The following is a 57671-nucleotide window of genomic DNA, read 5'->3' on the forward strand; positions in this document are numbered from 1 at the left end:
TTTTGAATAAAATCCCTAAAAGAGACATTCCAAAATAACAGAAGAAAAACAAGGTTAGGTAGAGTGAAAAGTACCAAATAAAAAATTCCGTATTTCTACGGAATCAGATTACATTTTTTCAAGGGAATAAATATTGTTAATAATAGCATAAATCACTATCCCTACAGTATTTTTGGCTCCTATCTTCTCCAGAATACGCTGCCTGTGGCTTTCTACGGTTCTGGGGCTGATAAAGAGCTTTTCTCCTATTTCATTATTGGTAAACTCCTGACAGATCAGTTTTACTACATCCTTTTCTCTTTCAGACAGCTCATCTTCTGTTTCAAAAAGAGAATTTTTCTTTGCAGAACCATTCATATAAGTAAAAAGCATCTGATGGTCTTCTGCCGTAAAGAAAACTCCATTTTTATCAACCATCGTGATGGCATCAATAAATGTTTTTTTATTTGAATTTTTGGGAAGAAATGCCGATACTCCCAGCTTGACCATATATCCTAAGATAGAGGTTTTATAATGAGATGAAAGGATAATGATTTTGAGGTCAGGATATTTTTCCTTCAGGATTTCTACCAGTTCAAAACCGTTCATAGGTTTCATCTGAACATCTACAAGAGCAATATCAGGAAATTCATCTTTTGAAAGTTTTCCGAGGTCATCTATAAAATCGGGCCCGTTATCTGCGGTAAGGCATACCGATATATTTTTTTCATTAGACAGCAACATTTTTACCCCTTCGAGGATCAGCTGTTCATCATCAATCAGTGCTAGTTTGATTTGGGAACTCATGATATTTTGGAATTTTTATGATTAAACGACTTCCTTTATTTAAAAAAGTTTTTTTCCATTTGTGTGTTGCGTTCATTGATTTGATACGGGATTCTATATTTTTTATTCCCATTCCTTTTTTCACTTCTTCATATTCAAAACCCTGTCCGTTATCAGAAATAATGACAGCCATATTTTCAGGATAATCTTTAATATAGATCCAAAGATCTGCTGCATCTGAATGCTTGATCACATTGGTGGTAAATTCCTGAATAATCCGGTACAGCTGAACTTCTACGAAAAGATCTTTCTTTTCATATCCCGGCATTACCTGCAGGGATATATTAATTTTATGGGAAAGGTTGGCTATTAATTCTTCAACGTATAAAACCAATCCTACCGATTCCAGATTTACAGGGTACAATGAATGGGAAATACTTCTGGCGGCATCAATCAGGGAAGACATCTGGCCATAGATATTTTTTTTAATCAGATCATCACCCTGGGTATCGAGGTTATTCAGCCATAAAGAAAGAATATTGAGGCGGTTTCCGATATCATCATGAATCATTACTGCAATTCTTTTCCTTTCTTCTTCCTGGGCTTTGATGTTTTCCAGTACTAGTTTTTTCTGGTGAAGAACTTCAGCCTCATGTTGTACACTCTTCTCTTTAATAATTCTGGTTATAAAAGCTCTGTAGGCAAGCAGAATAAAGGATACTATAACTGTTATGGTAACAATTATAAGGATCAGCAGATTGATATTTAAAGTTACTTCTTTAATTTGATAAAAGTATATAAAAATGAACAGTACAAAATACTCGAAAGAATATTATTGGCACTGAGAATAATATAATAATCGTTTTCCGACAGTTCTGCAATCTGATGTTGGATGATAAAAATAAATACCGAAACAGAATAGTAGAAAAAAATACTGGCATCTACCAGAATAAAACGATTCTGATTCTGTACAGAGGTGTTTTTAATCTCACGGATCAGGGTAAACCCGGAAAGGCAGATGATAACAATATTGGAAACCACTTTTGCAATATCGGCATTGGACGGATAATCAAACCCATATTTTGAAATCATAAAACCTCCCGCCAGCAGGCCTGTAAGTCCCAGAACATATTTCGGCCAATCCAGTTTTCTGATAAATAAACCTGTCAGCAAGAAAAACTCTCCTGCAATATAAAAGGGATAAAGAAATGATGTATCATTGAGTCTGAAGATATAGGGCAGCGCCAGATTCAGCAGTTCAATAAAAAAAAGAAAAGCAATACAATAAAAATACGGCTTTTCTTTTTGGTTTAATATGCGGTATTTTGCTGCTCCCAGCAGTATAACAGATAGAAGCAGTGCATAATTCAGGAATAAAATTGCCTTATAAAGTTCAGCCATTCCTCAGTTTATCGTTTTTAAAATCCACTTCCGACATCTACGTCCGGAATACGGCAGATAGGAGGGCATGGTTTTGCCCAGTCATATGTATTGGAAATGGTCTCTGCTCCCAGCTCCGAATTTCTAAGATTTGATCGGGTAGAAATAAAAATAAGAGTTACCAGCATTTTCCCATAGATATCATTGTATCTAAGGCCAAAAGAACAGGTAATACCCAGCAAACCATCATCCTCAAGGCAAAGGTCTGCGGTAGGAACATAGAATTTTCTGAAAATTCCAATACCTTCATTTTCTCTACATTCTTTATAAAACCACTCCATACCTTCGTTTCTCCAACGTTCAATAGCTGATACTGCTATATCCTGCTCAAGAATAGGTGTATTGGAAACCGGGAATCCCATATTAGCATTCTTCTCTGTGCTTTGAAGATTTTTAGAAAGAACAGCATTTCTAACAATAGTGTATTCCTGAATCTCCTGCAGTCTCAAGTCTCTGTCAAGCTCGGTAAGGAAACTGTACGGATATTCTTTAACGTCTATTTTTACCCCTTCGTTATTCATAGGGTAAAAAATAAGAATCAGACGATCTCTATAAACTCCTACTGCTGCACAAAAGTCTTTATAGTCCTTGAACTCCTTCATCCACTCAAGGTGTTCACTGGAAATATTAAAAACATAGTTGGTAGGAATCAGCTTTTGAATTTTGGAAAAGTCAGAGAAGTACGCTTTCCATTCGTTTGATGCTGCTTTGCATTCTTCTACAGGCAGCATATAGTCTACAATGTTTAATGTTGACATAAGCATAGTTTTTAGTTCTATAAAAATATATAAACTAAACATGCTACGCAAGTAAGATTTTAATTAATAATTTTTCACTGTAATATGATAACAGCTCTGTTGTCTTTCTTTAATGTAATATATTCTACCGATATTTTGATAATACTTTAAAACTTTCTCCAGAGCGATTTCCATTTTCGGATTGTACTTCAGAACATTGTTGAATCTTACATAAGAAATGTCAAAAGAGTTACCATAATTGTGAGAACTAATCCCTAGTGAGGCATTAGAATTTACTCTTCTCAACCGGCATTGGTCTTCAAGAGTCCGGGTAATGGATGAAACGGTAAAAGTACCTCCTTTTGTATCTTTACTGAACTTTGAACCCATCTTCTCAAGGGTAGTTTTGGCCTTGGATACCATATAAGCCCTGCTGTAATCAAGTCTCTGAACCTGATATCCTTTACCAGATTTCTTTATTTTATGGAATTTACCTTTGTTGATATACTTTTGTACTGTTTTGGAGTCTTTCAACAGCTGTATTCCAAAACTCTTTGAGGCATCAAGATGGGGTTTGTAAAGCGGTGTAGGTTCAACCTTCAGTACAGTAGTAAGATCATAGCAGGGAAAAGCCTTTTTTGCTGCCTGCGAATAATGTAAACTATAAATAAAGGGTACAAAGACCACACAAAGAAACTTTCTCATTCACCATCCTTTTAAATTACAAATGAAAGATAAAACATTTATGTTATATCTTTCAAAACCGACTATAATACTGTATAAATAAATTCCAAACAAACTTTACACCAAATTATCGATTTTATAATTTTTGTTCATTCTTTTTTGAGTTTTTTTTTCAGTTTTAACTTTTTACTTTAAGATTTAAATTTTACATTTGAGATACATAAATAATAAACAACATGATAAAAAAACTTTTCGCTGAATTTTTCGGCACATTTTGGCTTGTTTTCGGAGGGTGTGGAAGCGCTGTTTTCGCAGCCGGTGTTCCCGACATTGGCATCGGACTTTTAGGAGTTGCTTTGGCATTTGGTCTTACTGTTCTTACGATGGCTTACGCTGTAGGTCATATTTCAGGAGGACACTTTAATCCGGCAGTTTCTTTTGGACTTTTAGCCGGGGGAAGATTTCCTGCCAAAGATCTTATTCCTTACATCGTAGCCCAGTGTCTGGGAGCCATTGTAGCAGCAGGATGTCTGTATACAATCCTAAATGGTGCAGGAGCGGTAGAATTCTCAAAACCCGGAGATTTTGCCACGAACTTTTACGGAGAGGCCGTTTACAACGGAAAAGCTTTCAGTATGGGAGCTGCGTTCCTGGCTGAGTTTTTATTAACTGCCTTTTTCCTTATTGTGATCATGGGAGCTACAGATAAATGGGCCAACGGTAAATTTGCCGGTCTTGCTATCGGTCTTGCTCTTACTTTGATTCACCTGATTTCTATTCCTATTACAAATACTTCAGTAAACCCTGCAAGATCACTTTCACAGGCTGTCTTCATGGGAGGAATTGCCATGTCACAGCTTTGGCTGTTCTGGGTAGCTCCTATTTTAGGAGGAGTTGTAGGAGGATTGATTTACAAGTTCTTGCTTCAGAGAGACACCGCAGAAATTGCAGATTAATTTTAAAATCATATTCAATGATAAAATCCTGTCAGGCGGCAGGATTTTTTTATTTTATGATCACAAATACACTATTCTAAATTTTTAATATAGAAAATTGAACTTTGCGTTAAAATTATATCATTTTATTTACCATAATCTCCTGGCTTTATTTCAGTTTTTTGATATCAAAAGGGTTTTTGAAGATCAGTTCTTCATGCTTTCCTTTGATCTCCATTTTACGCTGAAGAAGATTGAGCGCCATTTTCCTTATAAAAAAATCTTTATCATTCAGTTTCCAGTAAGAATCTTCATGAAGTTTTTTGGGTGGGCGGATCAGATAAAATTCGGTTTCCCAGGTGTCTGCGTTATGGTAAAATTCAATAATTCCACAGTGTTCGGGGATAAGGGCAGCATCTATCATTCCCATCGGAAGTAAAAAGCTAAAAGAATTACACATATAATCTCCACAGGAAATTTTATCGTGCTTCAAAAATTTTTCTCCGGTATCTTTATTGAGATATGATTTTTTGAAATCATTTTTAAAATCACTTTTCGAAAACTTAATCTCGATTTCATGACTTCCCCCTTCTGAATCTATGATCAGAATATCTGCTTCCCAATCGGCCTGAAAATAATTGGTCAGTACGATTTCTTTTTCAAAATCGCAATGGGAATGGATATAGGCGTGTATGAGTTCTTCTATTTTGATCATTGTTAAAATATAAACACAATGTTTACAAAGTTCTTTATTTACTTGCTGTTTAATGTTCGCAAAGACGTTTCACTCAGCAAAAGTCGCAAGCTATTTATTATGATACAAAATTGACAAGCAAAGCGAATTGACTATTCACAATTGTCTTGTTATATTCAAAGCATTAGCTAACCAGCAGACTGCATCCTCTGATATCAGAATGATCTATTCTTCCCAGTACCTGAAATTTATTACCTGTAATTTTACCTAAATCCTGCGTCGCAATAAAAGAGCAGGAATGGGTATTGGCAAGATCAATGATATTAATAGCTCCGGTTTTTCCTTCTTTTTCATAGGCCAGAGGATCTTCTGCATTCCGAACCATGATTCTCATCCAGTTAGGACATACATATTCATTATTCCCAAGGGAATACGCTTGTGAAAGCAACTCTGTCATGGAGTATTCTGAGTAGATTTTATCTGTTTTAAGACCGTCCTTTAAGATTTTCAACAATTCATCTTTCGTCATTTCTTCTTTTCTGCCTTTCATTCCTCCGGTTTCAATCACTATTAAATTTTCAAGAAAATTCAGAGATTCTTCGCTTCTTTCGGAATGACAGTAATCCAGGAAGTCAAGAAGAGCAAAGGAAACTCCGAAAAGAATGACTTTTTTATCCTGAAGTTTATTCAATAACTCAAAAAGATCAGAATGGTTATAAAGGAAATATCCGTTTTCAGGTTTGGCAGATTTTTTCATCAGATAATCTACCATATAGATCAATGACGAATGCTGTTTTTCCAGATAACTTGGAAGTAAACCCAGAAAAATAAAGTCTTCCGGCTTCCCAATAAACTGTTCAAAACTTTTATAAATACTTTCTTCATAAAGTTCCGGATCTGCAATGAAATGTTTTGACAGATTCATCTGCGTTGTTCCTGAACTCTGAAAAAACAGATCGGTTGTTACATTCTTATCCAGAATCTGATGATTTTTGAACATTTCGATAGGCAAAAACGGAATCTTCACCAAACTATCCACCTCATCAGGATTAACATTCAGAAAGTCGATGAATTTCCTGTATATTTCAACATTTTCATATTGATAGCGAAATGTTTTCAATGATGCATTCAGGAAATCCTGTTCAGTCTGTATATTGAATATATTTTTTAATTCCATAATCTTTTGAGCGCCTTATCACTTCAGTATAAAGCAATTATAAAGATAAAATATTGATATTTAATATTTTTTTAATCTACAAATTACATTTTGGTAAGCTTCTTGCACATACCACAATGGAATATGGATTAAAAACAAGAATGGATTTCGGCCCGTTCGAAAGTTACCTCTTTTTGGGGGTAATTTTTTTTGCTTTATTTTTCAAAAGTCTTCAGTTCAAAATCCTTTTCAAAAACCCCATAGGTAAAATAGGAAATCCAGTCTCCAAGGTTGATATATTTTGAACTCTGCTCCAGATCAAGCACCATTGGGAGGTGTCTGTGTCCATAGATGAAATAGTCTATCTTCTCTGACTTCAGTTTTTCTTTGGAATAAATGATCAGAAATTCTTTATCTTCTCCCAGAAATGCTTTGTCTTCTTCTCCGGAGATCATTTTATTTTTTTGAGAAAGGTATAATGCAACTTTCATCGCAATATCGGGATGAAGCCATTTGAAGAACCATTGTGCCACCGGATTTGTGAATAATTTTTTCATTCTCTTATATCCTTTGTCACCAGGTCCCAGCCCGTCTCCATGGGCCAGCAAAAACTGCTTTCCTCCCATTTCAAAATATTGTTTCTGATAAAAAACAGTACAGCCAATCTCCTCTTCCAGATAATCTTTCATCCACAGATCATGGTTTCCGACAAAGAAATAAATATGAATTCCTCTGTCTTTAAGTTCTGCAATTTTTCCGAGTACCCGGATATACCCTTTGGGAACCACATGTTTCCACTCATGCCAGAAGTCAAAAAGATCGCCCATTAAAAACAAAACCTGAGCATCTTCTTTGATCTCATTCATCCAGCGTATAAATTTTTCTTCACGCACTTTGCTCTCACTTGGAGTGGGAGCTCCAAAATGCTGATCTGAAGCGAAATATACTTTTTTTCCAGGTTCTAAATTAATTGTTGTCTTTAACACTTTCTGAGTTTTGGGGTAAATTATTAATTATCTTCTGCAAACCATTCTCCATAAGAGTTTTCTGTCTCATGAAGTTTAAGATAGGCTAAAGAAATTCCATCAGGAAGTTTTGATTTTACTTTAGCAGCAATAGCATACAACATGTTTTCACAGGTTGGCTGGAAACTGCAATAGATTACTTTATGCCCTTTCTGTTCCAGGTCATCTCCCAATTCTTTGTGTGGAGACAGAGCATTTACAAGAACCGCATGGTCCCATACATCTACAATTTCGGAATTTACGATACTTTTGATATCTCCGAAATCTACCACCATTCCATTTTTAGGATTTTCAATATCATTGATCGGTTTTCCTTTCACTGTTACAAACAGCTTATAGGAATGTCCATGCATATTTTTACACTTCCCATCGTAGTTGTAAAGCACGTGAGCTGTTTCAAATGTAAAAATTTTTGTAATACGTATCATACTGCAAAGATATAATAAAACGGCCTAACTTGGAAAGCCAGACCGTCTATAAATTGATTCACAAAATCTATTGAAATTCTCAGGATTTAATCTGTAGATAAGTGTTCTGCGGCATTTGTATGTTTTATAAAAATTATTCCATCAAAACATTCGTTTAACTTAAGGGGTTCTGTGATGGTAAATTTTTCTGTTGCTGGTGTTATAGGGTTGTATCCCAGAAGTCTCATTTTAAAAGCCTTTCCATATATTTCTTCATTGCTGCTGCGGAAGTCTACAAAATAGTTTTCACTTTTTTTGCTCCCCAATTTCTCTTCCCAGCTATTTTCCAATTGTTTTGGCAGTGGATAAGAGCTGTATTTGTTGTTCTTTACTGCACGGGGATCTGCAGTAGCACTATAGGTTCCTAAAACAGTAGCTGTTGCCAGTGCGTAATATTTGTTTCCGTATTTTTCTTTTAAATACCCTCCCATACCATCTACCAGTATAGGTTTCAATGCAACATGTCCGTCATGTGCAAAAAGAATCATTTTTTTATCATACCCTGACTGAATGTTTTTAATCATCTCGGCCATGATAAAATCTCTGGAAACATCATAATTCTTTTTACTCGCTTCATAAGGTATTTTAAATCCAAGTTCGAGATGCTCTAATGCCAGTTTTGAACTCAAATCCATTTTCTTACCATATAAGCTGTCTACCTTTTTAGTGAGTATATATCCTTCTGTCCCATTTTTTATTACTTCCTTCATATTCAATCTGAAAGATGGATCATTTTGTTTTTCCCACATTCCATCCTGTAACATGGCTTTTTTTTGAATTTCTCCTGTCATCTCAGAATAGTCCTTTCCAAAATCATCGGTTTTTTTCAAAATTTCAGCACTCTTCGTGAGAGAATCAGTATCGAATCCGGAAATGATTACTTTGTCTTTATGATTCTTATTGTATGCTCTGATCCACTCCAAAAGGGTATTAATTTCTTTTGTCTGCCAGATAGAAGTCATATATTTTTTCAATGCCTCTTTTAAATCAACATCAGAGTTCACTGCTTCATTAAGGAATACGGCATCACCATAAGAACTTTCAAAGGCTACAATTCTAAAATCATTTTTGCTAATCAGCTGTTTTGAGATTTCACTTCTTATTTCATTAAACTCTTTGGTTCCATGTGTACCTTCCCCCAGTCCAACGATTACATAATCTTTTATGTGTTCACTAATTTTTTTTACAGCCTTAGTTTGGCTTGTAGAGTGAGTTTGAAATTGTATTTCTCCTTTTGTATTCTGTGAAAATCCTATGGAGGAAATTAATATGAGATTGAGTAAAAAATATTTCTTTAGCATTATATAATTTTCAATGGCTTGTTCTTACCTAAAGACAGCATAAAAGCCTTATTTGTTACGGTAAATTTAAAAATAAGTTATACAAATTTCTCTTCAGAACATGACATTAACTCTTCATTAACTCACTCAATCTTTACTTTACTGGTTATCATAACAACCTATTCTGATTGCTCTCCTAAAACTTTTATTTTTGTGTTTCCACGTTCAATATCTCCCTTTTTTAATCTATTTTTAAGGTTAAATTATTATCCGGAGTTCCATCAACGTTGATTGCATTGTAAGGTACAGTAAGCCAGCCGTTCTTATTCATTATAAATTTGAACTGATACGTTTTTCCTTTTTCAAACTGAGACTTTGGTAAGACCAGCTCAAAAGTATTGTTCTTTTTCAGATTCATATAATAGGTCTTATCATCCGGATTCCAGTCATTAAACGAGCCGGAAACCGAAATATTCCTGATAAATTCTATACTTTGATTTTCAGGAAATTGATAAGAAAAAACAACATTCTCTTTTTCTGTACGATACCCATAGATTTCTTTTTTAAGATTGGGATGAACAAGAGGTTCAGACTTTGTATATTCTTCTGCCAATGTGTAAGGATTCAGCAAATGCTTATCCATAATACCCGCAATCTGATTGATCACCTGATACATCACTGCAAATTCTTTATATCCGTTGTACATCAATACAACAGCCATATTTTTGTCCGGGAAAATTCTGTATGCACTCACATTTCCACCAGAAAAATGATAGGATTTTATATTATTAAAAGTTCCCATATCCCAGCCATGAGTGAAGGTGATGTCTTTATTTTTATATTCAAACGGTTTCCACATCAATTCTTGTGTGGCAGGTTTTAGAAAATCATTTTTGCTGAGATGGATACTCCATTGTAAAAAAGCAGGTAATGTAATGGCCAAACCATTCGCGGGATGTGCTCTTCTCCCTTCTACAAATGTAGATTTATCATATTGATGTTTCTCCTTGTTGTAACTATATTTTACAATTCTGTTGGGAATTTTTTCAATAGAATTGGATGAAAAGACCACCTGATTTTTAGAGTCCGAAAACTGATTCTTCACGATATACTCTTCAAATTTTTCTCCGGTTACTTTTTCAATGATCATAGATATCAGCATATAATTGGTCTGGTTATATCTGTAATCAGTTCCGGTTTCAAATTCCATTTTTTCTTTTGACAGCCTGGCAATCACTTCATCATTGGCTGTATCTGCTGCAATATCACTGAAGTTAATCCAGTCCGGTAATCCTGAAGAATGTGATAAAAGATTCTTCACCTGAATATTTTGCCATTCTGTGGGCACATGGTCTATATATTTTGAGATTTTATCTTCCAAAGATACTTTTCCCTGCTCAACGAGCTGAAAGAGCCCAACATTTGATATCAATTTTGTAGTAGAATATACCCTGAACATGGAATTGGCATCTACTTTTTTATCAGTCTCTAAGGTTTCCGTTCCATAGTATTTCTGGAAGGTTACTTTATTATTTGTAACGATTCCCACGGCTAATCCTGGTATTTCATTGATTTGGATAACCTTTTTTATATAGCTATCGATTGTTTTTGACTGGTCTGCGGTCTGGCTATGACCCGTAAAGAAAAAATTCAAAAAAAGTATCGTTAAAATGGATGGTTTCATGGTAATGTTTGTTTCTTACTACTCTATTAAAAACAATTATTAGTCTTATTATATTACATTGAAGAAAAAAACTTTATTCTCCGGGAATTAATTTGTCTGTTTCAAAACCTAATTCATTCAAATAATGAAGTCCGTTTTGTATTTCTATTGAATGAGTTCCCAACCATCCTTTTTTTAATCCCAATAAAATAAACTGTTTGATGTATTTGGGCTCATTAAGATTAACCTCATCTTCCGAGCCTGTAATTTTATTTATCAGCTTAACACCCGATTTTAAAGGCTGTCCCATCATATAATAATCGGCCGTCAGGAATTTAATGATTAAAGGAGTTTTTTTCTGACCATTTAAAAAAATTTTTACAGTCAGAGTATTGGTTGCTGTTTCAGAATGGAACTGGTCTGTCACAGAATACAGATACTCAATAGTATTAATGGTAATTTTCCTCAACTTATTTTTCATTGTCTCATTTTACCCAACTGATTTCTGCCTGAATTTTATTTTATTCTTTTTTCAAATCTATGAATGATGTTGTACTCTTTATCTTTAATGACAATATCATAATTTCCTTTATCAAGGATTAAAAAACGATGGTCTTGAGGCGTGTTGAGTTCAATGATATCGGCAGGAATTCCTTTTTGTTCAAATTCACCTTTTCGGTATGCAAAAACCATAACCGGATATGTTGAAAGTTGAGCAGCTGGAATTTTATAAAACTTTCTGTTTTCATGCAGCATCCAACCTGGCCTGCCTTTGATGTATTTTGTAACGGGATGAATGATTTTAATATCTGTATACAACTCTTTGTCCTCACCATTATAGATCATTTGGTTTTCATCTTTCAAAACAACTGGAACAGTATTATTTACCAATTTCAAAAGCGGTTCATTATACTTCAATAAGCTTTTTTCTGAAAACTGAGTTTGGTCTATGGTCAATGGATTGATCCCTGTCAAGTCTGAAAGCCGCCCAGCCATTGTCTTTTCCCAGGATTTATGAATACCTTCATAAGCATGCTGATACCCACAGTAAATCAGATATTTGCCTTCTTTATTTTGCTGCATAAAATTGAAAATATTTTTGGCTTCTCCAATTTCCCTTTCTTTATTATTGCCTTCAGCTTCGTAAGGAAAAAGCTTGAATCCAATTTTCAAAGCATTATAAATAAAGTTTCCGAATTCCGGTTCCTTAGAATAATATCCGCTGTTGAGGGTAGCAAATTTTACAGTATTTAGAGAATCTCCTTCCAGTGTTTCGATTCCTATGTATCTGTAGCCTCTATCATATAACCCCTGAAGTAAAGAAGATGCAAAAGTTCTGTGACTTGCATTGTGATGAGCCTCATTGATGATGATTATTTTCTCATCGTCTGCTTTTTTCAGGATATATTCTTTTGCATTGACCGGGATTAATTTTGTGAATTTCAGACTATCGGCAGTGTTTAGCTTTTTCACCCTTCCGAAAGTCTGGTCCCAACTTTCCAGTGCAGGTTTATAGTGTCCGCTTATGGAGTAATATGTTGCACCCATCTGGCTTCTCCAGGATTGACTTTGAGCAGGATCTTCCACCTTCTTTTTAATATCATCGGAAAACAGGTAAGGATTGTCCTGGCTATGGGCTGCAATGCTCAACAATAGTAAAGCCAGCGAATAAAAGAATTTCATGTTATGTAGTTTTTTATTGAATATTGTAGGTTAAAAATAAAAATTCTATTTCCTACTTTGATTTTAATCATTTTACGATCTAGAAAAATTTCTCGAGCCAGTCACTTCCCAGACGTTTGATCTTCTTGGTTTCCGGATCGAAGAGAATCCAAAGTGTACTTGAATCTACCACCAGCTCATCATTGCAGTAAAATTCCACTTTTCTTGGCTGTTTAGCTCCTTCAGGGACCATAGGATAGGTTCTTACTGTGATAATATCATTCAGATAAACCTGTTTTTTATATTGGATATGGTGATCCAGGAGCATCCAGGCATCGTTTACATATTCGGTTTGATATTTTAGAAGATCCCAGTGCTCTGCGGCCACTTCTTCCACCCAATGTACATATTGTACATTATTTACATGGTTGTTCTGATCAATATGTTCTTCTGTTACCTTTATCTGTTTTTCGTACATTAAATTCATGCTCATGAAAAGTTTACTCAAATTTATCATTTTAAAACAGAACGGTCTTCGTTCTATAAGAGCAAAAATTTATTTTCTAAAATAAAAACGGAATCAGATGCTCTCTGATTCCGTTCAATATTCAGTATATTGAAATTATTATTTAGATTTTCCAGCAGGCTTAGCAGCAGTTGCCGTAGCACCTAATTTGGTTTTTACAATAGCCGTAATATCCTCACTTCCGTCCGTATAAAGCAGGTTATTAGCTTCCTGTGCTGCTGTATCAAATACATAGCTTAGATTTTTTTCTTTAGCAACAGCAAAAATAGCATCTCTTACTTTCTTTTGCAGTGGAGTAAGCATTTCATTTTGCTTGGCAGAAATATCTTTAGCTGCCTGCGCTCTAGTTTCTTCTATTTTTTTACCTAAACCTTGTAATTCTGTTTGTGCTGCAATCAGTTCTTTAGTTACCGCTTCTTTGTTAGACTCATTTAAGGTTTTTTCTTTATCCTGTGCCGTTTTCAGCTTAGTCTGATAATCATTGATCAGCTTTTCAATTTCAGTCTGTTTTGTTTTAGTCAGATTATCAATGGTAGTTCCTATAGTTTTTACTTCAGATAAACTTGCAAAAACATCTTCTGTGTTTACACTTCCAATTTTCTGTTGAGCATTTGCAGCATTTGCAGTAAGCGTTAATCCTAATGTAATAAAAAGTACTTTAATTAAATTCATTGTTTTAATAATATTTTTTCGTCCCCAAATATAATTCAAATTTTAATTACTTATCATATAACATTTATTCCTGAAAATCTGAATGAATTAAAAGCAGGCAAACAAAGAAAAACCTCCCCAATAAGGAAGGTTTAACATCAAAAAAATATGGAAAAAATGACTAATGGAATTGTGCGGTTTCTGTAGAATCTTTCATTGCTACAGTAGCTGAAGAACCGTTTGTAACAACATTCTGTATTTCATCAAAATATCCCGTCCCTACAAAAGACTGATGCTTCACCGCTCTGAATCCTTTCTGCTGCAGGGCAAACTCACGTTCCTGCAGTTCTGAGTATCCAGCCATTCCTCTTTCTTTATAAGCTAATGCCAATTCAAACATTGCTGTATTCAAAGCATGGAATCCTGCCAATGTAATAAACTGGAACTTGTACCCCATTTTTGCCAGTTCTTCACGGAAAGTAGACATCTCTTCCACGCTCAGCCTTGCCGCCCAGTTGAATGAAGGAGAACAGTTATAAGCAAGCATTTTCCCAGGGAATTTCGCATGAATTCCTTCTGCAAATCTTCTTGCCTGCTCCAGATCAGGATTTGAGGTTTCCATCCAGATCAGATCTGCATATGGAGCATAGGACAACCCTCTGTCGATTCCCTGCTCTACTCCGTTTCTTACTACATAAAATCCTTCAGCAGTTCTTTCTCCTGTTACGAATTTCTTATCTCTGTCATCAATATCAGAGGTCAGTAAATCCGCTGCATCCGCATCTGTTCTTGCAATAATAAGACTCGGAACTCCCAGTACATCGGCTGCCAGACGTGCTGCAATCAGTTTGTTGACTGCCTCCTGTGTTGGCACCAATACTTTTCCGCCCAGGTGTCCGCATTTTTTTGCAGAAGAAAGCTGATCTTCAAAGTGTATGGCAGCAGCTCCCGCTTCTATCATCTGCTTCATCAGTTCAAAAGCATTCAGGTTACCTCCAAAACCTGCTTCTGCATCTGCAATGATGGGTACCAGATATTCTTTATCTCCAGCTCCGCTCACAGATTGTACCTGATCTGCCCTCAGCAATGCATTATTAATTTTCTTTACCACAGAAGGCACTGAATTGGCGGGATACAGTGATTGATCCGGATACATTTCTCCCGATAAATTGGCATCTGCAGCCACCTGCCATCCTGAAAGGTAAATAGCTTCCAGTCCGGCATCTACTTCCTGCACGGCCTGATTGCCTGTAAGAGCTCCAAGTCCTGCCACATAATCCTGGTTATTTAATTTATTCCAGAATTTTTTGGACATTTCCGTAGCAATGGTATATTCTATGGTATAAGAACCGCGAAGTTTCAAAACTTCTGCTGCTGTATAGGGCCTTTTTACACCGTTCCAACGTGGATTTGTCAGCCAGTCTTGTTCTATAGCCTGGATTTGTTCTTGTCTTGTTTTCATAATATTTGGATTTTGTTTGATTAGATTTGAAAGTAATTTTGTTGCTAGATGCTGGTTCTATTGTTGTTTGTTAATTGATGATCTGATTTTCAACCAGCAACTATAAACCAGCAACCAATATTTTCACTAAATAAAAGGATAAGCTTTAAGGGTTAGAAATTCTTCAAAATTCTCAGAGAAGATCAGCTCATTGAAAAGTTCTTTGGCAAGGTTGAATTTTCCGTTTTTGAAACGGGTTTCGCCTACATATTTTTCAATATTGTCCATTTCTTCGCTTTCCCACTGTAAAATCATACTTCGGGTCAATGTTCTGTCATCACTTAACACCGCTTCATTTTTCAGCCATTGCCAGATCTGTGTTCTTGAAATCTCTGCTGTAGCAGCATCTTCCATCAGATTATAAATAGCAGCAGCACCGGTTCCCATCAGCCAGCTTTCGAGGTAGAGAATTCCTACGTTGATATTTTTTCTGACTCCTTTTTCGGTAATCTCACCTTTGGGAATTTCCAGCAGATTACTTTCTGTTATGTGATATTCAAATTTCTTGTCAATCTGATTTTTGGAAGGCATATGCTTGTCAAAAATTTCTTTTGCTACTGAAACTAAGGCTGGATGTGCTACCCAGGTTCCGTCATGACCATTTTTCACTTCCCGTTCTTTATCACTTCTTACCTTTTCAAAAGCAATATTATTGGCTTCATCATTGTCTTTTACAGGAATTTGAGCGGCCATTCCGCCGATAGCATGTACATTTCTCTTATGGCATATTTCGATGACTCTTTTTGAATAGGCACTCATAAAAGGAGAAGTCATGGTCACCTGATCTCTGTCCGGTACAATAAACTCCGGAAGGTTTCTGAATTTTTTGATATAGGAAAAAATATAATCCCATCTGCCGCAGTTCAGTCCTGCACTATGTTCTTTTAATTCAAATAAAATTTCATCAATCTGAAATGAAGCCGTAATGGTTTCGATCAAAACTGTGGCTTTAATTGTTCCCTGCTGAATTCCCAGATAGTTTTGGGCAAAGACAAAAACCTCATTCCACCAACGGGCTTCTTTATAATGTTCCAGTTTCGGAAGGTAGAAGTAAGGACCACTTCCCTTTTCTAAAAGCGACTTTGCATTTCTGAAAAAATACAGTCCAAAATCAATCAGCGAACCGGAAGCTTTTTCACCATTGATTTCAATATGCTTCTCCGGAAGGTGAAGACCACGTGGACGAACCTGTAAAACTGCAGGTTTTTCGTTAAGCTTATAAGTTTTTCCTGCTTCGTTTACAAAATCAATAGTACGGTTAATAGCATCAGAAAGATTAATCTGTCCCTGAATACAGTTTTCCCATACCGGCGAGCTGCTGTCTTCAAGATCTGCCATAAACGTAGAAGCCCCTGAATTTAATGCATTGATAATCATCTTGCGGTCTACAGGTCCTGTAATCTCTACTCTTCTGTCTGACAAATCTTCCGGCAAAGAGGCACATACCCAATTCCCATTACGGATTTCTTCTGTTTCTTTTAAAAATTCAGGAAGCTTTCCTTGATCAAAATTCTGCTGGGTATTTTTTCTTACTTTTAAAAGTTCCAGTCTTTTATGATTGAAGTTCTGATGAAGTGCAATCAGAAAATCCATCAAATCTGGAGTAAAAACTGCTTCAAACTGCTTCTGAGCTTTTATTTCTAATTGAGTCTTGGTTTCCATAACATATTGATTTTGTGATTTGATATTACAAACATAAATAAAAATTTTCACAAACAGCGAACGTTCGCTAAATTTATTCAAAAATTATTATGCGAATAATCGCATCTAATTATTTATATTTGAGTAATGAATTCAGAAAGTGACTTTATCAAAACAGTTTTCGGGTTAAAACTGAAACAGCAGAGACAAAAGAAAAACTGGTCTCTGCAGGATCTTGCTGTAAAGACAGGATTATCAAAATCTTATCTTAACGAAATTGAAAACGGAAAAAAATATCCCAAACACGATAAGATCATCCAGCTTTCTGAAGCACTGAGCTGTACGTTTGATGATCTGGTGTCCACCAAACTCGATAAAAGTCTGGCTCCTTTCAATGAAATTCTGCAGTCTGATTTTTTCAAAGAAGTACCATTGGAGCTGTTCGGAATCAACAAAAACAATCTTATCAGCATTATCAGTGATGCTCCCAAAAAGGTGACGGCTTTCATCAATGCCCTGATTGAGATTTCCCAGAATTATAATCTTGGCAAAGAAAGATTTTATTTTGCCGTATTAAGATCATTCCAGGAATTATATGACAATTATTTTCCGGAAATTGAAGAAAAAGTAAATCTGTTTACTCAGGAAAATCAGATAAAACCCGGCAAAAATTTAAAGTCTGAAATTCTGGAAAAAATTCTTACAGAAAAATTCAGCTATACGATTCAATCTGAAGATTTTGAAAAATATGGAACGCTGGATAACCTTCGTTCGCTTTTTATTCCGGAGAAAAAACTATTACTACTGAATCAAAAACTGGAAAAGGATCAGAAAACATTTATCCTCGCTAAAGAAATCGGCTTCAATGTTCTGGAACTAAAAATACGTCCAAACACCTATTCATGGCTTGACTTTGGAAGTTTTGAGGAAATTCTCAATAACTTTTATGCTTCTTATTTTGCAGGGGCTTTATTAATTTCAAAAGAGCCTGTCATTGAGAAGACATCAGAATTTTTTCAGCACAATACATGGGAATCTGAAAATTTTGAAAATCTTATTAACAGTTTTACCCGTTCCCCTGAAACGTTCTACTACCGACTGACTAATATTCTTTCGGCTGAAATGGGAATTAAAGATTTGTTTTATCTGTGTCTGGTAAAAAAGAAAAATTCGGATAAGATTCAGATTTTAAAAGAACTTCATCTGAACCATCAGCAGGCTCCTCATGCCAATGCAACCAACGAGCATTACTGCAGACGGTGGATTGCCGTGAAAAACCTTGATCATTTAAAAGAAAATGAAACATTGACGGATGCTCAGATCTCCCATTATAAAGACCAGGGAATAAGTTATCTTGTCATTTCCACTTCGCAAAAGAACCCTTTTTCAGACGGAAGCAACAGAAGCTATTGTTTGGGAATTTTATTGAATACTCAAACGATCAAAAAAATAAGCTTTATAAAATCTCCTTCTTTAAAAACGATCAATGTTGGAGTTACCTGTGAATCGTGCAGTATTGCAGATTGTGAAGTGAGGCAGGCTCCTCCGGTAAGGCTGGAAAAGGAACATTTTAACCTGAGTATGAAAAGTTCTGTGGAGAAGATAAGGAAGAGGTTTGAGAATTAAGGGATGAATGGTGAATCGTCAATCCGCTTCGCTTGCGAATTTTAAATATGTTTTGAGATACGTAATACATGTTTTAAATCTAAGAATAATACGTAAATCTTAAACGCAGAGTTCGCAAAGTTTTTATAATATTTTATAGTTTTTTCGGGCGCTATGGCGTTTCACTCAGCAAAGAAAAGTCTGTCCATCTGCTTAATGAAATGCCTTTACGAATAAATAATGTAGATTAATAAACATTCCGAACATTAGCGTTAATAATTATTCACTATTACCTTCGGAAAGCAAAAGTTGATTAGTACCAATACAAAACTAAATGATGAATGGTGAATCGTCAATTCGCTTCACTTGTGAATTTTTAATACTGCTATGAAATATTCGTTTATGAACTTTTTCACCTTCAATTCACTTACGAAGTAAAATTCACCATTGACTTAATTGACCTTTATTTCCTATCTTAGTACAAAACACAGTCATGATAGTAGATTTATTGTTTCCGAACCGTTGTATCCACTGCAACAAAATCATTGATTCTGAACTTTTGGTATGTGATCTTTGTTTTAGCCAGCTCCATTTTACCCACTATTCCTATTTTGAAAATAATCCGATTAAGGAGAAATGCAGTTTGTTTTTTCCTATTGAAAACACCTTTGCTTTACTGCAATTTGAAGAGGAGAGCTTAAGCCGGCAGATTATCCATGAGCTGAAATACAAAGGCCGGGAAAAAGCTGGAAAGATCCTTGCAGACTGGACCACAGAACGCCTGGACTTTAAGAACGAGAAACCTGATCTTTTGGTAAGTGTACCGCTTCATCCAAAAAAAATGAAGGAACGTGGATACAACCAGCTTCATTTATTCACAGAAACCTTAGCGGCATTTTATGACATCCCCTTTGATCATCAATTAATCAAAAGAAATCATTATTCAAAGGCACAGGCTTTAAAGGATAAGAAACACAGATTGGAAGCTGTCAACACATTCTCTATCACACAATCGGTTTCAGGAAAACATATTCTTCTGATTGATGATGTTTTTACCACAGGGAATACCGTTTCATCGGTTGCATGGGAAATTTTAAATGCCGGAAATAACAAAGTGAGTGTATTAGTAATAGCAATAGATGTTTAAGATAAGAAATGAGTCAGGAAATCTATTATGAATACGAGATTCAAATATGTAAAACCTTTCAATCACCCGACATTTTCATCGTTCAAATCTTTTTCTTAATTTTCCGGAAACTAAACCACTATGCCACATCTGCTTTTATTACACGGAGCTTTAGGTCACAGCGACATTTTCACGCCTTATCTGAAAACTATATCTCACTATTTTACAGTACACACTCCTTTGTTTTCAGGACATGGAGATCTGGAACTTCCGGCAGAGGGTATTAGTATTGAAAAGTATACTCAGGAGCTATCAGAATATTGTGAAGCAAATAATTTGACAGATGTATCTATTTTCGGGCACAGTATGGGTGGTTATGCGGCACTCTGTTACGCGATGAAGAATCCTGAAAATGTAAATTCTATTATAACGCTGGGAACAAAGTTTGACTGGACTGAGGAGCAGGCTTTAAAAGAAAGTAAAATGCTTAGTCCTGATGTCATTCTTGAGAAAATTCCACAATATGCTCAGGTTTTAGAATCACAACACGGATCAAAATGGAAGCAGCTTCTTCCTGCTATTGCTGATTTGATGATTGATTTAGGTAAAAATCCTCCGTTGGAAAATAATCTTGCGACGATTAATATTCCCATTCAAATCATGGTAGGAGATAAAGATAATATGGTAACTCTCGAAGAAAGCTCCAGGGTTTACAGAAGTCTTCCGAATGCAAAATTGGCCGTACTTCCAGACACAAAACATCCACTGGATAAAGTACGACCAAGTCTATTGTTGAACTTAATAAAAGATTTCTGGAATCTTTCTTAAATTATCTTTGAAGTTTTTCTCCGTAACTAAGATCTCCGGCATCTCCTAAACCAGGAGTAATATAACCTTTTGATGTTAACTCTTCATCAATAGCTCCTACCCAGATGTGAGCTTCAGGATAGGCATTCTGAATGGTTTCAACGCCTTGTTTTGATGCAATGGCTGCAACAATATGAAGCTGGGTTGGATTTCCATTGGTTAACAGGTCTTTGATTGCTTCAATTAAAGAAGCTCCTGTTGCCAGCATTGGGTCTGCTACAATCAAAGGTCTGCCTTCGATGCTTGGGCAAGTCAGATAATCCTGCTTGATTGAGAAATAATCGTTGGCATCATGTTTTCTGTAGGCAGCTACAAAACCGCAGTCGGCTCTGTCGAGATAGTTCAGAATTCCTTCAAACAATGGAACTCCCGCTCTTAAAATGGTTGTAATAACAGGCTGTACAGCAATTTCCCTGCTTTTAATTGTATCTAAAGGAGTTTGAATTTCAACTTCTCTGTACTCCAGACCTTTACTGATTTCAAAAGCGGCAATCTCCCCGATTCTTTCCATATTTCTTCTGAATCTCATTCGGTCATGCTGAACATTAACGTTTCTAAGTTCGTTAATCCATTCATTGACAAGAGAAAAGTTTTGCGATAAAATAGTAAGCATGAAAATTTTATTTTTAATTTCAGTTAATTGACATTAATTCCTACAAAATTACAACTAAAAAACGAATTGAAAGATTGGGCTAAATGAGAAACTCTGATCTGATTTTATAAAAAACTCCGGCAAGCTTCGCTTGCCGGAGTTTCCAATGAACACTTGTTCTTATTATTTTTGTCTGAAATATACTTCAATCGGAACTCCGGTAAATCCGAATTGTTTTCTCAACTGATTTTCAGTAAATCTTTTATAAGGTTCTTTCACATACTGTGGAAGGTTACAGAAAAACACAAACTGTGGTGACGGCGTAGGAAGCTGAACACAATATTTGATTTTAATATACTTCCCTTTCAATGCAGGTGGTGGCGTATTTTCGAAGATTGGAAGCATTACTTCATTCAGTTTTGAAGTTTTAATTTTCTTCTTACGGTCTTCATAAACCTCCATGGCTACTTCTACAGCCTTTAAGATTCTCTGCTTCGTTAAAGCTGAAACAAATAGGATTGGAATATCCTGGAACTGACCGATTTTATCTTTGATTGATTGTTCAAAATCACGCATTGTATTGGTCTGCTTGTCTTCAATCAAATCCCATTTATTCACAAGGATTACAATTCCTTTTCTGTTTTTCTGAGCCAGTCCGAAGATGTTCATATCCTGAGATTCCCATCCTTGTGTAGCATCCACCATAATGATTACTACGTCAGAATACTCGATAGAACGGATAGATCTCATTACAGAATAGAATTCAAGATCTTCGTTTACCTTAGATTTCCTTCTCATCCCTGCAGTATCTACCAATACAAATTCATGTCCGAATTTGTTATATAAAGTCTGGATACTGTCTCTTGTAGTTCCTGCAATATCCGTTACGATATTTCTTTCAACATCCAATAAAGCATTTGTCATTGTAGATTTTCCTACGTTCGGACGGCCTGCAATAGTGATTTTAGGTAATCCTTCGAAAGGATCTTTATATTCTGTTGTTGGAAAGTCTCTAACGATATCGTCTAAGATTTCTCCTGTTCCTGAACCGGTAGCAGAAGAAAGAGTGTAATATTTATCAATTCCTAACTGATAGAATTCTGTTGCCGGAAGTTCTTCTTTTGCAGAATCTACTTTATTGATAACGATATAAATCGGTTTATTGGATCTTCTTAATAAACTGTAAATTTCGTAATCTGTATCAGTAAGTCCCTCTTCCACGTTCATCATAAAGATAATGGAAGTAGCCTCTTCTACAGCCAATTGTACCTGCTTACGGATTTCTTCTTCAAAGATATCATCTGTACCTACATCATAACCTCCGGTATCAATTACAGTAAAATCTACCCCGTTCCAGTCTGATTTTCCGTAGTGACGGTCTCTGGTAACACCGGCTGTAGAATCTACAATAGCTTCTCTTCTTTCTAATAAACGATTAAAAAGCGTGGATTTTCCTACGTTTGGACGTCCAACGATTGCGACAATATTTGACATAAAAAATGTTTAATAATCCTTCTGCTTATGCTCAGGATATGTTATTAATGGGTTACTCCAACTTTTGGAGCCCAATTTTTTGCAAAGATAAGATTTTATTATTTAACGAGGCTTTTAAGGATGGGAGCTGGAAGAAGAAGGCTGGAAGTTGCTATTCACCGGATAAAATATCATGTTCGTTAAGATTAAAATTGAACTGACAACATCTGTGAGTCTCCTATTTCAGGCTAAAGCATATTTTTTTGAAGATTTTTATCAGAAAATAATTATTTGGCAATCAATACATAAAGCAATTGCCCATGTATTATGTTAATTAATCTTTAATTTTGATTTTCATATTTAAAATAAATTCTATAATTTCGCAACATAGAAACAGACCTATAGTGTAACGGTAGCACTCCGGTTTTTGGTACCGTCAGTCGGGGTTCGAATCCCTGTGGGTCTACAAACCATCCTTTTTTAAGGATGGTTTTTGTTTTTTATATCTTTATGACAAATTCTTAAATTGTAATCCCGATCACGAATAACGACAGAACAGACCTATTTTTTTAATCCAGCACTCAAAAAATCCGAATAAAACTGAGTAAAATGACAGAATCAGAATTAAAAAACATCATGGAAGTATGTAATAACGCTACCCCATCTCCATGGACATCATATATTGAAGGCAGAGATTTCGATTCCGGATCCAGTTTTATAATGACTGGAGAAGAAAAGAGAGACTATGATATAGAATTCATTTCAATAAAACCTGAAGATCAGGATTTCATTGCTATGGCAAGAAACGTAATTCCACTGTTAGTAGAAGAAATTATTAAATTAAAAAGAAACCAATAAATAAAGTTTCTCCTGACCTTCATAGTCAACAATATAAAATAACAGGCTGCCTTTTCAAGACAGCCTGTTATTTTATATGATTAAAAAAGATTAAACCAGATCAAACCTATCCAGATTCATCACTTTCGTCCATGCTGCCACAAAGTCTTTTACAAATTTACCTTGTGCATCGGCACTTCCGTATACCTCAGCAATCGCTCTCAATTCGGAATTGGATCCGAAAACAAGATCAGCTCGGGTAGCCGTCCATTTTGGCTGGCCGGTTGAACGATCACTTCCCATGTAAAGCTGCTGATCGTCTGACATAGCTTTCCATTGAGTTCCCATATCTAAAAGATTCACGAAGAAATCATTGGTAAGAACTCCCGGACGGCTGGTAAATACACCATGTTTTGAACCATCAAAGTTGGTATCCAAAGCACGCATACCTCCTACTAATACAGTAAGTTCCGGAGCTGTAAGACTTAACAGTTGGGCTTTATCTATTAGTAAAGATTCTGTAGATACGGTAAATCTTCTTTTCAGGTAATTACGGAATCCATCGGCAATAGGCTCTAGATATCCCATAGATTCTACATCGGTTTGTTCCTGAGAAGCATCCATTCTTCCCGGAGCAAATGGAACTTTCACATCCTGTCCTGCATTTCTTGCAGCAACTTCAACCGCAGCATTACCTGCCAGAACAATAAGATCAGCTAAAGAGATTTTCTTACCTCCGTTTTGAGAATCGTTGAATTCTTTCTGGATTCCTTCCAATACTCCTAATACTTTATTCAGCTGTGAAGGATTATTCACTTCCCAGTTTCTTTGAGGTTCCAATCTTATTCTGGCTCCATTGGCACCCCCACGCTTATCACTTCCTCTGAAAGTAGAAGCAGAAGCCCAGGCTGTAGATATCAGTTCAGCATTGCTTAATCCTGAATTTAAAACTTTTGATTTTAATGCTTCCACATCATTTCCGTCAACCAGTTCATGATTCACTTCCGGAATAGGATCCTGCCAGATCAGTTCTTCCTGTGGTACATCTGGTCCCAAATAACGGGCACGCGGTCCCATATCTCTGTGTGTAAGCTTAAACCATGCTCTTGAAAAGGCATCGGCAAATGCATCAGGATTTTCGTAAAAATGTCTAGAAATTTTTTCATAAGCAGGGTCCAGTCTCAATGAAAGGTCCGTTGTAAGCATTGTTGGTTTATGCTTTTTAGAAGAATCGAATGCATCAGGAATAATATCAGCACCATCCTTTGCTACCCATTGGTGAGCTCCGGCAGGACTTTTTGTCAATTCCCATTCATTTTCAAAAAGGTTTTTAAAGAAATAATTACTCCATTGAGTCGGCGTTTCTGTCCAGGTCACTTCCAGGCCACTGGAAATAGCGTCTTTACCACTTCCGGATTTATAGCTGCTTGACCATCCTAATCCCTGCTGTTCAATTCCTGCTCCTTCAGGTTCTTTGCCAACATGATCTGCAGGACCAGCCCCGTGGGTTTTACCAAAAGTATGTCCTCCGGCGATCAAAGCAACCGTTTCTTCATCGTTCATTGCCATACGGCCGAAAGTATCACGGATATCTTTAGCGGCAGCAATAGGATCTGGATTTCCGTCCGGACCTTCAGGGTTTACATAAATAAGTCCCATTTGTACGGCTGCCAATGGATTTTCAAGGTTTCTTGAATGAATATCTCCGTCTGCATTATCATCAGTAGGAAGAACTGCTGAATGTCCTTCTACAACTCCTTCTGAACCGTGGGCATAACGTAAGTCACCTCCCAGCCACGTCTTTTCTGATCCCCAATATACATCGGAATCCGGTTCCCAAACATCGGCACGTCCTCCTGCAAACCCAAATGTTTTGAAGCCCATTGATTCAAGGGCAATATTTCCGGTAAGAATCAAAAGGTCTGCCCAGGAGATATTTCTGCCATATTTCTGCTTAATCGGCCATAATAATCTTCTCGCTTTATCAAGGCTTACATTATCCGGCCAGCTGTTTAAGGGTGCGAAACGCTGTTGACCAGCCCCTGCTCCGCCTCTACCATCTCCTACCCGATAGGTACCTGCGCTGTGCCAGGCCATACGGATAAATAAAGGACCATAATGACCAAAATCTGCCGGCCACCAGTCTTGAGAATCTGTCATTAATGCATGAAGATCTTTTTTTACGGCCTCCAGATCCAGGCTTTCGAATGCTTTGGCATAGTCAAAATCTTTGTCCATAGGATCTGAAAGGGAAGAATGCTGGCGCAGAAGATCTACTCTAAGCTGATCCGGCCACCAATCAGAATTTTGGGTTCCACCGCCTGCTACACTCTTCTTCATTGTTCCGTTATGAAACGGGCATTTACTGATGTCATTCAAATCGTTTTCCATTGTCGTTTATTTTATTTTTATATTGATTAATACAGTTTAAATTCTCTGTTGTAAGAATATGACAAACCTACAACGTTTGGGTAATAAATACAATCTATTAATTTTTATTTCAACGATAGTTAAAAACTATAAACATATATTTCCGACTGCATGAGAATTAAGACTAAATTGTGGTATTAAGTTAATCATTTTTCAGATTAACTTAAATAAAAACAGCAGTATAGGGCTCAATTTAGAATTACTCAACGTAAGAATTTTATGGAAAAAGGAAGAAAGGAAGCTTGAAGAGGAAAGTTTGATGATTGCCGGAAAATATTTGATTAATATTTATAAAAATTGAAAAAAACGAACTATTTCAAGAACTTCTAAAAGCACCTCCAACCTCACTCTTAAAGCTTCCGATTTTATCTCACTAAAAATAAATTAACTACCTTTATCATTACCAAACATGAAACACCTGCTATGAAAAAAATAATTGTTATCATTCTTGTTGCTTTTATCATCATTCAGTTTTTTCCTATTGACAAAACAAATCCGCCTCCTACACCCGGCATGGATTTTCTTAAGATCAAAAACACTCCGGAAAAAATTGCCCGTACCATCAGAACTTCTTGTTACGACTGTCATTCCAATGAAACAGCATATCCATGGTATACCAATATTTCCCCGGCTTCATGGTGGGTAAAAAATCATATTAATGAAGGCAGGAAACATCTTAATTTTTCTACCTTTGCAGTATATGAACCTAAAAGACAGCTTCATAAACTGGAGGAATCTATAGAAATGGTTGAAAAAAAAGAAATGCCGCTTGAGTCTTATTATTTAGGACATCAGAATGCCAAACTCTCGGATGAACAGCGTGCAGAACTTATCCAATACTTTAAAAAAGTAAAAGAAGATACCGAAAGAAGAATCATGTTTAATAAATAAAGTCGTGGAAAACTGGGAAAATAAACATATTGTGTTTTTTGACGGAGATTGCGGAGTCTGTAATTTCTGGGTACAGTGGATTTTGGAGCGTGACAAGAAAGACCAATTCATGTTTGCTTCTCTACAATCTGATTTCGGGCAACAATTTTTATCCGAAAGAGGCCTGGAAACTAATATATTCAATACCATGTATCTATGGAAGCCCGGACGGTATTATCAAATCAAATCAAGGGCAGTACTGGAAATCGCTAACTTATTGGGAGGAGTTTATAAACTTTCCTTTATTGGAAAAATTATACCTGCTTTTTTAAGCGACAAAGTATATGATACTATTTCCAGAAACAGGATGAAACTTGCCAATCAGAAGTGTTATTTACCGGATCAGCATCAGAAGAAAAAGTTTATTCAGGTGTAGTTTCTCTTATATACAATTTCCTTCAGATTATATAAAATACCATTCCGTAAGAAAAACCGGACAACCTAACATTAAAATGATGTGTTGCGGAGATTCCTACGGAATGACAAACTTGATGGATAAGTAAACAAACTGGGATTGATTATAAAAATAATTCTATCACCCGCTTATTACTTATTACTTATTACTTATTACTTATTACTTATAAATTCAGTGACCACACAGAATAAGAGTTTGGCGGGCATTGAATTTTCACCCATTTATCTCCCTGAGTTGTAGGATACCAGCCTGAGTGTCCGGTGAAATCTTTGATCTGCTGGCTGCTCCAATTGGTTTCTACCCATCTTTCCTGCCAGCTTGATGATGTATTGATATAAACAACCAGCCCGGGATTTCCATTATATCCGTTTCGTCTTGCGATATATTCATCATTATCGGTATACAGAATAGAAGTTGTTCCGGTAGCTTTATTGTTATGAATCCAGATCAGGTTATTTAGTCTTTCTTTGTTCAGCCATTCTTCATAATCTCTGTAAAAAATGGTTGGATATCCTTCATGAGTCAAAATATAGGCATAGGCCGGCATTTTATTGTTAATAATATCTGTGTCGTGATTGGCTACAAAAGTGACTGCTTTGTATGGATTTCTTTTCCACATCATATCATCATTCAGAACATTCAAATTTCCGTTGTCAAATGCCTCGTCCATTTTATAATAAGCTGCAAAATCAAATACAGAGCTGTTCGCATTATTGGCCCACCATTCCAATGTATTTACGTTGGAATCCCATAGTTCACCAACAGAAAATCCACCTACATTAGAATTCCAGGTATTGACAACCCAAGGACCGAAACCTTTAACGTAATCGAACCTCCAGCCATCAAATTTCATCACATTCTTATAATATTTGGCAACAGAATCGTCTCTACCCCAAAGCCAGTCCTGCACATGAGGGTTGGCATGAGACAGATCGGGAAATCCACCAAAAGCTCCTTCATCATTGTTTCCGTAAGCATTTTTATAAAAATCATTGTAGTTTCTCTGAAATTTTCCGGAAGCAACGCCTGAAAAATCAGTCCAGGTATTCGTTCCTGTAAAAGGATTGGCTTCGGATTGTCCGCCACTATTATGATTGATCACAATATCTGCGTACACCTGCATACTTTCTGCGTGCGCTTTTGTAATCAGTGCTTCAAGTTCTGTTCTTGATCCGAAACGGGTTTCCACGCTTCCATTTTGATTAAAATTTCCAAAATCATAATAATCTGTAGGATCATATCCCATAGAGTAAGCTCCGTTCTGCGCTTTTGAAGCTGGAGGCAGCCATACAGCACCAATTCCGGCATCGGACCATGCAGTTAATTTATCTTTAACAGTGTTCCACCAGTTTCCCCCTTCAGGAACATCCCAGTAAAAGCCCTGCATCAAAACTCCTCCACCTGGTCCTGCTATAAACTTCCCCTGCATAGATCCGGAATCATTTCCGGTACTGAAAGGTCGGCCGTCATGATGAGTGACATTCACAGTTTTGTTATGAACTTCTTCCTGCCCGGAAGTCTCCGTAATCAATTCATCCCTGTTCTGACAAGAGTTAACCAGTGCTAAAGCCAATAGGGAAAGGAAAAAATATGTTTTTTTCATCGTAATAATTAATTATCAATCTATTAAACAAGATACAATTTTATTGAAAACAAATTCAAACGAATGGGAAATATTTTAATTTTTAATAATAAATCAAGAAGAAAGCCATTTAAAATTTTCATTAAAAAATCATAAATTTTTCAGATTCTCGAAACAATTTTTCTTTTAATCCATATATTTGCATACTATGGAATACAATACCCAAAAAACTCAGCTTAATATGCCGGAATATGGCAGAATAATACAACAGTTGGTTGAGCGCTGCAAAGAACTTCCTACCAAAGAGGAAAGGAATGAAATGGCTATGGCAATCATCGATTTTATGGGTCAGAGAAACCCACAACTTCGCGACGAGGAAAATTATAAACATAAACTTTGGGACCATCTTTTTATTCTTGCTAATCATGATCTGGACGTAGATTCTCCTTATCCGTTCCCAACTCCGGAACAATTGGCAGAAAAACCTAAAAGAATGGAATATCCAAAACTTCAAGGTGACTTTAAGTTTTACGGAAAGAGTATTCTTCAATTGATAGAAAAAGCAATCGAACTGGAATCTGGTGATGAAAAAGAGGCCCTTATCGAAGTGATTGCCAACAATATGAAGAAGTCTTATAATGTCTATAATAAAGAACATGTGACGGACGATGTTATCTTCCGCCACCTGAAAGAACTGTCTGAAAACAGGTTGGACCTTACGGGAATAGATTCACTTGAAAAAAGTAAAATCTATTACACCAGCAATAACAACAACCGAAATAATAACAATAACAACAATAGGAACAGCAACAACAGCAATAATAAGAACAATAACCAGCCTAACAAGAGAAGGCATAACAACAACAATCATAAAAACAGGAAGTAATGAGTGGAACATTTCAGATAAGAGGAGGAAAAAGACTGCAGGGCGAAATAACTCCACAAGGAGCCAAGAATGAGGCTCTACAAATTTTATGTGCGGTTCTCCTTACGGACGAAGAAGTAAGAATCAAAAATATTCCGGATATTCATGATGTAAACAGACTGATTGAAATTCTTGGAGATTTTGGAGTAAAAATTACTAAAAACGGACAGGGAGATTATACTTTCAAGGCTGATCAGGTAAATTTTGATTATATAAAATCTAACGAGTTCAAAAAAGACGGCGCAAAACTGCGTGGATCTATTATGCTGATGGGCCCGATGCTTGCCCGCTATGGAGAAGCTTATATGCCGACTCCGGGAGGTGACAAAATCGGAAGAAGAAGACTGGATACTCACTTCCAGGGGCTGGTTGAACTGGGTGCTGAATTCAATTATGATGAAGAGGAATATTTCTATTCTTTAAAAGCTAAAGAATTAAGAGGAAAATTCATCTTATTGGAAGAAGCTTCTGTTACCGGAACTGCTAATATTGTAATGGCAGCAGCTCTGGCAAAAGGAAAAACAAGAATCTACAACGCGGCATGCGAACCTTATCTTCAGCAATTGTGTAAAATGCTGAACAGAATGGGAGCCAATATCTCAGGAATCGGATCTAACCTTCTTACTATTGAAGGAGTAGATTATCTGAGAGGAACGGAGCATACAATGCTTCCGGATATGGTAGAAATCGGATCCTGGATTGGTCTTGCGGCCATGACGAAATCTGAAATTACCATCAAAAATGTAAACTGGAACCAGCTTGGTGTCATCCCGAATACATTCAGAAAATTAGGAATCGAACTTGAGCAAAGTGGTGATGACATCTATATTCCTGCTCAGGAACATTATAAAATTCAGAAATTTATTGACGGGTCTATCCTTACTATTTCAGATGCTCCCTGGCCAGGATTTACGCCGGATTTATTATCTATTATTTTAGTGGTAGCTACTCAGGCAAAAGGAAGTATTCTGGTTCATCAGAAAATGTTTGAATCCAGATTATTCTTTGTTGATAAATTAATTGACATGGGAGCTCAGATCATTTTATGTGATCCACACAGAGCAACGGTAATCGGATTGAACCAGGAAGCTCCTCTAAGAGGCACAACGATGGTTTCCCCGGATATCAGAGCCGGAAATGCACTTCTTATTGCAGCACTTTCTGCAGAAGGAAAATCTATTATCCATAATATCGAACAAATCGACAGAGGATATGAAAATATCGATGGAAGGCTGAAAGCAATTGGTGCTGATATCGAAAGAATTTAAAATTATTTTATTTAATATGGAAGCGTTCAGAGTAATCTGAGCGCTTTTTTGTTTGACTTTTGTCATTCTGACGAAGGAAGAATCTTATTATCAGTCAAATACATGAGATTCTTCACTACATTTCATCTCGTTCAGAATGACACTTTTGAGGCAACCTCAATTCTGTACCGATTAATTATTGTTTTTTTATATCTGCTTTTAATAAAAAATAAAAAGTGTCCGGTAAAAGTACCGGACACTTTGAGTAATTAAAACTATATGAATCTCACTTAAAAATACTTTCTGCAGATATACTCCACCGTCGTATTCATAAGTTTATTTTTATTCAGATAGATTTCAAGCTGCTGAAAATCTTCTGAACTGACATTAATATATAACTGCACTGAACCAAAACTATATCCGTTCACATACTCTACATTAGCGGATAGCACTCTATGACAGATCCCAAATTGATTGTAGATGGTATTCATTAAATGTTCAAATTTCATTTTGCCATTCAACTCTATTTCCAATAACAATTCTTTTTTAGGCAGGTTAATTTTATTTTGTAAAACCTGCAGGCCCGGATTAGGTGTAATCATCGCTAAACATTTTTTGGTTAAACTTCTAAGATCATATTGCGTTCTGCATTTAAATCTGTGACAAAAATATAAAAAAATATTAGTCCACCAAATTAGTAGACTAATATTTTTTAAATTTTAACATAAAAAAAAAGAAGCCTCTTCAGCTTCTCTCAATATTTTAATAACTCCCTACTCGTTCTAATCTATCAGAACCAGCAAGTCCATTGGGGTTACAACCAGGCTCTCCTTCAGGGATCTTCAGATTTTTCCTGGTATAAAATTCTTCCCAGAATGCATTCGTTTTTCCTGTTTTAGGATCAATGAATGTCATGGGCTCCAGTTTGAAAATATTTTCTGCCCTAAAAGCTCTTTCAACGAAATCTGAACAGTAATATGAATTTTCATCCAGGATGTAATTGAAGTTATAAGGTTTTCCAAGCATAGAATTCGCTTTTTCAACAGCTTCAGGAATTATTTTCTGGTATTCGGTCTTCAAACGATAAACAATTACCTCCTGCCCATCTTCTTTCTGGTCTTTGATAAAATCTTTCAGATCCTGTTTCTGAGAACCTCCTTTTGGCGCAGCATGCAAAACAAACATTTTGTTACCATCTTTTTCCAGAATTCCTATGTGATCAAATGAAGCTATTTTTTGTTTTTGAGTCACATTATTAATAGCACCGGAAAGCCCCGATTCTTTAGCCGTTACGAAAAGCAGATCTCCATTTTTGAGCAGTACATTACCGGAATAAGTATTTTTGCACTGTATCAATAATAACATCAGACAGAACAAAAACCCAACAACAGTATTTTTTCTTTTTTTAATTCTAAATTCAGACATTTGATTATACTTTCGGTGCCAAAATTACAAAATAGAAATCATTACATTTGTGGGAATATTGATCTATTCTTCACATCAACCCAAACATTTCACAGATTCTTATGCCACATATTTTATTAGTTGAAGATGATGACAGACTTTCAAAACTGATTGCAAAAGGATTTCAGGAAGCTGAATTTGAGGTAACCGTAGCATATGACGGAATCATAGGTTTGAAACTGGCTTTGCAGACCAATTTTGATCTGGTAGTCACAGATATTGTCCTGCCTAAAAAAAACGGACTTGAATTCTGTAATGAAATCAAAGCATTACAACCGAATCTTCCTGTAATTATGCTGACTGCACTGGGAACTACTGATGACAAGCTGGAGGGATTTGATGCCGGAGCCGATGATTATCTTACCAAACCTTTTGAAATGCGCGAACTGACAGCAAGGATCAAAGTACTTCTGAAACGCTTTTCACAACAGAGACAGCAAAAAGTGTCTGTTCTTACCTATGAAGGAATTGAAATGAATCTGGAGCAGAAAACGGTGCGCAGAGATCATACTCCAATAAAACTGACTCCGAAAGAATTTAACCTCTTAAAATTCATGCTGGAAAATTCGGAAAGGGTTCTTTCCCGAAGTGAAATTGCAGAAAAAGTGTGGGAAACCCACTTTGACACAGGAACGAATTTTATTGATGTATACATTAATTATCTCCGAAAAAAAATTGATAAAGATTTTGAAGTTAAGCTGATCCACACCAAAGCCGGCATGGGATTTATCCTGAAAAAAGACTATGAATCAGGCTTTGTGCAGTAATCACTGAGATAAACTAAAAATATCAGGATGAAAATAAGAACCCGACTTACGCTGCTTTTTACTTTAATCACTGCAATGCTTTTAAGTGTTTACAGCGTTTCGATTTATTATTCATCCAAAGAAGCCAGAGAAAAATCTTTTTACAGTGAGCTTCAAAATGAAGCGATTGCCAAAGCAGATCTGTTTTTCCGAAGTTCACTGCCGGAGCAGGAAATGCACAAACTTTATAAAAACAATACCAGAACCCTAAATGAAGTTCAGGTAGCGATTTATGATATTAATAAGCAGCTCGTTTATCATGATGATGCCAAAGTGGATTATGTAAAGGAAACCCCGGAAATGCTTTCCCAGATATTCCAGAAAAAGAGAATCAATTTCTTTTTAAACGATTTGCAGGTGATCGGAATGGTATATCATTATGAGGGAAAAACTTATGCGGTAACCGCTGCAGCTTATGATCAATATGGATATGAATATCTCACTCATCTTCTTACCATCAGCATTATCTCTTTCTTCAGTATTTTAATATTAATTTATCTGGCCGGAATATTTCTTTCCAAAAAAGCATTGAATCCGCTCAGTGAAATGGTCACTCAGATTAAAAAAATCACGGCCGGAAAACTACAATTAAGGCTTAAAACAACAAAAGAGAAAGACGAACTTAATGAACTTGCTCAAAACTTCAACGGAATGCTGGAAAGACTTGAGAACTCTTTTGATTCACAAAAGCATTTCGTATCCAACATTTCACATGAACTGAGAACACCTTTGGCTGCTATTATTACCGAACTGGAACTGGCTTCTGAAAAAGATAAAACCAAAGAAGAATATCAGGAAACCATTCAATATGCGCTTGAAGATGCACGAAATATGGTAAAACTGTCCAATAGTTTGATGGATCTCGCTAAAGCCAGTTATGACCCTAACGAAATCAGTTTTTCCGAAGTTCGTCTTGATGAGGTTCTTCTGGAATCTTACACCAAAATCATAAAAGAAAATTCAGGATATAAAGTTTCATTAAATATAGATGAGTCGTTAGAAGAGCATCAACTGGTCATCCAGGGAAATGAATATCTTCTGCAGGTCGCTTTTAATAATCTTATTGACAACGCCTGTAAATATTCACCAGAACACATATGTTCAATAGATGTCAAAAGCAATGCGAAAATCCTTTTGATTAGTTTTACCAACAAAGGAAACATGATTCCTAGCGAAGATTTAGAACATATTTTTAAACCTTTTTACAGAAGTGAAATACCCAAACCGGAGAAAGGACATGGAATAGGGCTTTTCCTTACTGAGAAAATTATTCTCCTTCACCACGCAAAAATTACAGTCGTATCAGATCATAATGATACTATTTTTACCGTGATATTTGATATCATTTAATTTCTCTATTGCTTATTCGTGAGAAAGAGATTTTTTATTGAAAACTGTAGTTCCAATACTGGCTGCAATTACACAGGTAATAGAAATCCACTGTAAAAAAGATAATTCTTCAGCAAGAAAAACCAATCCTGAAAGCGCTGCAAATGCAGGTTCCAGACTCATCAGAATACTGAAAGTTTTTGCAGGAAGTTTCTTCAAAGCCATCATCTCTAATGAAAATGGCAAAGCACTTGAAAGGATAGCAACCCCAAGCCCTTTTACAAAAATAACCGGAGTAAGATTGAAAACCGCACCATCCCATATTGTAAAAGGAATAATCACCATACTCGCAAATATCATTCCGGTAGTCACGGCATCTTTTCCGTCCATTATTTTCGAAACCTTTCCACCCATTATGATATAAAGAGCCCAGAACATCCCTGCAAGAAAGGCAAGCCCAAGTCCTACCAAATCAACATGATCATTCTGCCACGGAACAATCAGCAAGATTCCCACACAGGCCAGCAAAGCCCAGACAACATCCAGCAGTTTACGGGACAAAGCTAATGCAAGAAATAAAGGTCCCGCAAATTCCACAGTAACCGCCAGCCCCAAAGGAATTCTTTGAATCGCCATATAAAAAATAAGATTCATCGCTGCCAAACCTATTCCGTATATCGCACAGTATTTCCATTTTTGTCTGTCAAACTGCAAAAATTTCGGACGGTTAATCAACGTAAGCAAAACAGCTGAAAGTACAATTCTTAAAGTAACCGTTCCAATAGCTCCAATGGCAGGAAAAAGCTGCTTGGCAATGGAAGCTCCTCCCTGTACACATATGATCGCTAACAATGTAGCGGGTATCGCTATGTTTGATTTTTTCATTTCTAAATATATAATTCAAAAGATTTTGGAAAGAAATTTCCGCGATTAAACACACTTTTATTTACATGATAAATCGTGAAATTCATCATGTAAAACTGCCTGCCCCAAATGTATTGAAATTTTATCTTTTACAATGGGTACAGTTTACTCTTATTAATAGGGTCTAATCAATAATTGACTCTTTCAGGATCAACTTAAAAAAGCAGAAATGATTTTCTCTAATGATTTTCTAATAACATTCTAAAGCTTTTCTAACGGTAAAAAAAGGTAGGCTTTTCTACTTTTGCACAGTAAAAAATAAAGCATATGGACTCAGATCCTTACAGTAGTTATCAATCTTAAAGTTTTAGTTGTACTCACTTTTCCCGTACAGCTGCAACGCTTTATAAAAACAGGAAAAGTTATGAATACATTTGAATTTACCCTTCGTTTACTGACTGCATTCTGCCTGGGTGCCGGTATAGGTTTTGAAAGACAGTGGCGAAAAAAAAATGCAGGACTCAGAACCAATACTTTGGTTTGCATTGGCTCTGCAGCATTCGTATTGATTGCCATCAGAATTGGTGGCGATGCAGCCGGAAGAATCACCTCTTATATTGTCAGCGGAATCGGTTTCCTGGGCGGCGGCGTTATCATGAAAGACGGCCTTACCGTAAGAGGATTAAATACAGCAGCCACATTATGGTGTTCTGCGGCCATAGGCGCATTATGTGCACTGGGATATCCTGCAGAAGCCCTCATCACAGTTTTCTTTATTGTCTCTACCAATATATTCCTTAGACCTACTCTCTCTTCTCATAAAAAAGCAAGGAGCAAAAAATGGTTCAGTACCAAGAAAAATAACAACGAAAAAGTAAAAATCAGTAACAGCACTCAATTGTATTAAGATCATGAAAAAGATAATCTTAAGTAGTATTATTCTCTTTGCAGCCTCTTGTAAAGACAATACATCTCAACAAAATAAAGAACCGGAAATAATGATAAAAGGTAACCAGGTAACTGTTCCGGAAAACAATCCCGTTTTCAAAAAAATTAAAACACAGGTTGTTACCGAACAGGAACACAGCGATGGGGTAATTTCAGCGGGAACTATTCAGGCAATTCCTAATCATTATGCAGAAATTGCCAGTCCCTTTTCCGGAAGAATTACAAAATCATTTATTCAGCTTGGACAACATATTTCTGCCGGAAGTCCTCTTTTTGAGATTCTTTCTTCAGATTATTTTTCGGTTCAAAAAGATTATACGGATGCCCTGAATGATGTACAGCTTGCCGAAAAAAATCACAGACGCCAGCAGGATCTCGTAAAACATGGCGTAGGTATTCAGAAGGAGCTGGATGAAGCGGAAACGGATTTTAAAAATAAAAAAACATCCCTCTCCAATGCTTCTTCTGCCTTGAAAGTCTATAACAGTAAAGGTGGAGGTATAGGAAGTCCTCTTATTGTAAGAGCTCCCATCAGCGGAGAGATCATTTCCAACAAAATTGTAAACGGCCAATATCTGAAAGGAGATGCTGATCCGGTAATGATCATTGCAGAATTATCCAAAGTCTGGATTTCCGGTGATGTAAAAGAAAAGGACATCCGCTTTGTGAATACCGGAGATCAGGTTTCTGTAAAAGTAAGTGCGTATCCGGACAGAAATATTACCGGAAAAGTATATCACATCAATGAAATTGTAGATGAAGATACCCGAAGTATAAAAGTCCTTATTGAATGTGATAATCCAGACAGAAAATTAAAACCAGGCATGTATGCTACGGTCAACTTCTCCACGACTCCTGCAAAAGCAGTGATGATTCCCGTAACCGCTTTGATGCAGCAGGATAACTTCCAATATGTATGGGTAAAAACAGGCAAGAGTCAATATGTAAAACGTTCAGTGACAACAGGAGAGACTGATCAGAAAACAGTAAGAATCACTTCAGGGTTAAAACCCGGAGAAACCATCATGACTGAAGGGGGAATTTATATGCTGGATGCAAAATAATGTAAAATGATGCGAAATCAAAAACTATGAAGAAATTATTAACAATCTCTATACAGAAGAGATGGCTGATGCTTGCTCTCTTTCTTTTACTGGGATTCTTCGGGTATTATTCCTGGACCAGACTATCCATAGAAGCCTATCCTGATATTGCTGATGTAACCTCGCAGGTGGTAACACAGGTTCCGGGACTGGCCGCTGAAGAAGTAGAACAGCAAATCACCATTCCTTTGGAAAGATCTCTGAACGGACTTCCCGGAATGCATGTGATGAGAAGCAAAAGTACTTTTGGACTGTCCATTATTACAATGGTTTTCGATGATGGGATAGACGATTACTGGGCAAGACAGCGTATTCAGGAAAGACTGACGGATGTGGAGCTTCCTTACGATGCACAACCAGGGTTAGATCCCCTCACCTCTCCCATTGGAGAAGTATACCGTTACATAATCGAAAGTAACAACCACAGTCTGCGGGAATTGACGGATTTACAAACATTTGTGATCATCCCACGCATTAAACAGATTTCAGGAATTGCTGATGTTACCAATTTTGGAGGAATTACCACGCAGTTCCAGATCGAACTTGATCCCCATAAGCTTGAACAATACGGATTATCTCTGTCAGAAGTTACCGAAACAATCTCCAAAAACAATGTGAGTGCCGGAGGGAGTATGCTTTCCCGCGGAAACCTCGCTTATGTCATCCGCGGAATAGGTTTGGTAAAAGACTTAAATGATCTTGGAAAAATTGTAGTCAAAACCCAAAATGGCGTTCCTGTTTTTTTGAATGATGTAGGAACATTAAAATACGGAAACCTGGAAAGAAAAGGAATTCTGGGCTACACAGACCAAAAACGTAATTATTCTGAAAGCGTAGAAGGTATTGTCCTTTTATTAAGAGGGCAAAATCCTTCACAGGTGTTGGAAGGAGTACATGAAGCGATCGAAGAACTGAATAACGAAACACTGCCACCCGGAGTAAAGATTCATCCTTTTCTGGACAGAACAGACCTTGTAAAAACAACACTCACTACAGTTTCTCATACGCTTACTGAAGGAATTGTATTGGTTATTATCGTACTGATTGTATTTCTTGGAAGCTGGCGGGGAGCATTACTGGTGGCGATAACTATTCCGCTTTCTTTATTATTTGCTTTTATACTGATGCATTTTACGAATATTCCTGCCAACCTTCTTTCACTGGGAGCCATTGATTTTGGGATCATTGTAGACGGAGCAATCGTTATGCTGGAAACCATTCTGAGGAAAAGAGAAGAAAACCCGGAAGAAGTACTGGAAGAAAAAACAATCACCCAAAGAGTAATTGAAGTAGCAAAGCCTATTTTCTTTTCAACCATTATTATCATTACTGCCTATCTGCCTTTGTTTGCGTTTGAAAGAGTAGAAAAAAAATTATTTACCCCTATGGCTTTTACTGTTGGATATGCCCTATTGGGAGCACTTGCTGTAGCCTTGCTTCTGATCCCTGGATTGGCTTACGTGATCTATCGAAAACCACAGAAGATTTATCACAATAAATGGCTGGAAAAACTAAGCACTGCTTATGGAAAGAGCATTGAAAAAATAATGCAGACTCCTAAAAGAGTTATCATCCCTATTATGATTGTTCTCGTATCTGCCGGAATCCTCTCCTATCATGTAGGAAAAGACTTTCTTCCCGAACTGGATGAAGGCTCTATATGGCTGCAGGTACAGTTACCTCCCGGAATTTCTTTAGCCCAATCAAAAGAAATGAGTGATACGCTGCGTGTCCGTACTCTGAAACATCCTGAAATTACTTATATGATGATTCAGGCAGGCCGTAATGATGATGGTACAGATCCGTGGACTGCCTCACACTTTGAAGTCTCTATCGGGATAAAACCTTACAGCGAATGGCCGGCCGGGAAAACAAAAGCAGATCTCATCAAAGAATTGGCAGCAGATTATAAAAATATGCCGGGATTCACCGTAGGTTTTTCACAACCTATGATTGACGGAGTAATGGATAAAATCTCAGGGGCTCATAGTGAACTGGTGGTAAAGGTGTATGGAGAAGATTTTAAGGAAACAAGGCGTATTGCAGAAAATGTATTATCAACCCTAAATACAATTCCGGGTTCAGCAGATCTTGCCATTGATCAGGAACCACCATTACCTCAGCTGCAGATTATTGCAGACAGAGACAAGATTGCTCAGTATGGACTGAATGTAGCAGATGTTGCCGACCTTATTGAAGTGGCATTGGGAGGAAAAGCAATTTCCCAGATCTTTATTGGTAATAAAGTATATGATATTTCCTGCCGTTATACGGAAGACAGCCGTGACACTCCTGACAAAATAGGAAACCTAATGCTGACCTCAGCTTCCGGAGCGAAAATTCCACTTTCTCAGGTGGCAGAAGTAAAATTAAGTACAGGTGAAAGTACCATTACCAGAGAAATGAACAAACGCCACCTTACCGTAAAACTGAATTTAAGAGGTACCGATCTTTCTTCTTTCCTGAAAAAAGCACAGGATAAAATTGAAAAAGACATCAAATATGATCATGAGAAATACCAGATCAAATGGGGTGGGCAGTTTGAAAATCAAAACAGAGCGTATTCAAGGTTAGCATTTATTGTCCCGCTGGCATTGGCAATTATGTTTTTGTTGCTGTATGGTGCATTTGGAGATTTCAGACAGGCTTTGGTTCTGATGTCAATTGTTCCGTTAGCTTTATTTGGCGGAATGCTGGCACTCAATATCCGGGGAATGTCTCTGAATGTGTCTTCTGCAGTAGGATTCATCGCACTCTTCGGAGTTGCCATTCAGAACGGAGTCATTATGATTTCTCATATCAACGATCTGCGTAAGAAAGGATATGAGCTGAAACAAGCTGCCATCAAAGGAGCAAAAGACCGCTTCAGACCTGTACTGATGACGGCAACGGTTGCAGTAATCGGATTATTCCCTGCCTCATTGGCTACAGGAATCGGTTCTGATGTACAACGTCCACTGGCAACAGTAATTGTCTATGGGTTGATGTTCTCTACTATTTTAACACTATTCGTGCTTCCGGCTATTTATTTTATGGCTGAACGACGTAATGAAAAACAAAATTTAGAATCAGATGAAAATTAAAGTTCATATTATCATATTATCTGTAGTATTGTTGAGTATAACAGGTATGAAGGCACAGGAAAAAGAACTTTTACAATTTGAAGACTACCTGAGTCTTGTTGGAAATAAAAATCTTGGATATGCTTCCCAGAAATACAATGTAAGTATGGCTGAAGCTTCCATCCAGACTGCCAATATGTTTTCTGATCCTCAACTGGAAATGGAAACTTCCAATAACGGAGTGAAGCAGAATATGGGATATGTATATGGAGCTTCCATTGGCTGGACGCTTGAACTTGGCGGCAAAAGAAAAGCCCGGGTTAATCTCGCCAGAAACCAATCTGAGCTAAGCAAAATACAATTGCAGGATTTTTTCAGGAATCTCCGTGCGGATGCCAGCTTAGGATATATTGATGCTCTAAAATCCAAAGCTTTGCTTGAGGTACAGCAGGATTCTTATGAAAATATGCAGCAGCTGGCAAAATCCGACAGTATCCGTTACAAATTGGGAACTATATCATTAGTTACGTCCAAACAGAGTAAGCTGGAAGCGGCTTCTTTGCTCAATGAAGTATATCAGGCTGAAAGTGCAGAAGAACAGGCTCTCACCAGTTTATCAGTATTTCTTGGAGACAGCAAAATAGCAGGAAGAGATGTTGCCGGGGATTTTAATGCCTTCAACAGAGATTTCAGTATTGATGATTTGATTCTTCAGGCGTTAAACGAAAGAGCAGATTTATTGGCAGCCAAACAAAATACAGAAGTTGCCAAAAGTCAGATCAATCTGGAAAAAGCCAATCGTATGATAGATTTAGGCATCAGTGCCGGAGCAGAACGACATACCGAAGCGACTAATGAAATTGCTCCATCTCCAACCGTAAATGCTGTAAAAATGGGTATTAGTATTCCTTTGAAGTTTTCCAACAGAAGAAATGCAGGATTGAAAATAGCAGAAATGGCACATTCCCAGGCTGAGGTTGAATACAAACAGATCGAACAAGGCATAAAGGCTGAAGTAATGCAGGCTTATCAGCAATATACAGCAACGCAAAAACAGCTCAGACAATTTCATAACGGAATGCTTTCTGAAGCACAAAGTATTTTGGCAGGAATTACCTACAGCTACAAAAGAGGGGAAAGCTCTATCCTTGAAGTTCTGAATGCCCAGAGAACGTATAACAACGTAAGAAAAGAGTATTACCAGGCCCTTGCAGATAATGCAGCCGCTTTGATCGAACTTGAAAGGAAGGCTGGGATCTGGGATATACATTTTTAGCTGGAAGAGGGAAGCTGGATGATGGAAGTTTCCGGAAGCCGATGAATAACTATATATCAATTTTATTAACTTTTTAATATTCAGAATGCTCATCAAGGAATGACAATCGGTCGCTTTAAAACACAAATATAACTTCCAGCTTCCAGCATTTACGATCAGTGATTCTAAAAACACAAATATGACTTCCAGCTTCAAACCTCCAGCTTCCAGCATAAAAAAGAGCCCTTAAATCAAATAGATTTAAGGGCTCTTTTTTATCTTTTATACTGAGATTCATAAATTCCGATCCAGTCATCGGGAGTCATTTTCCGGCTCAGCTCGGCAATCAGTTCAAAAGGAATATCATCCACTTTTTTGAAGCGGATACAGGATTTCCCCATATCGAGTTTCTTTTTGGAATATTTTGGATATTCTCCTACGAACCAATCCAGAAGTTCCGGCTTTGAATACAGTCCCATATGATAGAGTGCTATAAAATTCTTCTGGGAAGCCAGATTGATGAATGGCAGCGGTGTTCCCGGTGCACAGTGATATCCGGCAGGAAAAGTTGCCAAAGGAACTACCCAACCTATCATCCCATAATTCGTAGCTTCTTCAAAACCTTTCGGAAGGTTATCATTCACCGTATCAAAAAGCTTTTTAAAAGACTCCTGTCTTTCTTCAGGAATCTTTGAGATATAATCTTCTATGGAAACTGACTGAATCTGCATATTTTAATTTTTTCTAAAATACGATTATTTTATAAAATTGTACACACTGAACATCTGAACGTCTTTACTACTCTTTTGAAGGAACATCATTTTGTTTACATTCGGAACGTACTGAATCATATTTCCATCTGCAAAACCATAGTTCTGGAAGAAATTTCGTCCTTTATAATCAAGGCTTACTTCCTGAGGTTTCAGATTGGCAAAATCAAAAACTTTCATAGAAAATCCTGTGTTTCCGAATGCTCCTTTAGGATAGAAAGCAGAAATATAAAGTTTGTCTCCGGCTTCAACGAGATGAATTCTTTTTCCTGTAGAAGTTCCTGCTGCAACAAATTGCTTTACTTCCCCTTCTTTATTAAATTTGATCAGCATTCCGGCATCCAGAGAATATACAGGATCAGGGAAACGATTCATTGTTGTAGGCATTGGTCTTGTCACAGTCTCCTGCTGAACAGCCATTAAAGTTTCATCTCCTTTCACAATGGTTTTGATGACCTTTACATCGTTCATGTCTTTACTTCCTGCTAAATTGGTATTGCTGATGACCGCTTTTCCAGATTTCATATCATAGTACATTACCGTTCCAAAAGTACTTGCGCCAATAGTAACCGCTGCATTTTTCCTTCCAAAAGTTACCAGATAGTCATTATCGTTTTTACTGAATGCATATAGTTTCTCAGGGATATATTTATCATCAAATGGAAGGTCTTTATCTTCAGTGTTGGAAACCAGTTCCAGCTTATAAGATTCCTTCCAGCCTGCAGCTTTACGCAGTACAACGATTTTCGCTGAGTTGGTCAATGTAAAAGATTTTTCAACATAATCATTACTCAATGTAATTTCTTTGTTCCAAACCGGAGAAAGGGTTCTCAGATCCATTACCAGAACATCGTTCACATTATCCGTTTTTTTGTTGGCAAACCGGTCATTGAAGATGGCTGCATATTTCCCGTTTTCTGAGAAAAGTACGTAAGTAGTTCCTGATCTATTGGTAGATTCAATACTGTATTTTGCAATACTCTTTGTTGTAAAAGTACCTTCTTTTCTGCTGAAAACATGCTGAAAGACTTCTTTTCTGTTTTCTTTTCCAAAATACTCTTCTGTAAATGCTATAAACTTATCATCATCTATCTGCTGTGATCCCAAATAATTGTGAAGTACTCCATTCGTTTTGTTGGCGTAATCTTTCACATAAGTATCTACAAGACTTCCGTTCTGATCCAGTTTTCTCATCAGTAATTTCTTGTGGGGAAAAACATTTCTCATCAGCCCGTCGATATTGATTGCGCTGAACATATAAGAATTGTAATCATCTGCCAACACCAGTTTATCATCCGTTTCAAGATTGGCATCCACTGTAAATTTTGTTCCTTCAGTCACTTTCGTCTGTGCATAAGCGTACACAGAAGCTGTAATTAATGCCGAAGCAATAATCTGTTTAATCATATAGTTTTCGTTAGTTATTATAAATTTTTTCTTCTAATCTTTTCAGTTCAAGATTAGCGTCGTAGGATAGTTTAATATCTACTAAATGTTCCTGTAACTCATTTAAATATTTCTCTGCTTCCTGATAGTTTCCTAAAGCGATATTCAATCTGATCAGGTTAAAATAAAGATACTCCCCGATTTTTTGGTTATAAAGCGCTTTCTTATCATTGTAATTCACTTTCGTCAGACTGCTTTTCCAAAGATCAATTCCTTTCTGCATATTTTCCATCGCTATTTTGTTTGGAGCATACTCTGACTTTGCCTGAAGTTTTTTCAGATTGGTTGTCACGTAGATGTAGGCTTTTTCCAAATCGTCATACTCTCCTTTGTTCTTTACAGTGGCTAGGGTCACCGTAGAATTGATGGTCTGATACCCAAAATTTTCATTGATAATATTCCTTGTACGGTCTATCGTTCTCTGAAGATATCTTTTTTCCTGAGCATTCAGATTAATTTCGTTGGTTGGAACACTTGCTATTTCCGAAAAATCGGAGAAATAGGTCTTATCCAGTTTTACAGCTCCATCTTGTTTTGCGATAATCCTTGTAGGCTGATTGGCAAAAGTTTTCCCTTGATTGTCCTGAAAGTTTGTTCGTTCCATTTCAATCACAATGTCAAGATAGTTTCCTCCTTTTGAAAAACCTGTTACATCCATTTGGGAAGCCAGAATCTTATTATCTACAATTAAAGCGTCTCTCAGGTCTGGCTGCTGATACACCGGAACCGGAGGAATATTAAGGATAGGTCTTGAAGGTAATCTCAGTGTAGGAGCTCCGTTAGTTGCCGCAATTTTTTCAACCGCTGATAGTTTGCTGTATTCTGCAGATTCAAGTTTGTACTTTTCCTGAAGTTTTTTTACTTCAGCATCATAATCCTTTAATCTTTCTCCGTGTTCGTACTTGGCATTTTCAACGTTTGCCTGATAATTATCTACCTTTTTCTGATGATCTTCTTTTGAAAGTCTTACAACATCATCTTTAGTAATATTATAAGGAGATTTTACCGTAATCGTATAGTTTCTGCTGGAAAGATCTGTAGGAAAAACCGGTTCTTTCAAAAGCTGAAAACTGATTGTTTCTTTATCAATTCGTTGAGCCTGCGAAAATTCGGAATAAAATAATGGTATTAAAAAAAGTAGTTTAAATTTATTCATGGATGTTATAGTTTTCGATGCAAATGTATAATAATTTCATCAACATTTTTTAAGAATAAATTGTCCAGTTATTATGAAATAGATCATAAAAAAGGCAGCCACATCAATGCAACTGCCTACAGAAATTATTAACTCAAAAAATTTTATTTTTTAATTGCCTTTACTGTTGATTTTGAACCATCTTTAAAGTTCATTGTCACTAAGTAAAGACCGGTATTCAACTCACCTAACTGAAGTTCTGTAGTTGGATTGTCAATAGTTTTCACTACTCTTCCTGCTACATCTGTAACCGTTACAGATTTAACATTTTTGATATCAGCAACATGCAGAACATCTTTGAAAGGGTTAGGATATACATTCACTTCTTTTTTCTTAACAGATGTTTCAGCAGTAGCTAAATTAGACTGTGTAAGAGAGAAATCATCAAATCCCATATAGTACGGATCTGTTGTTGTATTCAAAGCTTTAATTCCAAATGAATAGTCACCAGTAGCCGTTGGAATATAGGTAACGGTAACTTTAGTATAATTAGCACTATTACCTCCCCCTGCAGCTGTTTGATCAGCCGTAATAAATGTTGATAAGCTAGTTGCTCCAGTCGCTGTTTGTCCGTTGTTTACCAATACTTCATTCTGCCAACCTGAATAGCCATCTCCTACCCAGTAGAATGTAAAATCATACGAACTTCCTGCAGTTAAAGTAAATGTAGGTGTCCATAAATAAGCAGCATTGCTATATGGATAATAGATCGTTACATAATTCGGAGCAGATTTAGGATCATTATAAGCTTGCTGAGAAGCATTTGCTGAGGTAAAGTTATAAGTAGATGAACTTCCTCCCGGAGTTTGTGTCCAGCAGTTCGGAATGATTGCAGAACCTATAGTTGCCATTGCATCAAAATTTTCACTCCAAGGCAGTGTAGTTATTGGTACACAAAGAGTTGTAAATGATGTAGAAGTACTCCAGATACTCTTATCAGATGCACTACAGCTGGATCTTACCCATGCATAATATGTTGTAGAGGGCTGCAGTCCGCTTAACGGTGCAGAAGCTGTTGTAGAAGTTACAGAGTTTGTAGCATTTAAAACAGTAGATACATCCGGCGCAGTGCTGTTTGTGCTGTAATAAACTTCGTATCCGCCTGCAGGAACTGGAGATGGTTCCGTCCAACCGATCGTTGCTGTGTTCGCTGCTACATTTGATGATGTAACTGCAGTTGGTTCAAAACAAGAAGGAATATTCTGAACGGTAATATTATCAATATAAATAGAACGTGAAGAACCTCCTAAACCATGTTTAAATGCTAATTGTAAATCAGAACCTACAGGTATGTTAACCGTATATTGTGTATGAGTAGTTGTCAAAGCAATAGGAGAACCTATTTGTGTAAAGGAAGCAGGATCCGTAGGGTTTGATAATGTTCCTACTAATAATGTATAATTGTTTCCTCCGGCTTTTGCATAGAATCTTACACGTTTAGTACCATCTGAAAGGTTTACAGTTGGAGGCGCAACCAGCATTTGACTACCAGTAGTAGCACTTGAATTAGTCATGTAATATGCATTGGGTGCTGAATAGTTATTTGATGTCGTTACATATCCATACCCTGCAAATGATGCACTTTCAAGATATGCCCAACAGCTTGGCGCATTCGTATTAGTGCTGGAGCCTGTACTTGTTGTATCAAAGTTCTCTGTATAGGGAACCGTAAAAGTAGAACAAGCTGTTTTAAATGTTCCAACAAAAGACCATACACTTTGGCTTGTTGCAGTATTACAGTTGCTTCTTACCCAATAATAATACGTTGTATTTGAATTAAGACCACCAATAGTTGTACTTGTACCTGTTACCCCCGGATAAGTAGGCGTTACTGAACCCGCAGGTGTTGTGTTTGAAGTACTGTGGTATACATCATAACTGGCAGCATTGCCCGTCCATGAAACTAAAGCAGAATTAGCTGTTATTCCAGAAACCGCCTGTAATACGGGAGGTGCACAGTCTGAATAGACATCTGCTGAAAAAGCAAAGATATTCGGTAAACCTGAACCAGTGGTTTTGGTAACCGTTACACTTTGTATTGGTTTTGCCTGATTCGCGGCATCTATTGCCAGTTCAATCTGATATAATCTTGGGTTCGTTCCGCCCTCAGGAGAAGGAACATCATCACCAGCTGCAGGAGTAGCTCCTGGCTTTTTAACCCTTCCTATCCCCTGGATGGCAAAATTAGATCCATTATACCAGTCTGCAAGACTGATACTTGAAAATGTCTGCGAACTGCCATCTGTAAAATTTACCACTGCACTTACTGTAGAAGTACCACTTCCGCTTACAGCAAGCATATACAGTTTGGTAACGGGTTTGGCGGTTGTAAATGCCAAGGTCCCGTTATCATTTACAGCAGCCAATCTCAAAGAATTGTTAACATTCAAATCTGCTAACTGAAACTTCAATCCGGGAGTTGCCGCCACTACAGAATTAATAGTTCCGTCAACAGGAATACCATACGTAATAGCAGCACTTGTGGATGTCAGCTGAAAATCTTTAGCTACAAAAGCGTAAGAAACTCCGTCTACGTCATTATTTGTAGTAATTGTTGAAGAACCTATACCGTTTGCAATTACATCAGCTGTTAAGCCTGAAGCAATCGGCATGGTTTGATAATTTTGAGCCATTAGTACACTGGCTGAGAAGAGAGCGATAGTAGGTACCACTCTAGAAAATAAATTTATTGCCATTTTGATCACATTTGAGGCGAAATTTAGTAAAAATAACAATATGAAAATATTATTTTTACTAAAATCTTAAACTTTATTTAAAATACATAAAAAATTAATATTAAACATCATTAAAATAAGCAGATTTTAAATACAGTGTGAAACTTAATGAAACACCTTCTTATTGATTCTTAATTTTATTATTGAGAAATTAAATCCTATTTTTGTCATACAAATTTTTTGAACAATGCCGAATATTTCAAACAGAGCGCTGCATATGCCGCCATCGCCGGTAAGAAAACTGGTTCCCTTTGCATTACAAGCAAAACAGAAAGGAATAAAAGTATACCACCTTAATATTGGACAGCCTGATATTGAAACTCCGGAAACAGCTTTAAATGCTTTAAAAAACATCGATTTAAAAGTATTGGAATATGCACTTTCTGAAGGAAATATAGAATACAGAAAAGCCCTTACAGAATATTATCATTCATTAGGTTTTTCAGATCTTACCCCTGATAATTTCATTGTTACCAATGGAGGTTCTGAAGCCCTGAACTTTGCTATTTCTACTTTATGTGACGAAGGTGATGAAGTGATTATTCCTGAGCCTTACTATGCCAACTACAATGGTTTCACCAGCACATTTGATGTGAATGTAGTAGCGGTATCTTCTACTATTGATACTGGTTTTGCTCTGCCTCCTATTGAAGAATTCGAGAAAAAAATCACAGAAAAAACAAGAGCAATCATTATCTGTAACCCAGGAAACCCTACCGGATATCTGTATACCCGTGAGGAGCTTCAGCAGCTTGCAGACATTGCTTTGAAATATGATATCGTAATCATTTCTGATGAAGTATACAGAGAATATGTATATGACGGAAAACAGCAGATCTCAATGTTTGATTTCCCTGAACTGAGCGAAAACTGTATCATCATAGATTCAGAATCCAAGCGTTATTCTATGTGTGGAGTAAGAATCGGATGTATGGTTACCCGTTCCAACAAAATCCGTAATGCTGCCATGCTTTTTGCACAGGCGAGATTGAGCCCGGTTCTTTTAGGACAGATTGCAGCAACAGCAGCACACCAGAATGATGGGGCTTACATCAGAGCTGTAAGAGAAGAATATACCCACAGAAGAAATGTATTGGTAGATCTTTTAAATGCTATTCCTGGAGTTATCTGCCCAAAACCAAGAGGAGCTTTCTACTGTGTTGCTGAACTTCCGGTAGATGATACTGAAAAATTTGCACAGTGGCTGCTTGAAAAATATGCTCTTAACAACGAAACCATCATGGTAGCTCCTGCAGGAGGATTCTACAGTGATCCGGAATTAGGAAAGAAACAGGTAAGAATTGCCTACGTTCTGAAAGAAGAAGATTTAAAAAGAAGTGCTGAAATTCTTAAAGAAGCTTTAAAGAAGTACAGAGAAGAATTCAGTCTGTAAAATATATCCTATGCCGACAACAAAAAAACTCTATCTGAAAATACTGTTTTCGATTCTTTTGCTGTCGGCATTTTTTTCCTGTGATTCCAAAAAAACGGAACAGACTATTTCTCACAAAAATCCGCACGAGATTACTTTCATCAGTGTATCCGAAATCGGAGGACATCTTGGAAATTACAGAATTATTAAAGTCACAAAAGATTCCGTTTTTGCAGAAAAAGGAATGACAGCCACTCAAACTCATACAAAATGGGGGTCTGCCATCAATTCCAACACATGGAAACAGCTTATCTCATCGGTAAGGATTGTAGATCTTGACCATATAAAAAGTTCTCCCAGCCAGCAATCGGCAGACGGAACAGATGAAACTTTCCAGATCCGGACTCCGAAAAAATCACACATCTATGTGAATGCTTATGTGGATACTTTACATTACAAGCAGCTACAACAACTTAAAGAACAACTAGACAAAATTCTTCCCCAAGAATACAAATAAAACATGCAGGAAAATTTTTCATTAAAACCTTATAACACATTCGGTGTTGAAGCCAAAGCCCGCTACTTTACAGAGGTCAATACAATTGATGAATTAAAAGAGGCCCTTATTTTCTCGGAAACCCAATCTCTTCAGCTTCTGTTTTTGGGAGGAGGAAGTAACATTCTTCTTACCAAAGATTTTGATGGTCTGGCTATCAGACTTAATTTAAAAGGAATTACCGAAGAGAATGTCAATGAAAATGAAGCACTGGTAACCGCAAAAGCAGGTGAAAACTGGCATGAATTTGTGATGTACTGCCTGCAAAAGAATTTTGGAGGGCTGGAAAACCTTTCTTTAATTCCCGGAAATGTAGGAACTTCTCCGATGCAGAATATCGGGGCTTATGGGACAGAAATCAAAGATATTTTTGTCAACTGTAAAGTCTTGGATCTGGAAAATCTTGAACTTACAACATTCAACCTTGAACAGTGCAGGTTCGGTTACAGAGACTCTATTTTCAAACAGGAAGGAAAAGGCAGATATGTTATTCTGGAAGTCACTTTTAAACTTACCCGGAAAGACCATTCTATCAAAACAGAATATGGTGCTATCAAATCTGAACTGGAAAATCTCGGCATTGAAAATCCTACCATTCAGGATATTTCCAGAGCAGTAATCAATATAAGACAAAGCAAACTGCCGAATCCTAAAGAAATCGGAAATGCCGGAAGCTTTTTCAAAAACCCGACTATTCCTTTAATTCAATTTGAAGAATTAAAACGAAAGTTTGAAAATATTCAAGGCTACCCTAATGGTGATATGGTGAAGGTTCCTGCAGGATGGCTGATTGAACAATGCGGCTGGAAAGGAAAGCAGATTGGAAATGTAGCTTCACACAAACTGCAATCCCTGGTCATCATCAATGCAACAGGAAATGCTACCGGAAAAGAAATTTTTGACTTTTCTACTGAAATTATCAATTCTGTGAAAGAAAAATTCGGAATAGAGCTTGAACGGGAAGTGAATATTATTTAATCTAAAAAAAACATACAAGCTGTATTCATGATGAGTACAGCTTTTTTCTATTTGTTGGAAGGCGCAGAGTCCTTAATTTATGTTGAACTTTTAAGGCGCAAAGATTTTATCTTCGATAAAATTAAATATCGTATAATCTTTGCTACAGGATTTTATAATATTTACATGCTTGCTGAAAATCTTCGGTTTTCCTGCGTCTTAAAAACAGTCTGTTTTTCAAAATCTTTGCGACTTTGCGTTTTCCAACAAAATTAATTCAGAATCAATTCACATCCAGTCTCCGGAAAATCATTATTTTAGCTTAAAAATTACAACTCATGATGAAAATAGCTATTCTTGGAGCCGGAAATATGGGCCTTTCTTTTTCAAAATCATTTTTGAAATACGAACTGATCAAACCTGAACATCTGCATCTGATTATCAGAAATGAATCTAAAATCTCCAAAATAGCTGAAGAATTCCCCAAATCTAAAATTTCCACCTTTGAAGAAGTAAAGGAAATTGATTCTGATTTGATTATCATCGCTGTAAAACCTCAGGATTTTCAATCGGTTGCCCAAAATATTCAATTTACTTTAAAAGAAAACCAGATGGTATTATCCATCATGGCGGGAATCAATATTGAAAAAATTCAAAAATTACTGAACCATCCACTTGTTGTAAGAGCAATGCCAAACTCTCCTACCCTTCTGGGAATGGGAATTACGGGATATACAGCCGCAGAAGGAATTTCTTTCACTCAATTAATAAGTATAGAAAGATTACTGAACAGCACCGGAAGATCCGTTTATCTGGAAGAAGAAGAACTTTTAGACGGTGTTACAGCACTTTCCGGAAGTGGTCCCGCTTATTTCTATTACATCATTGATGCCATGATTAAGGCTGGCATTGAAATGGGAATTGAAGAAAATCTCTCTAAGCTTTTTGTAAAGCAGACGATGCTGGGAGCTTATCACCTGATCAATAACTCAGAAAAAAATCTTGAAGAACTGATTAACGATGTAGCATCTAAAGGCGGAACTACAGAAGCTGCTTTAAAAACATTTGAAGACAGCAGTTTAAAAGAAATTCTGAAACAGGGGATTCTGAATGCCGAAAAACGAGCCAAGGAACTTAATAATTAAATCTTTTTTCAAAAATCCTGCAAAATTCCCATCCCAGATACACGCCAAATGTATTCAGGATGATATCGTCTACCTCAAAGATTCCCATTCTTGTAAAGTACTGTAGAGCTTCAACAATAACGATACATGAGATAAAGCTAAAAATCAATGGTTTTAATTTTTTCAGGTCAGGAAAAATCCAACCCAAAAACCCAAAAGGAATAAACATGATAATATTTCCTAGAACAATCATCACAATATCTATCATCTTATTCGGGCCCTGGATAAATTTTATTGTAGAAAAAACAGGTTCTAAAGTAAGGAGATTTTCTTCATACTGAAATCTGCCCATTCCCAAAAACATCAGGTAAAGCAGAAACAGAGTATACGGAACAATAATGATTTTATATATTTTCTTTAACATTGAACTGCTAATATATTCATTTCAAAAACATTAAATTTGTGTATTAAAATAATTTAATGAAATACGTTCTACTTACACTTATTTCAGCAATGCTGCTGTCGGTTTCATGGCCAACTTATGGAGTTCCGTTTTTTATATTTTTTGCCCTTGTTCCTCTTCTGATGATGGAACATGGTGTTTCAAAATTTTCAGATTACAAAAGGAAAAGCTGGATTGTCTTCGGATTGTCTTATCTGTGTTTTGTGATCTGGAACATAGTAACTACAGGATGGCTGTATGGTTCAAAGAATCCTGATGGAAGCCATTCTCTGATGGCTGTTGTATTTCCGGTATTAGTCAATTCTCTTTTATATTCTTTAGTATTCCAATGCTATCACTGGTATAAAAATGCTCAGGGAACGTATTGGGGATTAGGATTCCTGATCGCGATCTGGATGAGTTTTGAAAAATTTCATCTAGGATGGGAGTTGACATGGCCGTGGCTGAACCTGGGGAATGTATTCGCTGATTATCCAAAACTGATCCAGTGGTATGACACTTTAGGAGCTACCGGAGGAAGTTTCTGGATTCTTCTGATTAACGTTCTGATTTTCTACACAGTAAGAACATGGGAAGCCGGAAGAAAGAGAAAAGATTTAATTAAAAATTCAACTATCGTTGGAGCTCTTATTATTCTTCCGATGATTATTTCAGTGATCAAATACAATAATTTTGCTGAAAAACCAACCGGACAGGTAAGCGTTCTGATGCTGCAGCCAGATCTTGATCCTTACGCCGAAAAATATTCAAAAGACAGCCTGACCATTGAGCAGGATTTATTAGCACTTGCTGAAAAAAACTCTACAGGTAAAATTGATTATTATATTGCTCCTGAAACCGCTCTTCCGGGGAGAGGATCTATTTCTGAAACAGCATTTGAAAAGAGTTTACTTCTCAATAATATCAAAGGATTTCTAGCCAATCATCCGGGATCTGTTTTTGCAACAGGAATTTCTTCACATCGTTTTTTTTATAATCCTGCCGATTTACCTAAAGAAGCCTATCAGATTAATAGCGGGGTTTGGGTGAGCAGTTATAATACTGCGATTCAACTTGTGCCTAATCAGAAAGTACAGGCCTACCACAAAGGAAAACTGGTACCGGGTGTTGAAATATTTCCTTATATGAATGTTTTAAAACCGCTTTTAGGAAATGCTATGCTCAACCTGGGAGGAACTGTAGCTTCTTTGGGAACAGACAAAGAAAGAGTTGCTTTTTCAAATCCGTACAACAAAGGGAAACTGGCACCTATTATCTGCTATGAAAGTATTTACGGTGAGTTTGTAACAGACTATGTGAAAAAAGGAGCCAATTTCTTAGCTATTATGACCAATGATTCCTGGTGGGGTGTTACAGAAGGACATAAACAGCTTTTATCTTATGCTAAACTTAGAGCCATTGAAACCAGAAGAGAAATTGCCCGCGCTGCAAACAGTGGAATTTCAGCGCATATCAATGCTAAAGGAGAAGTGACTGCTGATACTTTCTATGGAGACAAAACCGCTTTATTTGCGAAAGTAAACCTGTATGACACCAAGACATTCTATACCAGAGCAGGAGATATTCTTTCAAGGTTTTCCATATTTGCATTGGGGTTCTTACTGTTTTATTACCTTATTGAATGGTTCAAAAAGAAAACAAAGAAAGCATAGTTTTTAAACACAAACTGCACAAATCTTCACGAATAAAAAAGAGAAAAGCCAGCTGGACGTCTGGCTTTTCTCATTGATAGAAGATAGAATTGATTCAATTATTTAATCGTAAGCTTCCTTGTGGTTATTTCGTTTTTTATCTTCAGTTTTAATAGATACACTCCTTTAGGTAAATGGGACACGTCAATAGACTGATCTCCATTCACACTGATATTCAGTTTTTTTCCATCCATAGAATACATTTCAGCTTCAGAAACTTTTTCTCCTTTGATGTAGACTTTATCTGATACAGGATTCGGATAGATGACAAGCTGTTTAACAGATTTAATTTCGGATGTTCCCAATACACTTTGTACAGAAGCATCGGAATATACTTTTGAGGCATCAATAGATTTCACACTCCAGTATACATTCTGAATAGCCGGATCAAGGTCCAGAAACCATGATGGTGTCGTTACTATGTATTTTGCAATATCATGAGCTCCCTGTGTAGATCCTACCGTAATTTCATAGCGTAATGCATTCACCGGAGTTTTGTCATCAGATGCCCCACTCCATGCAAAATTAAAACGGTTTCCGCTTTTAGTCAGATTCAATTGAGTTGGCGCTGTGGGTTTCGCATTTTCAGCTGTAGAATTATTTTTAAAAACTTTAGTCAGTGAAGGCAGATCAGAAGCCGCCCAGTCAAATCCTCCCAATAAGATATCCAGATGATGATCATTATTAAAATCAAATAGATTGATCAGTCCCGGACCTCCCAGCGCAGTTATACCCGTTAAGATTCCTTCATTAAACTTATTATTGGAAACATCATAGATATACGTTTTCACAAAAGCATTATAGTCTTCATTCCCTGAAATGATAAAGTCATAATACCCATCATTATTAAGGTCACCAACACTTAATGCAACATCAGAAATATCACCTGCAGGTATTATCTGAGGAGTCAGTACGCCAGCACCGTCATTCATCAGAACAGCAAAATATCCGTCATCATTTCCATCTCTTCCAATCACTACAATATCCTGAAAACCATCCGCATTGAAATCTGCAAAATCTATTTTTCCTACCGCTACAGGAGCAAGGTCCTGCGTAGGAGTAAGAACTCCTGCCTGATTCATATATACTTTAGAAACCGGAGCACCATTGATATCCGACCCGATAATCACAAGATCCAGAAGTTTATCATTATTCAGATCTACTACTTTAAAGCTTCCATTCTGGGTTCCATCCACCCAGTTCCCTGTCATATCAAAACCATTACCTGTATTTTTATAATAGTCTAAACTGTTTCCAAAACCTCCGCCATGAGCATATTGAGTTCCGTTGATCGCATAATCTGATTTTCCATCGTGATTAAAATCAAAAACTTCTACAGATCCATAAATTTTCCCGGGAAGTTCAGCATCTTTTACAAAACCTGTTCCTGTATTTTTGAATCGGTACTGTTTATAATTCACAACATCCATATAGCTGAGTCCTGTGGAAATAATATCCATCAGCCCGTCATTATTATAATCAATAAATCTAATATCTCCAAGATGAGTCACATCAGCTCCCAATCCTGCATAAGGCAATAATGTTGTTCCATTGTTCTGATATACTTCATTATAAGTACTGTCTACATTTCCGTCACCATCAGAATCTATTGCTCCATTGAGCACGATATCCATTGTACCATTGTTGTCTATATCAGCAATATCTGCCGCAGAATAATAAAAATTATTCATGCTGGTCTGTACCTCAGTAAAATTCTGAGCCATCAGACTGACAGGCAACATAGACCATAAAATATAAATCCTCTTCATAGTTGTTTTTATTTAGATTAATTAAAAACAAAGATAGAATATTAAATTCTTTGCTCTAAAAAAAGCCTGTATGAAATATATCAGCACTGATTATCTGCTGTATCCCAAGGATTCTACTATTTTAAAAATTCATGATTATTAATCAGTCACTTATTTGCAAATATTTTCTAAAAGATTTGTCTATCTAAAAAATTCTTCGTTATTTTGCACTCTCAAATATTATACAAATAAGAACATCGAGATATGTCAAGAATTTGCCAAATAACAGGAAAGCGTGCAATGGTTGGTAACAACGTTTCTCACGCTAATAACAAAACGAAGCGTCGTTTTGAAATTAACTTATTAGAGAAGAAGTTTTACCTTCCAGAGCAAGATAAGCACGTAACACTGAAAGTATCAGCTCATGGATTGAGAGTGATTAACAAGATTGGAATCGAGGAAGCTATTGAAAGAGCTACTAGAAACGGATTGATTAAAAAGAATTAATAAATCATGGCAAAAAAAGGAAATAGAGTTCAAGTAATCCTTGAATGTACAGAGCACAAAGAAAGCGGTATGCCAGGAATGTCTAGATACATTTCTACAAAAAATAAAAAGAACACTACAGAGAGATTGGAATTGAAAAAATACAATCCTGTTCTTAAGAGATCTACCCTTCACAAAGAAATTAAGTAATTTATAAATAATAACTTACCATGGCAAAGAAAGTAGTAGCAACCCTACAAAGCGGTCAGTCTAAGAAAATGACAAAAGTGGTGAAAATGATTAAGTCTTCTAAATCAGGAGCTTACGTTTTCGAAGAAAAAGTAATGAATGCTGACGAAGTAGACGGTTATTTGAAAAAATAATCAGTACTTTGTTTACAATATAAAAAACTACTCATATTTTGGGTAGTTTTTTTGTTATCTTTGTGCACCAGATTAATAATCAGTAAAGTATGAAAAAGGTACTTGTTCTGGCTTGCACAGCAATTTTTCTATTTTCATTCAGTCAGAAAACAATGAGCCCTGTAGAATATAAAAGTTCGCCAAAAGTTTTCAGCATAAAAGGCCTGTCACAGTCAGTAAGTATTGACTGCGGGAGTTCTAAAATGATTTTATTATCTGGACAGGTGCCTCTGGATCCGGAAGGTAACCTTGTGGGAAATACTATAGAGGAGCAGACTCAGCAGGTATTCAAAAATATCGAAAGCATCCTGAAAGAATATGGGGGAACAGGAAAAGATATCATTAAACTTGGAATCTTTACCACAGATATCAAAAAAACACCTGATTTCAGAAAAGTCAGAGATTTGTATGTCAATCTTCAAAACCCTCCTGTAAGCACCCTTGTGGAAGTGAGCAGGCTTTTCAGAGATGATGTGCTTATAGAAGTAGAAGCCACAGCAGTGATTAAAAACAAATAAGAATAAACTAAAACTATGAGTTGGTTTAAAAATATTTTCAAAAAGGAAGAGAAAGAAACTTTAGACAAAGGATTGGAAAAATCCAGTCAGGGATTCTTTGAAAAAATGACAAAAGCCGTAGTCGGCAAAAGCAAAGTAGATGATGAAGTTCTTGATGATCTTGAAGAAATACTGATTGCATCCGATGTAGGCGCCTCTACTACTATCAAAATCATAGGAAGAATTGAAGAACGTGTTGCCAGAGACAAATATGTAAGCGTAAACGAACTTGACAAAATTCTTCGTGATGAGATTTCAGGACTACTGCTTGAAAATCCTCACGCCAGTACAGGAAATATTGATACCTCCAAAAAACCTTACGTCATTATGGTTGTAGGAGTGAATGGAGTGGGAAAAACAACGACTATAGGAAAATTGGCTCACCAGTTCAAATCAGAGGGTAAAAAGGTAGTTCTTGGAGCTGCTGATACCTTCAGAGCCGCTGCAGTAGATCAGCTTGTG

General features: G+C 36.6%; 55 protein-coding genes and 1 tRNA gene (1 of these 56 only partly in view). 26 read left to right on the plus strand and 30 right to left on the minus strand.

Going from position 1 to position 57671, the window contains the following annotated elements:
• Positions 1-108: 108 nt before the first annotated feature.
• From ACTJIP_RS04595 to ACTJIP_RS04615, 5 genes are all read right to left on the minus strand, one after another.
• Positions 109-786 (minus strand): response regulator transcription factor, encoded by a 678-nt coding sequence (locus tag ACTJIP_RS04595; RefSeq protein ID WP_047386609.1) that lies wholly within the window; start codon positions 784-786, stop codon positions 109-111.
• Positions 755-1336, minus strand: a complete 582-nt coding sequence (locus tag ACTJIP_RS04600; RefSeq protein WP_228408910.1) for a sensor histidine kinase — start codon at positions 1334-1336, stop codon at positions 755-757. The genes ACTJIP_RS04595 and ACTJIP_RS04600 overlap by 32 nt, the downstream gene beginning before the upstream one ends.
• 200 nt (positions 1337-1536) lie before the next feature.
• Positions 1537-2166 carry a hypothetical protein gene (locus ACTJIP_RS04605; RefSeq protein ID WP_077419131.1) on the minus strand — a complete coding sequence of 210 codons (630 nt, stop codon included), beginning with the start codon at positions 2164-2166 and terminating at the stop codon, positions 1537-1539.
• Positions 2167-2183: 17 nt separating this feature from the next.
• Entirely contained in the window at positions 2184-2963 is a 780-nt protein-coding gene (locus ACTJIP_RS04610) for a hypothetical protein (RefSeq protein ID WP_232538996.1), read from the minus strand.
• Positions 2964-3026: 63 nt separating this feature from the next.
• Positions 3027-3647: a DUF5715 family protein gene (locus tag ACTJIP_RS04615; protein WP_047386603.1), complete on the minus strand. Its 621-nt coding sequence runs from the start codon at positions 3645-3647 to the stop codon at positions 3027-3029.
• A 218-nt stretch (positions 3648-3865) separates the two neighbouring features.
• Here ACTJIP_RS04615 and aqpZ point away from each other — a divergent pair, with 218 nt between their 5' ends.
• Positions 3866-4582 carry an aquaporin Z gene (gene aqpZ / locus ACTJIP_RS04620; protein WP_034696881.1) on the plus strand — a complete coding sequence of 239 codons (717 nt, stop codon included), beginning with the start codon at positions 3866-3868 and terminating at the stop codon, positions 4580-4582.
• 148 nt (positions 4583-4730) lie between these two features.
• Here the strand turns inward: aqpZ and ACTJIP_RS04625 are convergent, their stop codons facing one another.
• The 12 genes from ACTJIP_RS04625 to aceB all read right to left on the minus strand — a co-directional run bounded on the left by ACTJIP_RS04625 (position 4731) and on the right by aceB (position 16848).
• Positions 4731-5276 carry a hypothetical protein gene (locus tag ACTJIP_RS04625; RefSeq protein ID WP_077419128.1) on the minus strand — a complete coding sequence of 182 codons (546 nt, stop codon included), beginning with the start codon at positions 5274-5276 and terminating at the stop codon, positions 4731-4733.
• Positions 5277-5439: 163 nt separating this feature from the next.
• On the minus strand, positions 5440-6432 hold the full coding sequence (locus ACTJIP_RS04630) for a LuxE/PaaK family acyltransferase (protein WP_180564496.1): 993 nt from the start codon (positions 6430-6432) through the stop codon (positions 5440-5442).
• Positions 6433-6626: 194 nt separating this feature from the next.
• The gene (locus ACTJIP_RS04635; RefSeq protein ID WP_440704164.1) at positions 6627-7397 is read right to left on the minus strand and encodes a UDP-2,3-diacylglucosamine diphosphatase; all 771 of its coding nucleotides are present in this window, start codon (positions 7395-7397) and stop codon (positions 6627-6629) included.
• 23 nt (positions 7398-7420) lie between these two features.
• Positions 7421-7864 (minus strand): 6-pyruvoyl trahydropterin synthase family protein, encoded by a 444-nt coding sequence (locus ACTJIP_RS04640; RefSeq protein ID WP_077419125.1) that lies wholly within the window; start codon positions 7862-7864, stop codon positions 7421-7423.
• A gap of 86 nt (positions 7865-7950) precedes the next feature.
• Positions 7951-9204, minus strand: a complete 1254-nt coding sequence (locus tag ACTJIP_RS04645; protein WP_219073196.1) for an erythromycin esterase family protein — start codon at positions 9202-9204, stop codon at positions 7951-7953.
• 220 nt (positions 9205-9424) lie between these two features.
• On the minus strand, positions 9425-10867 hold the full coding sequence (locus ACTJIP_RS04650; protein ID WP_077419123.1) for a serine hydrolase: 1443 nt from the start codon (positions 10865-10867) through the stop codon (positions 9425-9427).
• A gap of 73 nt (positions 10868-10940) precedes the next feature.
• Positions 10941-11327: a hypothetical protein gene (locus ACTJIP_RS04655; protein ID WP_180564499.1), complete on the minus strand. Its 387-nt coding sequence runs from the start codon at positions 11325-11327 to the stop codon at positions 10941-10943.
• Between the two features lie 35 nt (positions 11328-11362).
• On the minus strand, positions 11363-12529 hold the full coding sequence (locus ACTJIP_RS04660) for a hypothetical protein (protein WP_077419121.1): 1167 nt from the start codon (positions 12527-12529) through the stop codon (positions 11363-11365).
• Between the two features lie 79 nt (positions 12530-12608).
• Positions 12609-13016, minus strand: coding sequence for an acyl-CoA thioesterase (locus ACTJIP_RS04665; protein ID WP_232538998.1), 408 nt, complete (start codon positions 13014-13016; stop codon positions 12609-12611).
• A gap of 117 nt (positions 13017-13133) precedes the next feature.
• Complete coding sequence (locus ACTJIP_RS04670; RefSeq protein WP_440704165.1) at positions 13134-13706, minus strand: OmpH family outer membrane protein; 573 nt, start codon at positions 13704-13706, stop codon at positions 13134-13136.
• Between the two features lie 160 nt (positions 13707-13866).
• Complete coding sequence (gene aceA, locus ACTJIP_RS04675) at positions 13867-15147, minus strand: isocitrate lyase (protein ID WP_440704166.1); 1281 nt, start codon at positions 15145-15147, stop codon at positions 13867-13869.
• A gap of 126 nt (positions 15148-15273) precedes the next feature.
• Entirely contained in the window at positions 15274-16848 is a 1575-nt protein-coding gene (gene aceB / locus ACTJIP_RS04680; RefSeq protein ID WP_180564502.1) for a malate synthase A, read from the minus strand.
• 126 nt (positions 16849-16974) lie between these two features.
• On the opposite strand from aceB, the gene ACTJIP_RS04685 reads away from it, so the two are divergent.
• The 3 genes from ACTJIP_RS04685 to ACTJIP_RS04695 all read left to right on the plus strand — a co-directional run bounded on the left by ACTJIP_RS04685 (position 16975) and on the right by ACTJIP_RS04695 (position 20386).
• The gene (locus ACTJIP_RS04685; protein WP_180564503.1) at positions 16975-18453 is read left to right on the plus strand and encodes a helix-turn-helix domain-containing protein; all 1479 of its coding nucleotides are present in this window, start codon (positions 16975-16977) and stop codon (positions 18451-18453) included.
• A 472-nt stretch (positions 18454-18925) separates the two neighbouring features.
• Positions 18926-19579, plus strand: a complete 654-nt coding sequence (locus ACTJIP_RS04690) for a ComF family protein (RefSeq protein ID WP_180564504.1) — start codon at positions 18926-18928, stop codon at positions 19577-19579.
• A 120-nt stretch (positions 19580-19699) separates the two neighbouring features.
• Positions 19700-20386, plus strand: a complete 687-nt coding sequence (locus ACTJIP_RS04695; protein ID WP_180564505.1) for an alpha/beta fold hydrolase — start codon at positions 19700-19702, stop codon at positions 20384-20386.
• A gap of 1 nt (position 20387) precedes the next feature.
• Here ACTJIP_RS04695 and upp read toward each other — a convergent pair whose 3' ends face one another.
• Positions 20388-21038 carry a uracil phosphoribosyltransferase gene (gene upp / locus ACTJIP_RS04700; RefSeq protein ID WP_180564506.1) on the minus strand — a complete coding sequence of 217 codons (651 nt, stop codon included), beginning with the start codon at positions 21036-21038 and terminating at the stop codon, positions 20388-20390.
• A gap of 162 nt (positions 21039-21200) precedes the next feature.
• Positions 21201-22511: a ribosome biogenesis GTPase Der gene (gene der, locus ACTJIP_RS04705; protein ID WP_077419113.1), complete on the minus strand. Its 1311-nt coding sequence runs from the start codon at positions 22509-22511 to the stop codon at positions 21201-21203.
• 374 nt (positions 22512-22885) lie between these two features.
• Between der and ACTJIP_RS04710 the strand changes: the two genes are divergently transcribed.
• Both ACTJIP_RS04710 and ACTJIP_RS04715 read left to right on the plus strand, forming a co-directional pair.
• Positions 22886-22956, plus strand: a tRNA-Gln gene (locus ACTJIP_RS04710).
• Positions 22957-23099: 143 nt separating this feature from the next.
• Positions 23100-23348, plus strand: a complete 249-nt coding sequence (locus ACTJIP_RS04715; protein WP_228408907.1) for a hypothetical protein — start codon at positions 23100-23102, stop codon at positions 23346-23348.
• Positions 23349-23438: 90 nt separating this feature from the next.
• On the opposite strand, the gene katG is transcribed toward ACTJIP_RS04715, so the two are convergent.
• Positions 23439-25718, minus strand: coding sequence for a catalase/peroxidase HPI (gene katG / locus ACTJIP_RS04720; protein ID WP_077419097.1), 2280 nt, complete (start codon positions 25716-25718; stop codon positions 23439-23441).
• A gap of 462 nt (positions 25719-26180) precedes the next feature.
• Here katG and ACTJIP_RS04725 point away from each other — a divergent pair, with 462 nt between their 5' ends.
• On the plus strand, positions 26181-26648 hold the full coding sequence (locus tag ACTJIP_RS04725; RefSeq protein ID WP_077419096.1) for a heme-binding domain-containing protein: 468 nt from the start codon (positions 26181-26183) through the stop codon (positions 26646-26648).
• Positions 26649-26652: 4 nt separating this feature from the next.
• Positions 26653-27063 carry a thiol-disulfide oxidoreductase DCC family protein gene (locus tag ACTJIP_RS04730; RefSeq protein ID WP_077419095.1) on the plus strand — a complete coding sequence of 137 codons (411 nt, stop codon included), beginning with the start codon at positions 26653-26655 and terminating at the stop codon, positions 27061-27063.
• Positions 27064-27265: 202 nt separating this feature from the next.
• Here the strand turns inward: ACTJIP_RS04730 and ACTJIP_RS04735 are convergent, their stop codons facing one another.
• Complete coding sequence (locus tag ACTJIP_RS04735; protein WP_077419094.1) at positions 27266-28705, minus strand: alpha-amylase; 1440 nt, start codon at positions 28703-28705, stop codon at positions 27266-27268.
• 187 nt (positions 28706-28892) lie between these two features.
• On the opposite strand from ACTJIP_RS04735, the gene ACTJIP_RS04740 reads away from it, so the two are divergent.
• Together ACTJIP_RS04740 and murA are read left to right on the plus strand one after the other, a co-directional pair.
• Positions 28893-29570, plus strand: a complete 678-nt coding sequence (locus tag ACTJIP_RS04740) for a DUF4290 domain-containing protein (protein WP_077419093.1) — start codon at positions 28893-28895, stop codon at positions 29568-29570.
• The gene (murA, locus tag ACTJIP_RS04745) at positions 29570-30877 is read left to right on the plus strand and encodes a UDP-N-acetylglucosamine 1-carboxyvinyltransferase (RefSeq protein WP_047386545.1); all 1308 of its coding nucleotides are present in this window, start codon (positions 29570-29572) and stop codon (positions 30875-30877) included. The genes ACTJIP_RS04740 and murA overlap by 1 nt, the downstream gene beginning before the upstream one ends.
• 269 nt (positions 30878-31146) lie before the next feature.
• On the opposite strand, the gene ACTJIP_RS04750 is transcribed toward murA, so the two are convergent.
• Together ACTJIP_RS04750 and ACTJIP_RS04755 are read right to left on the minus strand one after the other, a co-directional pair.
• Complete coding sequence (locus tag ACTJIP_RS04750) at positions 31147-31458, minus strand: NIL domain-containing protein (RefSeq protein WP_047386542.1); 312 nt, start codon at positions 31456-31458, stop codon at positions 31147-31149.
• A gap of 160 nt (positions 31459-31618) precedes the next feature.
• Complete coding sequence (locus ACTJIP_RS04755) at positions 31619-32281, minus strand: YiiX/YebB-like N1pC/P60 family cysteine hydrolase (protein ID WP_180564510.1); 663 nt, start codon at positions 32279-32281, stop codon at positions 31619-31621.
• A 101-nt stretch (positions 32282-32382) separates the two neighbouring features.
• Here ACTJIP_RS04755 and ACTJIP_RS04760 point away from each other — a divergent pair, with 101 nt between their 5' ends.
• Positions 32383-33087, plus strand: coding sequence for a response regulator transcription factor (locus ACTJIP_RS04760; RefSeq protein WP_440704167.1), 705 nt, complete (start codon positions 32383-32385; stop codon positions 33085-33087).
• Positions 33088-33114: 27 nt separating this feature from the next.
• On the plus strand, positions 33115-34476 hold the full coding sequence (locus tag ACTJIP_RS04765; protein ID WP_180564512.1) for an ATP-binding protein: 1362 nt from the start codon (positions 33115-33117) through the stop codon (positions 34474-34476).
• Positions 34477-34488: 12 nt separating this feature from the next.
• Here the strand turns inward: ACTJIP_RS04765 and ACTJIP_RS04770 are convergent, their stop codons facing one another.
• On the minus strand, positions 34489-35340 hold the full coding sequence (locus ACTJIP_RS04770) for an EamA family transporter (RefSeq protein WP_440704168.1): 852 nt from the start codon (positions 35338-35340) through the stop codon (positions 34489-34491).
• 403 nt (positions 35341-35743) lie between these two features.
• Between ACTJIP_RS04770 and ACTJIP_RS04775 the strand changes: the two genes are divergently transcribed.
• The 4 genes from ACTJIP_RS04775 to ACTJIP_RS04790 are packed head-to-tail and all read left to right on the plus strand — an operon-like array spanning position 35744 to position 41708.
• On the plus strand, positions 35744-36226 hold the full coding sequence (locus ACTJIP_RS04775; RefSeq protein WP_077419088.1) for an MgtC/SapB family protein: 483 nt from the start codon (positions 35744-35746) through the stop codon (positions 36224-36226).
• A 4-nt stretch (positions 36227-36230) separates the two neighbouring features.
• Positions 36231-37331, plus strand: coding sequence for an efflux RND transporter periplasmic adaptor subunit (locus ACTJIP_RS04780; RefSeq protein ID WP_440704169.1), 1101 nt, complete (start codon positions 36231-36233; stop codon positions 37329-37331).
• Positions 37332-37357: 26 nt separating this feature from the next.
• Positions 37358-40453: an efflux RND transporter permease subunit gene (locus ACTJIP_RS04785; RefSeq protein ID WP_219073205.1), complete on the plus strand. Its 3096-nt coding sequence runs from the start codon at positions 37358-37360 to the stop codon at positions 40451-40453.
• Positions 40443-41708 carry a TolC family protein gene (locus tag ACTJIP_RS04790; protein WP_180564516.1) on the plus strand — a complete coding sequence of 422 codons (1266 nt, stop codon included), beginning with the start codon at positions 40443-40445 and terminating at the stop codon, positions 41706-41708. Before ACTJIP_RS04785 ends, ACTJIP_RS04790 begins: the two co-directional genes overlap by 11 nt.
• Before the next feature lie 254 nt (positions 41709-41962).
• Here the strand turns inward: ACTJIP_RS04790 and ACTJIP_RS04795 are convergent, their stop codons facing one another.
• The 4 genes from ACTJIP_RS04795 to ACTJIP_RS04810 form a co-directional block, all read right to left on the minus strand.
• A complete protein-coding gene (locus tag ACTJIP_RS04795) occupies positions 41963-42418 on the minus strand; it encodes a DUF1801 domain-containing protein (protein WP_077419084.1) in 456 nt (151 codons plus the stop codon).
• Positions 42419-42442: 24 nt separating this feature from the next.
• On the minus strand, positions 42443-43864 hold the full coding sequence (locus ACTJIP_RS04800; protein WP_180564517.1) for a hypothetical protein: 1422 nt from the start codon (positions 43862-43864) through the stop codon (positions 42443-42445).
• A 10-nt stretch (positions 43865-43874) separates the two neighbouring features.
• Positions 43875-45059 carry a hypothetical protein gene (locus tag ACTJIP_RS04805; RefSeq protein WP_077419082.1) on the minus strand — a complete coding sequence of 395 codons (1185 nt, stop codon included), beginning with the start codon at positions 45057-45059 and terminating at the stop codon, positions 43875-43877.
• Between the two features lie 143 nt (positions 45060-45202).
• Positions 45203-47794: a fibronectin type III domain-containing protein gene (locus ACTJIP_RS04810; RefSeq protein ID WP_440704170.1), complete on the minus strand. Its 2592-nt coding sequence runs from the start codon at positions 47792-47794 to the stop codon at positions 45203-45205.
• A 226-nt stretch (positions 47795-48020) separates the two neighbouring features.
• On the opposite strand from ACTJIP_RS04810, the gene ACTJIP_RS04815 reads away from it, so the two are divergent.
• From ACTJIP_RS04815 to proC, 4 genes are all read left to right on the plus strand, one after another.
• Positions 48021-49226, plus strand: a complete 1206-nt coding sequence (locus tag ACTJIP_RS04815) for a pyridoxal phosphate-dependent aminotransferase (RefSeq protein ID WP_077419080.1) — start codon at positions 48021-48023, stop codon at positions 49224-49226.
• Positions 49227-49236: 10 nt separating this feature from the next.
• Positions 49237-49722, plus strand: coding sequence for a hypothetical protein (locus tag ACTJIP_RS04820; protein ID WP_440704171.1), 486 nt, complete (start codon positions 49237-49239; stop codon positions 49720-49722).
• A 3-nt stretch (positions 49723-49725) separates the two neighbouring features.
• Positions 49726-50739: a UDP-N-acetylmuramate dehydrogenase gene (murB, locus tag ACTJIP_RS04825; protein WP_077419078.1), complete on the plus strand. Its 1014-nt coding sequence runs from the start codon at positions 49726-49728 to the stop codon at positions 50737-50739.
• Positions 50740-51056: 317 nt separating this feature from the next.
• The gene (gene proC / locus ACTJIP_RS04830; protein WP_228408906.1) at positions 51057-51863 is read left to right on the plus strand and encodes a pyrroline-5-carboxylate reductase; all 807 of its coding nucleotides are present in this window, start codon (positions 51057-51059) and stop codon (positions 51861-51863) included.
• Here proC and ACTJIP_RS04835 read toward each other — a convergent pair.
• Positions 51853-52266 carry a VanZ family protein gene (locus ACTJIP_RS04835; RefSeq protein WP_077419077.1) on the minus strand — a complete coding sequence of 138 codons (414 nt, stop codon included), beginning with the start codon at positions 52264-52266 and terminating at the stop codon, positions 51853-51855. The genes proC and ACTJIP_RS04835 overlap by 11 nt on opposite strands.
• Positions 52267-52322: 56 nt before the next feature.
• Here ACTJIP_RS04835 and lnt point away from each other — a divergent pair, with 56 nt between their 5' ends.
• Positions 52323-53957: an apolipoprotein N-acyltransferase gene (gene lnt, locus ACTJIP_RS04840; protein ID WP_077419076.1), complete on the plus strand. Its 1635-nt coding sequence runs from the start codon at positions 52323-52325 to the stop codon at positions 53955-53957.
• Positions 53958-54055: 98 nt separating this feature from the next.
• On the opposite strand, the gene ACTJIP_RS04845 is transcribed toward lnt, so the two are convergent.
• Entirely contained in the window at positions 54056-55765 is a 1710-nt protein-coding gene (locus tag ACTJIP_RS04845; RefSeq protein WP_232538999.1) for a T9SS type A sorting domain-containing protein, read from the minus strand.
• 243 nt (positions 55766-56008) lie between these two features.
• On the opposite strand from ACTJIP_RS04845, the gene rpmB reads away from it, so the two are divergent.
• The 5 genes from rpmB to ftsY form a co-directional block, all read left to right on the plus strand.
• Positions 56009-56251, plus strand: coding sequence for a 50S ribosomal protein L28 (gene rpmB, locus ACTJIP_RS04850; RefSeq protein WP_002976757.1), 243 nt, complete (start codon positions 56009-56011; stop codon positions 56249-56251).
• A gap of 6 nt (positions 56252-56257) precedes the next feature.
• Complete coding sequence (gene rpmG, locus ACTJIP_RS04855) at positions 56258-56440, plus strand: 50S ribosomal protein L33 (protein ID WP_027373683.1); 183 nt, start codon at positions 56258-56260, stop codon at positions 56438-56440.
• A gap of 20 nt (positions 56441-56460) precedes the next feature.
• Positions 56461-56613 (plus strand): DUF4295 domain-containing protein, encoded by a 153-nt coding sequence (locus tag ACTJIP_RS04860; RefSeq protein ID WP_073175385.1) that lies wholly within the window; start codon positions 56461-56463, stop codon positions 56611-56613.
• A gap of 89 nt (positions 56614-56702) precedes the next feature.
• On the plus strand, positions 56703-57170 hold the full coding sequence (locus ACTJIP_RS04865; protein WP_077419075.1) for a RidA family protein: 468 nt from the start codon (positions 56703-56705) through the stop codon (positions 57168-57170).
• 15 nt (positions 57171-57185) lie between these two features.
• Positions 57186-57671 carry the 5' portion of a signal recognition particle-docking protein FtsY gene (ftsY, locus tag ACTJIP_RS04870; RefSeq protein WP_047386493.1) on the plus strand. 468 nt of this gene lie beyond the right edge of the window, so only the first 486 of its 954 coding nucleotides appear in the window; the start codon lies at positions 57186-57188; the stop codon falls past the right edge of the window.

The organism is Chryseobacterium sp. 22543, assembly GCF_052044565.1.
In the GTDB taxonomy this organism is placed as follows: domain Bacteria; phylum Bacteroidota; class Bacteroidia; order Flavobacteriales; family Weeksellaceae; genus Chryseobacterium.

Excerpts from the sequence above, each read along its gene's own strand:
- ACTJIP_RS04595 (WP_047386609.1), bottom strand. The coding sequence starts at position 786 with ATGAGTTCCCAAATCAAACTAGCACTGATTGATGATGAACAGCTGATC.
- ACTJIP_RS04600 (WP_228408910.1), bottom strand. The coding sequence starts at position 1,336 with ATGATTCATGATGATATCGGAAACCGCCTCAATATTCTTTCTTTATGG.
- ACTJIP_RS04605 (WP_077419131.1), bottom strand. The coding sequence starts at position 2,166 with ATGGCTGAACTTTATAAGGCAATTTTATTCCTGAATTATGCACTGCTT.
- ACTJIP_RS04610 (WP_232538996.1), bottom strand. The coding sequence starts at position 2,963 with ATGTCAACATTAAACATTGTAGACTATATGCTGCCTGTAGAAGAATGC.
- ACTJIP_RS04615 (WP_047386603.1), bottom strand. The coding sequence starts at position 3,647 with ATGAGAAAGTTTCTTTGTGTGGTCTTTGTACCCTTTATTTATAGTTTA.
- ACTJIP_RS04625 (WP_077419128.1), bottom strand. The coding sequence starts at position 5,276 with ATGATCAAAATAGAAGAACTCATACACGCCTATATCCATTCCCATTGC.
- ACTJIP_RS04630 (WP_180564496.1), bottom strand. The coding sequence starts at position 6,432 with ATGGAATTAAAAAATATATTCAATATACAGACTGAACAGGATTTCCTG.
- ACTJIP_RS04640 (WP_077419125.1), bottom strand. The coding sequence starts at position 7,864 with ATGATACGTATTACAAAAATTTTTACATTTGAAACAGCTCACGTGCTT.
- ACTJIP_RS04645 (WP_219073196.1), bottom strand. The coding sequence starts at position 9,204 with ATGCTAAAGAAATATTTTTTACTCAATCTCATATTAATTTCCTCCATA.
- ACTJIP_RS04650 (WP_077419123.1), bottom strand. The coding sequence starts at position 10,867 with ATGAAACCATCCATTTTAACGATACTTTTTTTGAATTTTTTCTTTACG.
- ACTJIP_RS04655 (WP_180564499.1), bottom strand. The coding sequence starts at position 11,327 with ATGAAAAATAAGTTGAGGAAAATTACCATTAATACTATTGAGTATCTG.
- ACTJIP_RS04660 (WP_077419121.1), bottom strand. The coding sequence starts at position 12,529 with ATGAAATTCTTTTATTCGCTGGCTTTACTATTGTTGAGCATTGCAGCC.
- ACTJIP_RS04670 (WP_440704165.1), bottom strand. The coding sequence starts at position 13,706 with ATGAATTTAATTAAAGTACTTTTTATTACATTAGGATTAACGCTTACT.
- aceA (WP_440704166.1), bottom strand. The coding sequence starts at position 15,147 with ATGAAAACAAGACAAGAACAAATCCAGGCTATAGAACAAGACTGGCTG.
- aceB (WP_180564502.1), bottom strand. The coding sequence starts at position 16,848 with ATGGAAACCAAGACTCAATTAGAAATAAAAGCTCAGAAGCAGTTTGAA.
- ACTJIP_RS04685 (WP_180564503.1), top strand. The coding sequence starts at position 16,975 with ATGAATTCAGAAAGTGACTTTATCAAAACAGTTTTCGGGTTAAAACTG.
- ACTJIP_RS04690 (WP_180564504.1), top strand. The coding sequence starts at position 18,926 with ATGATAGTAGATTTATTGTTTCCGAACCGTTGTATCCACTGCAACAAA.
- ACTJIP_RS04695 (WP_180564505.1), top strand. The coding sequence starts at position 19,700 with ATGCCACATCTGCTTTTATTACACGGAGCTTTAGGTCACAGCGACATT.
- upp (WP_180564506.1), bottom strand. The coding sequence starts at position 21,038 with ATGCTTACTATTTTATCGCAAAACTTTTCTCTTGTCAATGAATGGATT.
- der (WP_077419113.1), bottom strand. The coding sequence starts at position 22,511 with ATGTCAAATATTGTCGCAATCGTTGGACGTCCAAACGTAGGAAAATCC.
- ACTJIP_RS04715 (WP_228408907.1), top strand. The coding sequence starts at position 23,100 with ATGACAGAATCAGAATTAAAAAACATCATGGAAGTATGTAATAACGCT.
- katG (WP_077419097.1), bottom strand. The coding sequence starts at position 25,718 with ATGGAAAACGATTTGAATGACATCAGTAAATGCCCGTTTCATAACGGA.
- ACTJIP_RS04725 (WP_077419096.1), top strand. The coding sequence starts at position 26,181 with ATGAAAAAAATAATTGTTATCATTCTTGTTGCTTTTATCATCATTCAG.
- ACTJIP_RS04735 (WP_077419094.1), bottom strand. The coding sequence starts at position 28,705 with ATGAAAAAAACATATTTTTTCCTTTCCCTATTGGCTTTAGCACTGGTT.
- ACTJIP_RS04740 (WP_077419093.1), top strand. The coding sequence starts at position 28,893 with ATGGAATACAATACCCAAAAAACTCAGCTTAATATGCCGGAATATGGC.
- murA (WP_047386545.1), top strand. The coding sequence starts at position 29,570 with ATGAGTGGAACATTTCAGATAAGAGGAGGAAAAAGACTGCAGGGCGAA.
- ACTJIP_RS04750 (WP_047386542.1), bottom strand. The coding sequence starts at position 31,458 with ATGATTACACCTAATCCGGGCCTGCAGGTTTTACAAAATAAAATTAAC.
- ACTJIP_RS04755 (WP_180564510.1), bottom strand. The coding sequence starts at position 32,281 with ATGTCTGAATTTAGAATTAAAAAAAGAAAAAATACTGTTGTTGGGTTT.
- ACTJIP_RS04760 (WP_440704167.1), top strand. The coding sequence starts at position 32,383 with ATGCCACATATTTTATTAGTTGAAGATGATGACAGACTTTCAAAACTG.
- ACTJIP_RS04765 (WP_180564512.1), top strand. The coding sequence starts at position 33,115 with ATGAAAATAAGAACCCGACTTACGCTGCTTTTTACTTTAATCACTGCA.
- ACTJIP_RS04770 (WP_440704168.1), bottom strand. The coding sequence starts at position 35,340 with ATGAAAAAATCAAACATAGCGATACCCGCTACATTGTTAGCGATCATA.
- ACTJIP_RS04775 (WP_077419088.1), top strand. The coding sequence starts at position 35,744 with ATGAATACATTTGAATTTACCCTTCGTTTACTGACTGCATTCTGCCTG.
- ACTJIP_RS04780 (WP_440704169.1), top strand. The coding sequence starts at position 36,231 with ATGAAAAAGATAATCTTAAGTAGTATTATTCTCTTTGCAGCCTCTTGT.
- ACTJIP_RS04785 (WP_219073205.1), top strand. The coding sequence starts at position 37,358 with ATGAAGAAATTATTAACAATCTCTATACAGAAGAGATGGCTGATGCTT.
- ACTJIP_RS04790 (WP_180564516.1), top strand. The coding sequence starts at position 40,443 with ATGAAAATTAAAGTTCATATTATCATATTATCTGTAGTATTGTTGAGT.
- ACTJIP_RS04795 (WP_077419084.1), bottom strand. The coding sequence starts at position 42,418 with ATGCAGATTCAGTCAGTTTCCATAGAAGATTATATCTCAAAGATTCCT.
- ACTJIP_RS04800 (WP_180564517.1), bottom strand. The coding sequence starts at position 43,864 with ATGATTAAACAGATTATTGCTTCGGCATTAATTACAGCTTCTGTGTAC.
- ACTJIP_RS04805 (WP_077419082.1), bottom strand. The coding sequence starts at position 45,059 with ATGAATAAATTTAAACTACTTTTTTTAATACCATTATTTTATTCCGAA.
- ACTJIP_RS04810 (WP_440704170.1), bottom strand. The coding sequence starts at position 47,794 with ATGGCAATAAATTTATTTTCTAGAGTGGTACCTACTATCGCTCTCTTC.
- ACTJIP_RS04815 (WP_077419080.1), top strand. The coding sequence starts at position 48,021 with ATGCCGAATATTTCAAACAGAGCGCTGCATATGCCGCCATCGCCGGTA.
- ACTJIP_RS04820 (WP_440704171.1), top strand. The coding sequence starts at position 49,237 with ATGCCGACAACAAAAAAACTCTATCTGAAAATACTGTTTTCGATTCTT.
- murB (WP_077419078.1), top strand. The coding sequence starts at position 49,726 with ATGCAGGAAAATTTTTCATTAAAACCTTATAACACATTCGGTGTTGAA.
- proC (WP_228408906.1), top strand. The coding sequence starts at position 51,057 with ATGATGAAAATAGCTATTCTTGGAGCCGGAAATATGGGCCTTTCTTTT.
- ACTJIP_RS04835 (WP_077419077.1), bottom strand. The coding sequence starts at position 52,266 with ATGTTAAAGAAAATATATAAAATCATTATTGTTCCGTATACTCTGTTT.
- lnt (WP_077419076.1), top strand. The coding sequence starts at position 52,323 with ATGAAATACGTTCTACTTACACTTATTTCAGCAATGCTGCTGTCGGTT.
- ACTJIP_RS04845 (WP_232538999.1), bottom strand. The coding sequence starts at position 55,765 with ATGAAGAGGATTTATATTTTATGGTCTATGTTGCCTGTCAGTCTGATG.
- rpmB (WP_002976757.1), top strand. The coding sequence starts at position 56,009 with ATGTCAAGAATTTGCCAAATAACAGGAAAGCGTGCAATGGTTGGTAAC.
- rpmG (WP_027373683.1), top strand. The coding sequence starts at position 56,258 with ATGGCAAAAAAAGGAAATAGAGTTCAAGTAATCCTTGAATGTACAGAG.
- ACTJIP_RS04860 (WP_073175385.1), top strand. The coding sequence starts at position 56,461 with ATGGCAAAGAAAGTAGTAGCAACCCTACAAAGCGGTCAGTCTAAGAAA.
- ACTJIP_RS04865 (WP_077419075.1), top strand. The coding sequence starts at position 56,703 with ATGAAAAAGGTACTTGTTCTGGCTTGCACAGCAATTTTTCTATTTTCA.